Annotated in this window: 52 protein-coding genes (1 of these 52 running past the window's edge); 42 read left to right on the forward strand and 10 right to left on the reverse strand. The window is 60.2% G+C overall.

Features of this window, described 5'->3' with window-relative positions:
* Positions 1-28: 28 nt before the first annotated feature.
* Entirely contained in the window at positions 29-364 is a 336-nt protein-coding gene (locus H7C86_RS12870; protein ID WP_259349098.1) for an RNA polymerase sigma factor, read from the reverse strand.
* Positions 365-550: 186 nt separating this feature from the next.
* On the opposite strand from H7C86_RS12870, the gene H7C86_RS12875 reads away from it, so the two are divergent.
* The 9 genes from H7C86_RS12875 to H7C86_RS12915 all read left to right on the forward strand — a co-directional run bounded on the left by H7C86_RS12875 (position 551) and on the right by H7C86_RS12915 (position 4,276).
* A complete protein-coding gene (locus H7C86_RS12875) occupies positions 551-1,015 on the forward strand; it encodes an Asp23/Gls24 family envelope stress response protein (RefSeq protein WP_182261647.1) in 465 nt (154 codons plus the stop codon).
* Positions 1,012-1,296 (forward strand): hypothetical protein, encoded by a 285-nt coding sequence (locus tag H7C86_RS12880; RefSeq protein ID WP_020968729.1) that lies wholly within the window; start codon positions 1,012-1,014, stop codon positions 1,294-1,296. Before H7C86_RS12875 ends, H7C86_RS12880 begins: the two co-directional genes overlap by 4 nt.
* A 70-nt stretch (positions 1,297-1,366) precedes the next feature.
* Positions 1,367-1,555 (forward strand): hypothetical protein, encoded by a 189-nt coding sequence (locus H7C86_RS12885; protein ID WP_259349099.1) that lies wholly within the window; start codon positions 1,367-1,369, stop codon positions 1,553-1,555.
* 38 nt (positions 1,556-1,593) lie between these two features.
* Positions 1,594-1,773, forward strand: a complete 180-nt coding sequence (locus tag H7C86_RS12890; RefSeq protein WP_003943629.1) for a hypothetical protein — start codon at positions 1,594-1,596, stop codon at positions 1,771-1,773.
* A complete protein-coding gene (locus H7C86_RS12895; protein ID WP_019747452.1) occupies positions 1,766-2,158 on the forward strand; it encodes an Asp23/Gls24 family envelope stress response protein in 393 nt (130 codons plus the stop codon). Before H7C86_RS12890 ends, H7C86_RS12895 begins: the two co-directional genes overlap by 8 nt.
* Entirely contained in the window at positions 2,155-2,724 is a 570-nt protein-coding gene (locus tag H7C86_RS12900; protein ID WP_182261649.1) for a DUF6286 domain-containing protein, read from the forward strand. The genes H7C86_RS12895 and H7C86_RS12900 overlap by 4 nt, the downstream gene beginning before the upstream one ends.
* Positions 2,721-3,305 carry a hypothetical protein gene (locus tag H7C86_RS12905; protein ID WP_030535928.1) on the forward strand — a complete coding sequence of 195 codons (585 nt, stop codon included), beginning with the start codon at positions 2,721-2,723 and terminating at the stop codon, positions 3,303-3,305. Before H7C86_RS12900 ends, H7C86_RS12905 begins: the two co-directional genes overlap by 4 nt.
* A 409-nt stretch (positions 3,306-3,714) precedes the next feature.
* Complete coding sequence (locus H7C86_RS12910; protein ID WP_003943661.1) at positions 3,715-3,978, forward strand: GlsB/YeaQ/YmgE family stress response membrane protein; 264 nt, start codon at positions 3,715-3,717, stop codon at positions 3,976-3,978.
* A 100-nt stretch (positions 3,979-4,078) separates the two neighbouring features.
* The gene (locus tag H7C86_RS12915; RefSeq protein ID WP_019747449.1) at positions 4,079-4,276 is read left to right on the forward strand and encodes a CsbD family protein; all 198 of its coding nucleotides are present in this window, start codon (positions 4,079-4,081) and stop codon (positions 4,274-4,276) included.
* Between the two features lie 33 nt (positions 4,277-4,309).
* Here the strand turns inward: H7C86_RS12915 and H7C86_RS12920 are convergent, their stop codons facing one another.
* The gene (locus H7C86_RS12920) at positions 4,310-5,032 is read right to left on the reverse strand and encodes a hypothetical protein (protein ID WP_097387744.1); all 723 of its coding nucleotides are present in this window, start codon (positions 5,030-5,032) and stop codon (positions 4,310-4,312) included.
* A gap of 306 nt (positions 5,033-5,338) precedes the next feature.
* On the opposite strand from H7C86_RS12920, the gene H7C86_RS12925 reads away from it, so the two are divergent.
* From H7C86_RS12925 to H7C86_RS12940, 4 genes are all read left to right on the forward strand, one after another.
* Positions 5,339-7,300, forward strand: coding sequence for a hypothetical protein (locus tag H7C86_RS12925; RefSeq protein ID WP_182261650.1), 1,962 nt, complete (start codon positions 5,339-5,341; stop codon positions 7,298-7,300).
* Positions 7,297-9,030: a glycosyltransferase family 39 protein gene (locus H7C86_RS12930; RefSeq protein ID WP_046378102.1), complete on the forward strand. Its 1,734-nt coding sequence runs from the start codon at positions 7,297-7,299 to the stop codon at positions 9,028-9,030. Before H7C86_RS12925 ends, H7C86_RS12930 begins: the two co-directional genes overlap by 4 nt.
* Before the next feature lie 46 nt (positions 9,031-9,076).
* Positions 9,077-10,225: a beta-mannosidase gene (locus H7C86_RS12935; RefSeq protein ID WP_133728385.1), complete on the forward strand. Its 1,149-nt coding sequence runs from the start codon at positions 9,077-9,079 to the stop codon at positions 10,223-10,225.
* Between the two features lie 571 nt (positions 10,226-10,796).
* Complete coding sequence (locus tag H7C86_RS12940) at positions 10,797-11,720, forward strand: UTP--glucose-1-phosphate uridylyltransferase (RefSeq protein WP_019747444.1); 924 nt, start codon at positions 10,797-10,799, stop codon at positions 11,718-11,720.
* Here the strand turns inward: H7C86_RS12940 and H7C86_RS12945 are convergent.
* The 3 genes from H7C86_RS12945 to H7C86_RS12955 all read right to left on the reverse strand — a co-directional run bounded on the left by H7C86_RS12945 (position 11,714) and on the right by H7C86_RS12955 (position 15,238).
* Positions 11,714-12,040: a helix-turn-helix transcriptional regulator gene (locus H7C86_RS12945; RefSeq protein WP_223258030.1), complete on the reverse strand. Its 327-nt coding sequence runs from the start codon at positions 12,038-12,040 to the stop codon at positions 11,714-11,716. The genes H7C86_RS12940 and H7C86_RS12945 overlap by 7 nt on opposite strands.
* A 262-nt stretch (positions 12,041-12,302) precedes the next feature.
* On the reverse strand, positions 12,303-13,775 hold the full coding sequence (locus H7C86_RS12950) for a glycosyltransferase (RefSeq protein WP_182261651.1): 1,473 nt from the start codon (positions 13,773-13,775) through the stop codon (positions 12,303-12,305).
* Positions 13,769-15,238, reverse strand: coding sequence for a hypothetical protein (locus tag H7C86_RS12955; RefSeq protein WP_259349100.1), 1,470 nt, complete (start codon positions 15,236-15,238; stop codon positions 13,769-13,771). Before H7C86_RS12955 ends, H7C86_RS12950 begins: the two co-directional genes overlap by 7 nt.
* Before the next feature lie 872 nt (positions 15,239-16,110).
* On the opposite strand from H7C86_RS12955, the gene H7C86_RS12960 reads away from it, so the two are divergent.
* The 24 genes from H7C86_RS12960 (at position 16,111) to H7C86_RS13075 (ending at position 45,728) form a co-directional block, all read left to right on the forward strand.
* Positions 16,111-17,631 carry a sugar transferase gene (locus tag H7C86_RS12960; RefSeq protein ID WP_069146123.1) on the forward strand — a complete coding sequence of 507 codons (1,521 nt, stop codon included), beginning with the start codon at positions 16,111-16,113 and terminating at the stop codon, positions 17,629-17,631.
* 151 nt (positions 17,632-17,782) lie between these two features.
* A complete protein-coding gene (locus tag H7C86_RS12965) occupies positions 17,783-18,880 on the forward strand; it encodes a glycosyltransferase family 4 protein (protein WP_031332980.1) in 1,098 nt (365 codons plus the stop codon).
* The gene (locus H7C86_RS12970) at positions 18,852-20,003 is read left to right on the forward strand and encodes a polysaccharide pyruvyl transferase family protein (RefSeq protein ID WP_259349101.1); all 1,152 of its coding nucleotides are present in this window, start codon (positions 18,852-18,854) and stop codon (positions 20,001-20,003) included. Before H7C86_RS12965 ends, H7C86_RS12970 begins: the two co-directional genes overlap by 29 nt.
* A 1-nt stretch (position 20,004) precedes the next feature.
* The gene (locus H7C86_RS12975; protein WP_084325752.1) at positions 20,005-21,327 is read left to right on the forward strand and encodes an O-antigen ligase; all 1,323 of its coding nucleotides are present in this window, start codon (positions 20,005-20,007) and stop codon (positions 21,325-21,327) included.
* The gene (locus H7C86_RS12980; protein ID WP_019747436.1) at positions 21,324-22,373 is read left to right on the forward strand and encodes a glycosyltransferase; all 1,050 of its coding nucleotides are present in this window, start codon (positions 21,324-21,326) and stop codon (positions 22,371-22,373) included. Before H7C86_RS12975 ends, H7C86_RS12980 begins: the two co-directional genes overlap by 4 nt.
* Positions 22,370-23,161 carry a glycosyltransferase gene (locus H7C86_RS12985; protein ID WP_019747435.1) on the forward strand — a complete coding sequence of 264 codons (792 nt, stop codon included), beginning with the start codon at positions 22,370-22,372 and terminating at the stop codon, positions 23,159-23,161. The genes H7C86_RS12980 and H7C86_RS12985 overlap by 4 nt, the downstream gene beginning before the upstream one ends.
* Positions 23,151-24,077: a glycosyltransferase family 2 protein gene (locus tag H7C86_RS12990; protein ID WP_182261654.1), complete on the forward strand. Its 927-nt coding sequence runs from the start codon at positions 23,151-23,153 to the stop codon at positions 24,075-24,077. Before H7C86_RS12985 ends, H7C86_RS12990 begins: the two co-directional genes overlap by 11 nt.
* Positions 24,074-25,426 (forward strand): lipopolysaccharide biosynthesis protein, encoded by a 1,353-nt coding sequence (locus tag H7C86_RS12995; RefSeq protein WP_019747433.1) that lies wholly within the window; start codon positions 24,074-24,076, stop codon positions 25,424-25,426. The genes H7C86_RS12990 and H7C86_RS12995 overlap by 4 nt, the downstream gene beginning before the upstream one ends.
* A 48-nt stretch (positions 25,427-25,474) precedes the next feature.
* A complete protein-coding gene (gmd, locus tag H7C86_RS13000) occupies positions 25,475-26,506 on the forward strand; it encodes a GDP-mannose 4,6-dehydratase (protein ID WP_042951020.1) in 1,032 nt (343 codons plus the stop codon).
* On the forward strand, positions 26,503-27,471 hold the full coding sequence (locus tag H7C86_RS13005; protein WP_182261655.1) for a GDP-L-fucose synthase: 969 nt from the start codon (positions 26,503-26,505) through the stop codon (positions 27,469-27,471). The genes gmd (H7C86_RS13000) and H7C86_RS13005 overlap by 4 nt, the downstream gene beginning before the upstream one ends.
* 52 nt (positions 27,472-27,523) lie before the next feature.
* On the forward strand, positions 27,524-28,849 hold the full coding sequence (locus H7C86_RS13010) for a UDP-glucose/GDP-mannose dehydrogenase family protein (protein ID WP_099698604.1): 1,326 nt from the start codon (positions 27,524-27,526) through the stop codon (positions 28,847-28,849).
* Positions 28,850-29,531: 682 nt separating this feature from the next.
* Complete coding sequence (locus H7C86_RS13015) at positions 29,532-30,977, forward strand: polysaccharide biosynthesis tyrosine autokinase (RefSeq protein WP_019747429.1); 1,446 nt, start codon at positions 29,532-29,534, stop codon at positions 30,975-30,977.
* 418 nt (positions 30,978-31,395) lie between these two features.
* Positions 31,396-31,764 (forward strand): GNAT family N-acetyltransferase, encoded by a 369-nt coding sequence (locus H7C86_RS13020; protein ID WP_372461248.1) that lies wholly within the window; start codon positions 31,396-31,398, stop codon positions 31,762-31,764.
* A gap of 835 nt (positions 31,765-32,599) precedes the next feature.
* Positions 32,600-34,123 (forward strand): sugar transferase, encoded by a 1,524-nt coding sequence (locus tag H7C86_RS13025; protein WP_180279671.1) that lies wholly within the window; start codon positions 32,600-32,602, stop codon positions 34,121-34,123.
* On the forward strand, positions 34,110-35,420 hold the full coding sequence (locus tag H7C86_RS13030) for an O-antigen ligase (protein WP_021343202.1): 1,311 nt from the start codon (positions 34,110-34,112) through the stop codon (positions 35,418-35,420). The genes H7C86_RS13025 and H7C86_RS13030 overlap by 14 nt, the downstream gene beginning before the upstream one ends.
* A 1-nt stretch (position 35,421) precedes the next feature.
* Entirely contained in the window at positions 35,422-36,633 is a 1,212-nt protein-coding gene (locus H7C86_RS13035) for a glycosyltransferase family 4 protein (protein WP_069146279.1), read from the forward strand.
* On the forward strand, positions 36,630-37,841 hold the full coding sequence (locus H7C86_RS13040) for a hypothetical protein (RefSeq protein ID WP_069146126.1): 1,212 nt from the start codon (positions 36,630-36,632) through the stop codon (positions 37,839-37,841). The genes H7C86_RS13035 and H7C86_RS13040 overlap by 4 nt, the downstream gene beginning before the upstream one ends.
* On the forward strand, positions 37,838-38,734 hold the full coding sequence (locus H7C86_RS13045; protein ID WP_182261656.1) for a glycosyltransferase family 2 protein: 897 nt from the start codon (positions 37,838-37,840) through the stop codon (positions 38,732-38,734). The genes H7C86_RS13040 and H7C86_RS13045 overlap by 4 nt, the downstream gene beginning before the upstream one ends.
* Positions 38,731-39,897, forward strand: a complete 1,167-nt coding sequence (locus H7C86_RS13050) for a glycosyltransferase family 4 protein (protein WP_019747423.1) — start codon at positions 38,731-38,733, stop codon at positions 39,895-39,897. Before H7C86_RS13045 ends, H7C86_RS13050 begins: the two co-directional genes overlap by 4 nt.
* Before the next feature lie 5 nt (positions 39,898-39,902).
* Entirely contained in the window at positions 39,903-40,700 is a 798-nt protein-coding gene (locus H7C86_RS13055; protein ID WP_019747422.1) for a WecB/TagA/CpsF family glycosyltransferase, read from the forward strand.
* A gap of 97 nt (positions 40,701-40,797) precedes the next feature.
* Positions 40,798-41,829: a GDP-mannose 4,6-dehydratase gene (gmd, locus tag H7C86_RS13060; RefSeq protein ID WP_019747421.1), complete on the forward strand. Its 1,032-nt coding sequence runs from the start codon at positions 40,798-40,800 to the stop codon at positions 41,827-41,829.
* Positions 41,826-42,794, forward strand: coding sequence for a GDP-L-fucose synthase (locus H7C86_RS13065; RefSeq protein WP_182261657.1), 969 nt, complete (start codon positions 41,826-41,828; stop codon positions 42,792-42,794). Before gmd (H7C86_RS13060) ends, H7C86_RS13065 begins: the two co-directional genes overlap by 4 nt.
* Positions 42,795-42,847: 53 nt before the next feature.
* Complete coding sequence (locus tag H7C86_RS13070) at positions 42,848-44,173, forward strand: UDP-glucose/GDP-mannose dehydrogenase family protein (protein WP_020906581.1); 1,326 nt, start codon at positions 42,848-42,850, stop codon at positions 44,171-44,173.
* Positions 44,174-44,303: 130 nt separating this feature from the next.
* On the forward strand, positions 44,304-45,728 hold the full coding sequence (locus H7C86_RS13075; protein ID WP_019747418.1) for a polysaccharide biosynthesis tyrosine autokinase: 1,425 nt from the start codon (positions 44,304-44,306) through the stop codon (positions 45,726-45,728).
* On the opposite strand, the gene H7C86_RS13080 is transcribed toward H7C86_RS13075, so the two are convergent.
* Complete coding sequence (locus H7C86_RS13080; protein ID WP_182261658.1) at positions 45,700-46,224, reverse strand: low molecular weight phosphatase family protein; 525 nt, start codon at positions 46,222-46,224, stop codon at positions 45,700-45,702. The genes H7C86_RS13075 and H7C86_RS13080 overlap by 29 nt on opposite strands.
* Before the next feature lie 108 nt (positions 46,225-46,332).
* Between H7C86_RS13080 and H7C86_RS13085 the strand changes: the two genes are divergently transcribed.
* Entirely contained in the window at positions 46,333-47,652 is a 1,320-nt protein-coding gene (locus H7C86_RS13085; RefSeq protein ID WP_019747416.1) for a UDP-glucose/GDP-mannose dehydrogenase family protein, read from the forward strand.
* Between the two features lie 149 nt (positions 47,653-47,801).
* Positions 47,802-49,478: an Hsp70 family protein gene (locus tag H7C86_RS13090; RefSeq protein WP_230091103.1), complete on the forward strand. Its 1,677-nt coding sequence runs from the start codon at positions 47,802-47,804 to the stop codon at positions 49,476-49,478.
* A 9-nt stretch (positions 49,479-49,487) separates the two neighbouring features.
* Here H7C86_RS13090 and H7C86_RS13095 read toward each other — a convergent pair whose 3' ends face one another.
* Both H7C86_RS13095 and H7C86_RS13100 read right to left on the reverse strand, forming a co-directional pair.
* Positions 49,488-50,750, reverse strand: a complete 1,263-nt coding sequence (locus tag H7C86_RS13095; RefSeq protein ID WP_019747414.1) for a YibE/F family protein — start codon at positions 50,748-50,750, stop codon at positions 49,488-49,490.
* Positions 50,751-51,237: 487 nt separating this feature from the next.
* Positions 51,238-52,491 carry a pyridoxal phosphate-dependent aminotransferase gene (locus H7C86_RS13100; RefSeq protein WP_019747413.1) on the reverse strand — a complete coding sequence of 418 codons (1,254 nt, stop codon included), beginning with the start codon at positions 52,489-52,491 and terminating at the stop codon, positions 51,238-51,240.
* A 76-nt stretch (positions 52,492-52,567) separates the two neighbouring features.
* On the opposite strand from H7C86_RS13100, the gene H7C86_RS13105 reads away from it, so the two are divergent.
* Positions 52,568-54,508 (forward strand): prolyl oligopeptidase family serine peptidase, encoded by a 1,941-nt coding sequence (locus H7C86_RS13105; RefSeq protein WP_182261659.1) that lies wholly within the window; start codon positions 52,568-52,570, stop codon positions 54,506-54,508.
* Here the strand turns inward: H7C86_RS13105 and H7C86_RS13110 are convergent.
* Positions 54,498-55,430: a hypothetical protein gene (locus H7C86_RS13110; protein ID WP_021343213.1), complete on the reverse strand. Its 933-nt coding sequence runs from the start codon at positions 55,428-55,430 to the stop codon at positions 54,498-54,500. The genes H7C86_RS13105 and H7C86_RS13110 overlap by 11 nt on opposite strands.
* A 245-nt stretch (positions 55,431-55,675) precedes the next feature.
* Between H7C86_RS13110 and H7C86_RS13115 the strand changes: the two genes are divergently transcribed.
* Together H7C86_RS13115 and H7C86_RS13120 are read left to right on the forward strand one after the other, a co-directional pair.
* Positions 55,676-56,953, forward strand: coding sequence for a DUF6745 domain-containing protein (locus H7C86_RS13115; protein ID WP_182261660.1), 1,278 nt, complete (start codon positions 55,676-55,678; stop codon positions 56,951-56,953).
* Positions 56,954-57,013: 60 nt separating this feature from the next.
* Positions 57,014-57,469, forward strand: coding sequence for a hypothetical protein (locus tag H7C86_RS13120; RefSeq protein ID WP_029254716.1), 456 nt, complete (start codon positions 57,014-57,016; stop codon positions 57,467-57,469).
* A gap of 177 nt (positions 57,470-57,646) precedes the next feature.
* On the opposite strand, the gene H7C86_RS13125 is transcribed toward H7C86_RS13120, so the two are convergent.
* Positions 57,647-57,671: the 3' end of a (Fe-S)-binding protein gene (locus H7C86_RS13125; RefSeq protein WP_182261661.1), read on the reverse strand. Its footprint extends 3,158 nt past the window's final position; only the last 25 of its 3,183 coding nucleotides appear in the window; its start codon lies off the right edge, out of view — the gene reads right to left on this strand; it ends in the stop codon at positions 57,647-57,649.

The raw sequence follows: 57,671 nt of genomic DNA on the forward strand, positions 1-57,671 counted from the left end.
GGGCCTACCAGCAAGGTTTTGAGATATGTCAAAACTGCGTGCAGATAATTCGGGGTTGTGCTCTCTTGATTCGATAGCTGTCCACGATCTTTCGGGAACAGATCGCGAAAAGCCATGTTCGCATCGACGATTCGCCACGAAATGAATCGAGTCGGCGCCACGCGGCCACGAAGGTGTCCTGGACTACCTCGAGAATGTCGCCTTCATCTGCGAGCATTCGATGCGCATAGCGGTGAAGTGCAGGTCCGTAGTAGTGCACCAGTGACTCGAATGCTTCTCGGTCGCCGAGTATCGCAGCGTCCACCGTTGCGGTGTCCAAGCCGTCAGGTGCTTCGGTGAGCCCCTGTGTGTGCGGTAACGCCACAGTCGCTCCTCTCGCGGAAATGCGGAAAACTCGGCTGCGTTCGAAGATTGTTCGCCCGGCCGGGGCGTTGAATGTTACGGACAGTAACTAACAAGTGTCAGTGATGCACGTCACCTGACTGGGGCATTCGGTTTTGCCTTCGAGTGACGACTACACAGGTAGATCGATCAACAGGAGGAGATGACAATGGTCAGCACACAGGTTGCGACAGCATCTACGAAGGATGTTGCATCATCGAACGACTCGGCTCTCGTGAGCTCTCAAGGAAAGACGTCGATCGCCGACACCGTTGTCTCGAAGATTGCCGGCATCGCCACGCGAGAGGTGAGCGGTGTGTACGACGTCGGCGGCGGAGCGTCCCGGGTTGTCGGGGCACTGCGCGAGCGGATCCCCGGCGCGAGTGTCAACCACTCCCAGGGAGTATCGGTCGAGGTCGGCGAAAAGCAGGCAGCGGTCGACATCGACATCGTGGCCGAGTACGGCGTATCGCTCGCCGATCTGGCCACCGGCATTCGCCGCAACGTCATTGCGGCGCTCGAACGGATGACGGGTCTCGAAGTGCCCGAGGTGAACATCACAGTTCACGACGTCCACCTCGACGAGGGCAGCGACGACGAAACCGGCGAGCCCAAGACTGCACGGGTGCAGTGAGTTCCGAAATCGCTGACACCATCGCGGCGGCTGTGACGGGGGTACCTGGGGTCGCCTCGCTTCATGCCGGAATGTTCGGCGAGGTTGGCACGTACCTCCCCGGTCGCCGCGTCGTCGGCGTGCGGGTGACGGAGTCGTCGACAGACATCCATGTCTGCATCTTCGCCGACGCCGCCGTTCGAGACACGGCTTTACTTATCCGCCAAGCGGTTTCAGGACTCGTTACAGGCCCCGTGAACGTGACAGTGGAAGACGTAGTCGGTCGTGGACGCGATGCCTGAGCACTCTCGGGGTTCAGTTCCCGATCGACGATCCGCACGCCGAGAGGCGATCAGGAACTACCACCCCGACGTGGGCGGATCTGCCGACGCGCTCAATCGAGCACTCGAACGCGTCGACCGGGACTTCGCATCCCCGATCGGTGTGGTTGTGCGCACGTCGCTGCGCGGCACGATGCGACAGGTAGCCAAACCCGTTCGGGCCCAGTACACGCGGGTGCGCGCTCGGTTTCCGGGTGCAAAGACCTACACCGAGATCTGACAGGCACCATCGAACATCATCCACAACGGAGGATTCACATGACCACCTCGACTGTCGGCCTACTGGCAGGACTACTTCTCGGAGTCGCAGCTGCTGCAGGCGGTTTCACCGGATTCCTCATCGCTCTGGTTCTCGGTGTGATCGGATACCTCGTCGGTGGTCAGCGTGACGGCGAGTTCGATCTCGGTGTGATGCTGAAGGGTCGCGGACGTGGCTGAGACAGCTCGACCGGAGTCGTCTGTGCTTGGTGAGCCGGGCGATCGTGGAACGCTGACGATTCGAGACAGAGTCGCGCAGAAGTTGGTTCTCGAGGCGACGCGCGGAACCCCGGGGGTGCGCCATCACGCCGCCGGCATGGACAAACTGACCGGGCGCGAATTGCCGAGGGCGCGAGTGCTGGTATCCGGCAAGCGGGTACGGGCCAAGGTGGACATCGCGATCGAGTGGCCCGGATCCTTGTCGGTCATCGGTACCGCGGTGCGAGAGAACGTGACAACCCAGTTGCAGTCTGTATCGGGCCTGGACGTAGACGGCGTGGACGTGGCGATCGTGAGCGTTCTCCCGGCATCGACCAAGCGTGACGCGGGAAGGAAAGTGCGATGACCGCCGACAAGGTCGCACCACCCACTGCCTCGAGGGCTGCTGCTCCTGTTCCCCTTGCGGCGCCCGGATCGGCCGTCACGGGATTCCTCATCGCCGCGGCGCTACTCGCGCTCGGCGTGGTCGGCGTCCGCGACGCGCTGGTGGATACCGGCGTGATCACCGGGTCGCAGTGGATACCAAGTGCTGCCGCATATGTGGACGGGCTCGCGTACCAGGGTTGGATGTTGCCGGCGGGGATCGCAGCCGTCGTTCTCGGCCTGTGGTTCGTCATCCTCGGACTCAAACCGCGCCGAAAGACTGCCAATGCCTTGGTCGGAGTCGCGAATACGTGGATCGATCCCGCCGATGTAGCGGCGATAGCGTCTGTTCGCGTCGAGTCTCTTGCCCAGGTTCGATCCGCTTCGTCACACGCGACCCGGCGCAAGCTGGAAGTGAAGGCCTCGGTCACGCCCGATGGAGCCGCCGCCGCTGAATCGGAAATCCGTGCGGTGCTGGGGGACTTGGCCGGGTCGCTGTCACCATCGCCGCGAATCAAGGTTCGTATCCAGACGGGATCGCTGTCATGACTCGGACGGCGACGGCGATGGATCGCGTGGCGACATGCGTCGTGGGGATGCTCGCGGTAGCGCTGGGAGTTGCAGCGATCCTGTGGAATCTCGACGTGATCAAGGATTTCCCGGCGCGTATCGAGATCCCCTGGGCTGAAGATCTTGTCGATCACTCGTGGTGGCCATGGGCTGTCGGAGCTGGGGGAGTATTGCTAGCCCTCCTCGCGTTGCGGTGGTTGATCGCGCATGTGCCGCTGCGTCGGGTGAAGGAGATCACGGTCCCTGGGTCGAACTCACACAATTCCATCACCGCGGATCTGGGTGCGGTGGCGGAAGGGGCGAGCGCATCACTGGAGGACTTCGACGAAGTGTCGCGTGTCCGAGGAAAAGCGTTGCTCGATCGTGGAGTTCGCACGATCGATTTGCGAGTGACATTGAGACGTAGCGTCGTATCCGGATCGGAAACGTTGTCCGAGTTGATTGCTCGCGTCACTGACACGGGGGATCAAGTCGAGTCGATGGTCGGTGATCCATCCGTCGCGACCAGAACTCACATCGCCGTGGAAAGCGCGAAACGCGATGAGCCGAGAACTCTCTGATCAATCGAGGTTTGAGCCTCCCGGTGACCGGGTATTGGTAGACCTCCCGATCGTGCACAGAGTCATGGATGTTGCTGTGGCACTGTGTGTCACGGTGCTCCTTGCGACCGTCACTTCGATGGCGATCGCGATCGTAGTGATGCTGATCATGTGCGCGTCGGTGAGTGTCGTTTCTCGTATGTGGTGAATCGCCAGTCATTTTGGTTCTGTCGTGAACACCTGATAGAAAGGTAAGCAGACAATGTGGCTGCTACTGAGTGCACGATCCCCCGCGTCGTGCGGCGGAGAGTCCGGTTGTGTGCAAACACAACCCGCGATCACGGTCTAGTTGCGCGGGCCGATCGCTCGGAACTCTCCCTTCACCGGCAGTCACTCATTGCGCCGTCCCTCTTTACTCTAAGGAGTTCAAATGCTTCCTCTCGGTATCATCGCCTGGATCATCATCGGTGGGCTGGCGGGTTGGATCGGCAGTAAGATCATGAAAACCGATGCGCAGCAGGGGATCTTCCTCAACATTGTTGTCGGTGTGATCGGCGGCCTGATCGGTGGTTTCCTGCTTCGAGTCTTCGGCGTCGATGTCGAGGGTGCAGGCTGGATCTTCAGCTTCCTCACTTGCCTTCTCGGTGCAGTCATCTTGCTGTTCCTGGTCAAGGCAGTCACCGGAAAGCGCTGACACATTTGTCCACGCAGTTCGAGTTCGACTGAATCCCACGGCCGAATCCCACGGCCGAACGCACGACCGAATCCACACCGAATTCAAGAAGGAGAAACACATGTCTGACTTCATCGACAAGGCAAAGCACCGCGCTGAGGATCTCATCGGCGAAGCCAAGGAAAAGATCGGAAATGCCACGGGCAATGACGATCTGGCTGCCGAAGGTGTTGCCGATCAGGGCGAGGCAAAGGTCAAGAAGGCCGGAGACACTGTCAGTGACAAGGTCTCGGATATCAAGGACAAGTTCACAAGCTGAATGAGTTTCGGCGCGGTTGACCGGCATGTCCGGTCAACCGCGCTTTTGTGTGTCTCCTCGGCCGTCGCGGCTACCGCGATACGCTAGCTTCCGCGTTTCCGCGAGCCACTCCGGAAGCATGCGCATGTGTGCCGGCCTGTTCAGGATCGGATCGAAGGACGGCTGGAGGCAATCCGGGTGGTCCTCGACTTCGTCGAGACAGAGATGTCCGATCGGTATCAACTGAAGTTGAACTCTCGCGAGGTACACGGAGAAGTGCAGCGGGGAATGATCGACCGCAGCTTTTAATGCAGACAAAGAAGTGCCGGCCGGGTGGACGCCGCGCGGTGTCACGATCAGCCACGCCGCGGCCCCGCCCGCGCGTGAGTAAGGAACCAGTGTGCTGTATCTCGCGCCGTTCCACGAGAAAGCCGGAGCTGGAAACATTTTCGAGAAGGTAGAAAGTCCTGATGTTGCGAGAAGAATGTCCCACGGGTTTTCATCTGCGCCGACATTGTGCAACCGAAGCGCCAGGCCAAGTATGTCGGGTAGGTCTCCCGGAATTCCGAGTGCTTTCGACATTCGAGCGGTGACGGTAATCGTCGACGACTCCGTTACCGGCCACCACGGGGTGGCCGGCTTCAATGTTCCCTTCAGTTCGATCCCGTGCGGGTGAAAAACCCTGGCCATGCGCAGCGATGATGCGAAGTAGAACGGTGCGCCGACCAGCTTTCCGATGGCGCTCTTGCCGGCGGGGATGATCGAATTGAGCGTCACAGCTTCCTTGTCTGAGAATTCTCCGCCCCCCGAAGCGCCCAGACTGGACGGACGTTCAGGCGTGTTGACGGGCTTGCGGACGGTTTCTTTCGGCTTCCCCGCGGCAGCGATTGCTAATCATGTGACGCGCCGTAACAAAAGTCTCGCCGGTCGGGATAATTAGCCAAACGCACAAATTGGTCGTTATGGTTCGTTTGTCCGTAACGGTGCGATCGGACCTGCGACCGTCGCGAACTGGCGAGATTGCTACTCGTGATTTGTGTTTGGTGATTGCGCGGAAACAAGAAATGTCGAGGAGACACGCTGATGGGCCACTCTCGAACCTGGCTGACGCGCGCGCTGGCAATGCCGGTGACCGTCGCGGTGACTTTGTTGCTTCCTCTCGGCAGTGTCGCCTCGGCCCAGGATTTCGAGGACGACGCAGATACCTCGGTGGTTGCCGCAGCCACAACTCCGATCTCCTTCACCGAACTCGGCCGAGGAACGGACATCGTGTTCTCTTCCGATGACGCACCAGTGTTGGTGACCGTGCCGGTGCCGGACGGACTCACCGCAACAGCCGTGACCGGAATCCTGACCGCCCCGACCGACTTCAGTAGGGGCTGGCTCGAAGTGACTTCGGACGGCAGATTGGTGAGCCGCGTCGACTTCGACGCCGGGCAGGCCGGGACCGGGTTACCGATTTCGGTTCCCTTGCAAGGTCTCGAAGTGGTCGACCGTAGCGTGACCGTGTCGATGATCGCTCACCTCGTTCCCGTCGACGACCGCTGCTACGACCGAACGAGATACCAGCCCCTCGCGCTCCGGGAGGCCTTTGTCGCCTACGACGGTGCAGAGCAGCAGCCCACAACTGTTGCAACCTTCTTCCCGCCGATTTTGAGGAAGGCAACCATCTACGTCACGGATGGTTCGTCAGGGGCGCAGCAGAGTGCGGCTTTGCAACTGAGTGCAGCGATTGTCAACAAGTACGGAAGTCAGCCTGACGCCGTGGTGGTGGAGCAGCTGCCGAACGGCCAGAGTCTGCCCTCCGCTGAGCCGGGACTGTTCGAGAGAGCTGTAGTGCTCGGTAACAGTGGGGACGCCGGCATCGATCTTGCGACGGCGCCGAATGGTTCACCCGTGCTGCGGATTTCAGGGGATGACAAGACGCTCGTTCCCCAGGTCAGTCTCTTGGCGGCGAACTTCGACGGCTACTGGGCGGCGAGCAGAGCGCTGGCGTCACCGGACAACACGGTTGCCCAGATTTCCCAGGACGCCATCACCGTCGGTGAGCTGAAGCTCGGAACGCTGACGGCTTCCGGTCTCAATCACATCGAGGTCGACGTCCCGTTCAGTCAGTCGCAACTGGGGCGTCCGATGAAGGATGTCTCGGTGCGAATGATTGGTTCCTATGTCCCGCTACCGAATTCGCGTAACGGAGAACTGTCGATCTCACTCGGGGATAGACGACTCGCCTCGCAGACGGTTAACGAGACAGGGCGCTTCGACATCGGCGTCGATGTTCCGAACGAACTCCTGCGTCGCGACTTGACGTTCGAGGTCTCGATGGATGTGACCGGCGACTTCCAGTGCGGCACCAGTAGCCCTTCTTCGCTCACTGTCGATCCGGCCAGCACCATCACGTCCACTACCGGATTCCCGCCGACGCCTGGAGGATTCCAGTCATTGCCTCAGTCGATGCTGCCCACAGTCGATGTCGGTTTGAGTCACGGTGATTTCGCAGATCTCGTTCGAGCCCAGCGCCTCGTTGTCGCGATGCAGCGGTTGAGCTATCTGCCGCTGCAACCGCGCGTGCTTCCGTTCGGCGACGCGGCGACCAGTTCGCTGCCTGCGTTGTTGATCGCGGCGGACGGGACGCTGCCCACTCCGGTGGCTCTACCCATGGACACGGCAGATCAAGGACTCCTGCGCTTGCAGGGTCTGGAATTCGGTGGACAATACGGTGCCTTGCAGGTGGTTTCGGGTTCGCACAACGAAGTAGTGGCGCTGACGTCTGAGGGTGACGCGGCCGATGCCGACGGTCTGCTCAACTGGTTGGAAGGTGGGAAGGACCGGTTCGCAGAACTGACCGGCGATCTACTGGTCGCACCGCGGGGAGGTGAGCCGTTCGACGTCGGAGTCGACGTCGCCCCGTTGGGCACTGCGACCTCGGCCGAAGAAGAGACCGGACTGAGCGCGGTCACGATCGGCTGGATCGGATTCGGGACCGTGGTTCTGATCGCTGTTGCCGTCGGTGGTGTGCTCGTGGCTCGGCGTCGCGGACAGTGACCGTCACCGATCGCCCGGCCCTGTCCGTCGCGGTCCACGATCTACCGGGCCGGAAGCCATGGCGGATGTTCGTCGTGCTCTTCGCGATCTACACCGCGTTGGGCGTGTGGATGAACGCGGGTATCGGGTTCATCTTCACCGATTCGCTCAGTCGTGTCGCCGCGGTGTCGGCGATGCTGCTCAGCCGTGATCCGCACTTCGCGGCGATCGGGTTCGTGTTTACCCCGTTGACGGCGGCAGTCCAGATTCCGATGGGCCTGATGGGTCATTGGTGGCCGGATCTGCTGCGGTGGAACATCACTGCGGTCGTGATGTCCGCGGCCTTCATGGCTGGCGCGGTGATTCAGATACGCGGGATCAGCCGCGACCGTGGGTGTCCGCGATGGGTCACCGTCGTCCTTACCGTGCTGTTCGCTGTCAATCCGATGATCGTCATGTACGCGGCGAGCGGAATGAGCGAAGCTCCGTTCCTTTTCTTCGTTCTGTGGGCGACACGTCGACTGATTCGGTGGATGCGCAGCGACGACGTACACGACCTCATCGGTGCGGGCCTCGCGTTCGCTCTGGCGTACCTCACTCGATACGACGCATTGGCACCTCTGTCTGTCGCGGTGGTGCTGGTGACCGTGGTGAGTTGGCTTCGTTTTCAACCGACAGCGGAGGAGCGGGGCGAGGGCGCGGGACCTGGCTTGCGGCTCTGGGCAGCGGCGCTCGACGGCGCCGTCGTGCTGATGCCGGGTTTCCTTGCCTTCGCCTTGTGGTCGTTTGCCAGTTGGCTCATCACGGGTCAAGCGTTCCAACAGTTCTCGTCGGTGTACGGGAACAGTTCCATCCTGGAACAGGCTGGTGCCGGAACCGACTCACCGGTTGCCCGCCTTGCGTTCTCGATTACCGAAATGGCCGTACTCGGGCCGGCGCTCCCGGTGTTCGTGGTTCTGGCAGTCATCTACGCACTTCGGCGGCGCGACACCGAAGTGGTGGTGCCTCTTGTGCTGTTCGGCGCCATCCTTGGAGCGCAGACGTTGCTCTACCTGATGGGATCGACGTTTCCTCTTCTGCGCTTCTACATTTCGATCATTCCGCTGTGTTTCGTATTGGTCGTCCTGATCGCTCCTCGCGGAGCGCCGGTCATCACGCGTCGACCAGGGGCTGCTGCGTCGCGCTCGGTGTCGACGTACCCCGAGCAGGCGGGACCGTCTCTACCTCTTGTGATCTCCCTGTGCTTGCTGGTCGGGTCGACGCTGGTCACGTTTGTCGCGATGGGTAGTGCGCGGATCGCAGTGCTCGAGCATTCCATTGCCAGCGCGATCATTCCGGGCCGCCAGAACCTGGAGGAGCAGACGAATCTACGCACGTTTGCGGCCGAGCGTCGCATCGCCAGGTACCTGGACGACTTGGCTCTGCCGGAGGGGTCGGTTCTGCTCGACACCGTGCAGAGCTATGCCGTCGTGGCGTCGTCGAACAACCCTCGGCAATTCGTCGTGCCTTCCGATGCGGACTTCGTGCGCGTACTGAACAACCCGGCCGAACATCACGTCGAGTACATCCTGTCGGTTCCGAACACCGGTCGCGGTGTGTCGGACGCGGTCAATCGGCGTTATCCGACGATGTACGACACTGGTGCCGGCGGTGTGGGAGCACTGGTGCTCGAGGTGCCCAACGACGGCGGCATGGACCCTTCGGCCTGGCGTTTGTATCGCGTGACCGGTGAACGTCAAACGGGTCGATGAGGGAATTCGTGTGGGAGGATTGTCCGTATGACGTGGATGGTTGTAGATGTCTTCTGAAGAAGCGCGTCCGCGTGTGCGTGGCACAGTGCGTCGCCGTATCGCTGCCGCTGTAGTCAGCTTTGCAACCGTCGCGGTCGTGACAGGAATGTTCACGACGCCGGTGGTTGCCGATTCGCCCAAGACGGTTCGGGTCGGAGCGTCGTCGAGCGGACTGACACTCGACGGACAGCCGTGGTGGCCCACCGGGCTCAATGCTTATCAACTGGCCACTGATTGGTCGGTGAACTTCGGCTGTGGCGCGATGGTCGATCTCGATGCCTACTTCGGTTCTCTGCCACCGAATTCCGTCACGCGTTTCAACGCCTTCCAAGCGCTCGCGGTGAACAAGGTGTCCGGGCAGATGGATTTCGGACCGATGGACGCGGTGTTCGACGCTGCGGCGCGACACAACCAGTTGACGATTCCGGTGCTCTCACCACAGGACAGCGGGTGTGATGACGGGCTGTTCAAATCCAGGGACTGGTACACCGACGACTGGAAGGTTGCGAACCTGATCCCAGGTCGAGCCACCATGAGCTTTCAGGACTGGATGCACACCGCCGTCGACCGTTGGAAGAACGAGCCTTCCGTCGCGGCGTGGGAATTGGTGGGGGAGCCGGAACCGAGCCTGTGTACCGACGCCGCCTGCAATTGGTGGACAAGAACGTGCCCGTCTGATTCCGCGCAGGTGTTGCGGGAGTTCTTCGACACGGCAGGCGCCGAACTTCGGGCGATCGATCCGAACACCCTGATCACGGCCGGATACGTCGGGGGCGGTCAGTGCGGCACTGCTGGTGACGACTACCAATACGTGAGCGAGTCCGACTTCGTCGACATTCTGCAGTATCACGACTACGGAGCAGACGGGGTTCCGCTTCCGGGCGACCAGTGGAACGGACTGGCGCGTCGCATCGAACAGGCCACGAACGTCTCGAAGCCGTTGTTGGTCGCTGAGACAGGCGAATTGGCGGGCAGTTGTGAATCACTGGCGACCCGAGCCACGAATATCGAGACGAAGCTGACGGGGCAGAAGGCGGCCGGCACGGCCGGAGCTCTCCTGTGGGCCTTCGTACCGGATCCGCGGCCGAACGAGTGCACAATGGACATCGGGCCCGATGATCCACTCTTCGACGTGATCGCTTCACTGGCAAGTTAGGACACTGCTGGTAGTCCACTAGGAGTTCCGCCCAGTGGGAGTATGGTCACGATCTGATAACAACCTGAACCTGGCGTTGTGACGTGATGACCCTATTTCGTTTGCATCCAATGGTATTCAGTGGCATTCACTTGTGGATAACCGAACTTGAAGGCTTGTGGAGTCGCTCGGGACCATCGATGCGACGCCTCCAGGACCTACGTCCGGGTCGGCTGGGGACGGTCCGGTTGAGGCGCTGAGTTCGGAAGTTGTGTCGTACCTGTCTCTTTGGCCAGTTACTACGTCCCGCCGTGGTCAACGTCGAAAAAGGATCTCAACCGTTCGCTGCGGTAACGGGCAGTGCGCGGAGTGCCGTGTGCCCTTCGTGGAAGTGACATCGAGGGGTGCTGTGTAGCTCTCGCGCGCAACGAATTCCGAGTTCGGGTCAACTTGCGACGGCATCGGTCGCCCGGTAGACCTTGTGCGCAGGCTGTACATGCGGTGTGAGCTTCGGTCGTCGGAATGAGGGGACGATCGCTGCATGCGCGTAACGGTAATTGTGTAAAACATCGCGTGAGCGGAGAGGTGAACGATGACTGGGTGCGCTGAACGGGCTTTCAAGACTGCTGTGGTGCCGGCTGCCGGGATGGGGACTCGCTTCCTCCCGGCCACCAAGACGGTTCCGAAAGAGCTGCTCCCCGTGGTCGATACACCCGGGATCGAGCTGGTCGCAAGCGAAGCGGCGCAAGCAGGCGCGGAACGTCTGGTGATCGTCACTGCGCCGGGCAAGGCATCGGTCGTCGGGCATTTCGTCGAGGATCTGGTGCTCGAGGGCAAGCTCGCCGCCAGCGGGAAGCATCATCTACTCGAGCGTGTGCGTCGGGCTCCAGGCCTGATCTCGGTGGAGCCGGTTGTGCAGGAGTCTCCGCTGGGATTGGGACACGCTGTCGGTCTTGTCGAATCGGTGCTGGATGCGGACGAGGACTCGTTCGCGGTGCTGCTTCCGGACGATCTGGTCCACCCCTGCGGTGTTCTCGACGCGATGGCGAAGGTGCGTGCCGAGCGAGGCGGTTCCGTGTTGTGCGCGTTCGACGTCGCGCCGGATCGTGTTGGTGCTTACGGGGTATTCGACGTCCAAGCGCCTGTGGAGGGCGGTGATCCCGATGTGCTTGCCGTCGTCGGCATGGTCGAGAAGCCCGCACCAGCGGATGCTCCATCCACTCTCGCTGCGGCCGGACGCTACCTTCTCGATCGCGCCGTGTTCGACGCGCTCAGACGAATCTCGCCAGGGCAGGGTGGCGAGCTGCAACTGACGGATGCGATAGCGCTGCTGATTGCAGAGGGGCATCCGGTTCATGTCGTCGTCCATCACGGAACGCGTCACGATCTGGGAAACCCGGGCGGATTTTTGCGGGCCTCTCTCGACCATGCGCTCAGTCGCACCGAGTACGGACCGGAATTGAGAGTCTGGCTCAAGGAACGACTGGATCAGCCGGATCCGCAGCTGACCTACTGACTTGCGAGGCTATGCGACGCGGAGCGTCTCGCCAGTTCATCGAGGAGATCTCGGGTGCTGAGTGACGACAGTGAAATCGGCTTGTCGTCCAGACCCGACTCGTCGGGTGTCATGTAGCCCGCCGCGACAAGAATTTCCTGTACGTGGACGTCGAAGACGCGGCAAGCAGTTCTGATCGTGTCCTGCGTGGGAGGGCGTTTCGCGGACAGCCACCGACCGAGCTCGGAGGGGCGTATTCCCAGCGCACGCGCAGCATCGGCTACGTCTGTTTCTTGGCGAAGTTCCAGTTGATGCTTCACCCATTCCGAAAAACCGCTCATACCGGTCATAGTGCCTGAGTGCTGCGCGGTAAGCCAGTGCCGTCTCGACACTTAAGGCGCTCGACGGCCGATCTGTGATCATTCGGCAACCAATCACCGCGGTTCTCGCGTACCGGTAGTTAAGTTTTGTGACTGGATTGTGTGTTTACCGCGACCATCTAGCTGTGTGTTTTCCGTTGAAACCCGAAATCGGGTGAAATTGTGGGTGAGGCGGACCAGTAGACATAACTCACACCTGTGTAGAACGTGAAGGATTGCGTTGTCACGTGTTCAGACCGTGGAAGGTTTTTTCCCAGTAGGACGGGTTGCGAATCAATTGGTAGGTCCCCTTGATCGCCGCGATGCTCATCAGCACCCAGTACAACGGAGCAGTCAGGCAGGCGAGGAGGAGCATCGCGTTTCGCGTTTCTCGGCACGCCACGAGGTTCATGTAGAGAACAGCGGCGTTACCGAATGCCAGAGAGATCAACGCGGGGAAATAGACGTAGTTGGGGAAGACCTGGTGGATCACTTCAGGTTGTCCGAGAATCCAGTCCAGACTGATGAGCCAGAACACCATGTTCAAAGTGGCGACCAAAGGTGTGCCGGCCATGAGAATCGTGAAGCGGAGAAATCCGATTGGGCCCAATCCTCGCCATAATTTCACGGGTTGGCGCATATGGACGAGCCACGTCTGCAAATAGCCCTTGTACCAACGCGAGCGCTGTCTGATCCAGTTGATCGTGTCACTGTTGGCTTCTTCGAGCGTGGTGGAATTCAACACCGCGGTGCGGTAGCCGCTCTCGGCAATCCGTACCCCGAGGTCCGCATCCTCCGTGACATTGAAGGGATCCCACGCACCGATCTCGTCGAGGACGCTACGTCGTAGGTGATTCGAGGTACCGCCGAGAGGAATCGGTGAATTGCTCCGCATCAATCCAGGGAGGATGAAGTTGAACCACAGCGCGTAATCGGCGGTGAACCACGCGGTCAACAGGTTCTGAGTTCCGTTGTGGAATGCAAGTTTGGCCTGAACACAAGCAGTGTTCTCGGGAAGTTTCGCGAAAGTTGCAACTACTCGCCGTAATTGGAGTGGGTCGGGGGAATCCTCGGCGTCGTAGATCGTGACGATCTCGCCCGTCGAGAAATGCAGACCGTAGTTGCATGCTTTCGGTTTGGTTCGTGGATCGGCCTCGGGCACCTTCAGAATGCTGACGACCTCGTCCACGCCGGCGGCAAGAGCGGCTTCGATAGTGACGGCGTCATCTTCCTCCAATAGGAGAAGGACTTGCATCTTGTCTTCCGGATAATCGATCGCTCGCATGGCTGCGATGAGGTCGCCGACGACTTCAGGCTCGTTGTATGCGGGGACCAGAATGGTGTACGTGGGAAGGTCGTCGTATGAAAGAGCCAGTGCCTCTTCGTCACTGATCGTCATGATCGAGGACGCATCGAGACCCCTCGTGAACAAGATCAGACGGTCGACCATCGCCCAGATGTATCCAATGGTGCAGATCAGTGTCAGCGCGATGAGAGTTGGGACGAGGAAGAGCACGAGGCTGACGACGACTAGTGCGAAGCCTGCCAACAACGTATTTCGTTGCCACGGATAGAAGGCCACGGATGCGGACGAGATCGGATGGCGCTCGCGTAGACCGTTCACTGCATCGTGCAGGGCGGCCTCGCGGTACTCCGCTGTATCCGGGTCGCCGCTGACCACAACACTGTTGGACTGGCTTCGGTTTTCGTTCACCACGTCTGAGCCTCCACGAGTAGTCGAGCGAGTGCTTCGAGCATGTCCAGGTCCTTGTACTCGGATTCGGTGTCTTCGGTCGAGGTTTCACCACGCAGTAGAACGGCGAGGGTATTGTTACCGTTGGACGCCATCGACGGCTTCGGTTCGGGGAAGTAGGCGTCGGGATCGTGATTGTCGACGCTGATCAGGCTGACTCGCTGCGCGGCTCCGTCGCCCCGCGTCCAGACGAAATTGAGATTGCTCCATGTGAGAAGGAGAGCGTCGTCGACGATCGTGTACATCTCGGCGACGATCCCGTGCGGCAACTCCACCGTGACCGTCGGGCTGACTCTCGCGTTCTCCAGGTCGTAGGTGGTCTTGCTGGGGTACACGGCGAGCGTGGAGGGCCGCCGGACCTGGACGACGTCAAGCTGTACCGTGCGAGGCCGCATCTGCGCGTCCCAAGCGGGATTCGGAGTGTCGGCCCGAATTGTCTGACGGCTCAGTTCGGAGGTGCTGCCGAAGTACCGACGGGGCCAGTCGTATTCGGATGCTGCAATCTGATGCCAGCCCAGTGGAACGACAAGTCGAGGATCGGCCGTAGCCGGAGGCGGACCGACGTTGACGGTCAAACTTGTCGGTGGCAGCGGTGTGAAGAACATCAGCACTGCGGCGGCAAACACCGCAAGGATGGTCCAGTTGCTCGTGGCTGTCGAAGGCTTTCGGAGTGGTCGATCGAACGGTTTGAGCGACTTTCCCCGGCGTTCGTACAGATAGAAGGCGCCACCGACGACGATTGCGGTTCCGAGCGCCGGAAACAACTGCACGGCGAAAAGCGGAGCAGTGGGATACTTCTGAATCGTGACGTAGAGAACCACCACACCGAGCACCGTTGCGGCGACAAAGGCGATCGCCCCTCGCCTCCACGTTCTACTGACGGCGATCGTGGTCGCGGCAGACGCGACCAGCACCATGAGGACGCTGTAGTCGAAACGGGTCCCGCCCATTTCGGTCGCGATGGCGCGGTAATGTAGCGGCGCCAAGATGACCGGGACCACCCAGATTGCCCAATACCGATTGACCGGACGGAGGCCGAACATCAGAACCGCTGCGCTCCAGACGAATACCCACGCCGCGATCACGTCGATATGCATCAATTCGTAGGTCTCGGCAAAACGCGGCAGCAGGAGCGCTTGGAGTCCCAATGCGACGAAGAGGCCGATGCAGCCGACTATCTTGTCGGTCTCGCGATCGTGAATAGGAAGCTCCGGGCCGCGCCTCAAGTCTGTTCCGACGGCGGCAACCAAACACAAGAGCGGTAGAGCGAAGACGTAGCCGATGGCAGTTCCGCTGGCCGTGCTCTGCCAAAGCTTGGTCCAGGTGGGCCAGAATGCAAAGATCGTGGCGAGCGCGATCATCAACCACCGCACTGCGAGTCGAGGAATGATCCCGGACTCGGAGCGGATCTCACGAATCTTCAACATTTCCAGTTCCATTCGCTTGCTACCCGACATCTGCGTGCGATTCGAGGCTGCGCACCGCTAGGGACTGCCGACCATCGCCGTCGGTCCGGCGCCACATGCAGACATTACTTGATCAAGACATATCGCCCTCGCCACGTCGAGGCGCCGGTCTCTGAGCAGTCCGGCCGGAGGTCTCACGCGCTCGAATCTCACATAGTGGGAAGTTTGAAATCTTTTTTTCGCTTCCCAGTGCGGGCCTTGGCCGGCCGGATGGCATGACGAGATTTTCGGTCTGCCGAATTACTCCGTATCGAAGGGTAATTCACTTTCGGATTGCAGAAAGTTCAATCAAGTTCCGCGGATTCGACCTACGGGGACATAGGTCCCCAACGTGCAGGGACGGTTCTCGGTTGCGTGGATGCGGGTCCAGTTACCCATGCGAAAGAACTGTGGTCAGCAGTGAGAGGCAATGTCCGCTTTGTGAGCTATTGCGGTCGTCGGGACCTAAGCCCTGGAGGTTTCCGTGCATTTGCTGAATAGCTGAATTATAGCTACCAACTGGTAACTGCATCGCAAATGGCACCGTGGCTTTACGGCGATCGAACGTGAACGATCGTCCAACATTCTTCGGGTGTCTGCTGGGAAGAAGAATTGCCGGTTAGAGTCTTGACCTGCAACATTATTCGAATTGAACTCCGGCCTTCGAGATGTTCTCATAGTACTCACGCGGCACGTGCAATGCCTCCAGATTATCGAGTTGCCACGTTGCCGACACCTAAGCGGAACATTTGCTCTTCTCCATCTTTTAGTTGTGCCTGAAGCTTTCGGGCGCAAACCGGAAATTCCGAAGAACGGTCGGGGCCTGGCGGCTCGCAAACGGGAAGGTTGGTCAGATGTCGGCATTGGACATGTCCATGGCGCCGTCGCTCGGGTATCGGCGTCCGCGCATCGTGCCGGACTCCCGTGCGGAGTTTTCCTCGCGTGCTGCGTGGCAGCATCGATACATACGTGCTCTGACAGTGACGGATTCGCTGATTGTCGTTGGTGCGGTTTCGGCCGCTCAGTGGCTTCGATTCGGCGCCGCGCCGACCGCCGTCGACGCTCGTGAGCTCGGGCAGTTCAGCTACACCGGTTTGTCCATCGGTGTGGTGGTCGCGTGGCTGGCGACGTTGCAGATATTCAGGACGAGATCTGCGAGTGTGATCGGAAGCGGTCCCGAGGAGTATCGACGAATCCTGGTGTCCGCGATGAGATTGTTCGGCGTCATTGCGATCGTAAGCCTTTTGCTCCGTCTCGATATCGCCCGGCTCTACCTCGCATTCGCGTTTCCTGTCGGCCTTCTCGCGCTGCTGTTGAGCCGTTGGCTCTGGCGTGGGGTGATCGTGCGACGGCGTACTCGCGGTGAGTGCCTCACATCTGTACTGGTGGTGGGCAGCAAGGATGCCGGCGCTGAACTCGCACGAAATTTCGAGCGAGGTAGCGCAGACGGTTTCCGCGTGGTCGGAGTATGTGTGCCGGGGTTCCTTCGGCACGCGGACGAGTCCATCGCGGTCGACGGGCGTGACATACCGCTCCTCGGCGGTGAGACATCGGTAGTCGAAGCGTTGGAACTGGTCGGCGCAGACACCGTTGCGGTAACGGCAACGGAGCATCTCGGCTCGGATGGCATACGTGCGCTTGCCTGGGATCTGGAATCGCGGGACGTCGATCTCGTCGTTGCGCCCAGCATCGTCGATGTGTCGGGGCCACGCCTGTCGATGCGGCCGGTGGCCGGTCAGCCTTTGATACGCGTCGAGCGTCCGAAATATCATGGTGCGCAGCGCTTTGCGAAATCCTCGTTCGACGTGATCTTCGCGTCACTGATACTGGCGGCAATTGCACCTGTTCTCCTGGCCGCTGCTCTGGCGGTCAAGCTCTCGAGCCCGGGCCCGGTGTTGTATCGAGCGGAACGAATGGGGCTGGACGGGAAACCGTTCCCGATGCTCAAGTTCCGTTCGATGGTCCAGAACGCAGACTCGCAGGTGGCATCGTTGATGGCCCAGAACGACGGCGCGGGTGTGCTCTTCAAGATGCGCGACGACCCGCGCGTTACACCGGTCGGGCGCTTCTTGCGCCGTTACTCGATTGACGAGCTGCCCCAGTTCGTCAATGTTCTTCGGCGCGAGATGAGCGTTGTCGGCCCCAGGCCGCCGCTGCGTCGCGAGGTCGAGGCCTACGACGGAACTGTCAGTCGCCGACTTCTTGTCAAGCCGGGGATCACAGGGCTGTGGCAGGTCAGTGGGCGCTCGGACCTTTCTTGGGAAGAGACTGTACGACTGGATCTTTCGTACGTCGACAACTGGTCGCTCATGGGTGATGTCTTGATCGTCGGCAAAACGTTGAAAGCGGTATTGGCCAGTGACGGCGCGTACTGAGACGTGAATACGGATGTCTGGACCGACTTCAGTTCGTGATGTTCTCGGTGGAAAGGCGCAGCTCCCCTTGATCTTTCGTACCTCGACAACTGGTCGATGACGAGCGAGAACACGATCGTCGCGAAGGCGCTCAAGGCGATGTTGGGAAGTGATGGAGCAAATTGACCAGGAGAAGTTTGTGTCGGAACCGCCAAAGTTGAAGTCGTTGCTTGTTGTGGCGCCCTGGTTGGAAGGTGGGGGTGCACAGAAATCCTTGTGCGGGTTATTGCGCGGGCTTACCGACACACATACGACCGTGGTCACTTTGTTCGCAGGCTGCCGAGACTTCAACGAGGTTGCCGACCTCGCAGACGAGTTCGTCATGCTCGACTATCCAAGAAGTCCTGGCGGACTGGTCGGAGCCAGTCGTGCAGTAGCAACACATCTGCAGCGTTCGGATGTGGTCTATTCACTGATGAGGGGTAGCCATGTCGCCCTCGGTGTTTCGAGTATGTTCAAACGTCTTCCGGGTGAGCTGATTGCGACCTTCCATCAGTTGCCGAGTGCGGATGAAACTGGCGTTGTCTCCCTGGTCGAGAACGTGCTCGTTCGTAATGCACTTCGGCACGCAAAGCTGATCACTGCGCCTTCGGAATTAGCCGTGAGTCAGATTCGTCAACGACGTTACGGACCGCACGCTCGCCTTGTGTACGAGCCGAACTTGATCCGAGTTGACTCGAGAGAAACCACTCGTCGTGAATCTTCGGGGGCACCCCTACGGCTGCTGGCCTGTGGCCGTCTATCCAAGCAGAAGGGCTTCGATCGTATTCCCGAACTTCTGTCGGATATCGAGATTCCCTGTGAAATAAAGATTTTGGGTTCAGGGCCCGAAGAAGAAGACCTGAGACAGCGGTTCGACAGTGCGAAGCCTTCTTCGCATACGGTGGAACTGGTGGGACGCGTCGACGATGTTGTGCCCTACCTGGATTGGTCAGATGCAGCATTTATGCCCAGTCGAAACGAACTCAATCCTGTGTTCGTATGGGAGGCGTGGGCGCGCGGCCGGCCGGTTGTTGCTGCCGATCTACCTGCATTCGAGGATCTGCGCACCTCCGGGCCGGTGCTTACATTTGCCGGCGCGCCCAGCCTTCGGTCCGCCCTCGGCGTCGTATCGAGTGACGAGTACCGAGATTTTGCCTATTCAATGGGTTTGCAGGCGTCCCGAACCATGACGACCAGGAGTGAGATCGTTGCCCGAATACAATCGTGACCACCCGCGCATCCTGGTCATTCACGCATACAGTGCTCAAAACTCTGGCGACCGGTTGTTGGTGGAGGAAACACTCGAATTGCTGAGATCGGTGTGGCCGGATTCTGTCGTCGACGTGATTGCCACTGATGCCGAATCGTTCCGCCACCATCCGATGGCAAATCATGTCAAGTTTCATCAGTGGGCATCGGCATGGATTCCGAACCCGAAAAAGAAGGTGTCCGTACGTGTTTCCATGCTGGCTAGTTCCGTCACCGGCGGGCCAGCACCTGTCAAGATACTGTTCGAACAAGCGGACTTGATAGTCGCTGTCGGGGGCGGATACCTTCGGGGCTCGTCTGTTTCCGAGGCCCTGAAAACTGCGGGGGCGCATTTCGGTCAACTCGATCTTGCCGCACGAAGTCGTGCGCGCAAGATCTATCTGCCGCAGAGTATCGGCCCGTTCCCGAACATTCTCCGTCGCCGTATCGCGAGTTCACTGAAGGCGATGGACCAGGTGCTCGTTCGTGACGATCGATCACGCGATTTGTTCGCCGACCTGACCAATGTCGAACGAATCTCGGATCTGGCGGTTCTGAAGATGGCGGAGGTCCGTACACCTCGCAATATCGAGATCACGCATGGCCCGGTAGTCGTGGCACGTGAGCTGTCCCGCCCTGGATCCTACGAGAACACTTTGTCCGACTTGGCTCGGTCAGATCATGTTGTATGGGCGATTCAGTCCACCGGTGGCGGAAACAATGACACGCCCCTCACCGTCAAATACTCTCCGGGAACCCCAAAGCCATTGCAGCACTATTTGGAAAGCACGGAGAATCGCGTCGTTGTCAGTACGCGCCTCCACGGATCGTTGTCTGCATTGCTCGCCGGAAAGCCGAGTGTGCACCTAGGCTACGAACGAAAATCATGGGGAGCATTTCATGATCTGGGGTTGGAACAGTACGTTCTCGATGCCCGAAGGACCTCGGCAACTCGCGTTCTCGACGCGGTGGAATCGATTCGAGACGATCCAGCCGCTTACTGGAGCCTGATCGATTCACGCATCGAGGCCGTCGCATCCCAGAGGGAATGCCTGCTCGACTCCCTGGCTGTGCCGTGCCACCTGCCGACGGTTGGCCAATGACATGAATCTCTCGATCTTGTTGTTTGCCAGTGTTTTTCTCTTGCTGATCGCACGTTTACGTGTGGTCACGGTGTTGCAACCCCGACGACAAACCTCGACAAGCACCAGAAGCGGGTTGATCGGGATCTGGTTTTGGGTATCGGTCGTATGGCCGGTCCTTTTCAAAGCGGTGTTAGGCAGCGTCCTTGCCCTATACCTTCCAGTTTCTGGCTCCGCGGTCTTCGTGATCTCCTACGTGCCTTCGATTGTCATCGGAATCGCGATTTTCATCGTCGCGCTCGGATCCCGAGATTCATTCCCCTATGTCCCCGCGATACTGGTCATGGCGGTGGTGATCATGCCGATCCTCATCTTCGGGGTCGTGGACATCGGTGTCGTCGGAGCGATATTCATGATTGTGCCTACGCTTCTGTGGTGCCGCGCGCTCTCGGTTGATGTACTGAACTGGCCCCGTCTTTGTTACCAGGGTCTGCTCGTCCTTTGTCTGAGTATGGCTGTGGTTTTCGTCGTCTGGCCTGAGGCTGTGGTCGAGACCTGTCGGCTGGACAAGTGCACTGTGGCCGGCCAAGTGCTCACGTCGTCGATCACAGGCAATGGCAACTTCCTGGGGCTGTGTGTCGCACTGCTGAGCGTCATTGCGGTGTATCGGCAACACTGGATCACAGTCGCGGCGGTTGGACTGGCGAGCCTGATCGTGATCGAAATTTCTGGCAGTCGAACAGCGATGATCGGTCTGGTTCTCGGCTACCTGGTAGTCCTCGGTATCGGAAACCGCATGTCGCGGGTTGTGGCACTGGCAGCTGCGATGGTTGCGTTGGTGATTTCTTTTGTGCCAGTGTTCCGAGTTTACGGACTCCGTGATTACACCTATCGCGGTGCTTTGTGGATGCGGGCGAAGGAGCTGATTTCGGAGAGCCCGAATGTTGGTCACGGTGCGAACTATTGGACGGAGCATAACGCGTATCGCTTCTCCTCCAACTATGCCGCGCACAACATTTGGTTAGAACTCGGCGTCGCCGTCGGGTTCTTCGGAATTGCCGTGCTTGTCGTCGCTGCCGTCTGGGCGCTGCTGACCACGGATGTCGAAAATCGATACTTGGCATCGGCGCTGATCGTAACCACGGTCGCTGTGGGTTTCCTGGAGGCACCGATCCAGCCGTATCGAACCGGTCTGCTTCCCTTCCTGTGCCCTCTCATTCTTCTCTTGTGCTCCTCAGGCATGCGGAAAAGATCAGTTGATACTTCGGAGACGGAAGACCTTGCGATGAAAGCTATTCGAAACCAAAATGTTCTTGCCGGCCTTACGAGGGATGGTGCGCGATGAAGGTTCTGCACGTCACGGAAGCACTCGGAGGAGGTGTAAGCACCGCGATCTTGAACTATCAGGCGTTGACGCCAGAAATGCATCACTGCGTGATCGCTCGCGAACGGGTCGGGCAGAGCACATACAGCTTCCCCTCCGAACTCAGCGTGACATTGGTACCTGGAAGTCTGGCCGCACTACTGCTATCCGCGATTCGAATGGTGCGCCGAGGAGATTTCGATATTCTGCACCTGCATTCCAGTCTTGCCGGTCTCGCCCGGATCATCCCCGGGCACCGAGCTGGGATCGTATACACCCCACACTGTTACGCATTCGAGCGCACCGACGTCAGTCCCCTAGCGCGGGTACTCTACAAGTCTGTTGAGCGTGGGCTACTTTCGATTCGGCGTCAGTGTGTTGTTGCAGTGAGTGGACGAGAAGCCGAGTTGACTACGGAGTTGTCGAACTCCTCCACCTCCATCGTGGTCGGCAACGTATCACCGACCGATCACGGCGAATATTTGCGCGCAAGCAGCTCTCGGACAGCGGAGGTACCGGCTGAACGAAGCCGAGTAGTGATGGTGGGAAGGATATTTCCCCAAAAGGATCCCCAACTGTTCGCCGATATTGCAGCAAGGCTGTCGAGCAGGTTCGAGTTCGTGTGGGTAGGAGATGGCGAAGCCGTCTTGAAAGAAAGTCTCGTGGAATCAGGGGTTCGGGTGACGGGTTGGATTCCAGCTGAACAGGTGCTGGACGAAGTGCGCGCCAGTTCGCTGTATCTCCATACTGCGGCCTGGGAGGGCGCTCCGATTTCCGCTGCGGAAGCCGCCGCGGTCGGTGTCTCCGTAATCAGTCGTGACATCAAAAGTATGGTCTCGCTTGGCTATCCAGTCGCTGGCAATACCGCCGAGTCTCTGTCGATGGCCGTCACACATTACTTCGACTGCCTGGACTACCGAACGACGGTTCAAGCCAAGACACAATATTTCAACCGAACAGTGGACGTCGTGAGTTCGCGTACAGCGCTCATCGACGCCTATGCATTCGCGATAGGGGCTTCTCGATGACTTCATCGGTCACCGTCATTACCATCACCAGGAACGATCTTTCGGGGCTGATCCGCACGATCGAGAGCGTCCGGGCTCAGAGTGCACAAGGAGTCGAACACATCGTGATCGATGGTGGCTCGACCGATGGGACTGTCGAATACCTTGATTCGTTGGGTGATTCGTTAGTGTGGAACTCAGGTCTCGACAGCGGTCGCTATGACGCAATGAACATCGGCGCGGAACTGGCGAGTGGCGAGTTGCTGTGGTTCATGCACTCGTCCGACGTGTTCCATTCATGTGACGTTCTGGAGAGAGTCTCTCGGGAGTATCAAGGAGGGGATGTCTCTTGGCGGTGGGGTTACGGGCTGAGCAACATCCATGACTCCGGAAGTTCCATCGGAATCGGTGGCCGAATCCCGTTCAGTCTGTCCCGATTTTCGCTAGGCGGAAACATAATTCCCCATCAAGCATGTGTGATCGAGAAGTCGCTGCATGTTGAGATCGGCGGCTACGATACCGAATTCGGGCTCAGTGCCGACCAACTTTATCTGCTGAAGATGGCGGTTCGATCGCAACCGCGGGTGTGGACCGAGTTTTTCTGTGATTTTGATTCGGCCGGCGCCGGTTCGGTGCGGGGCATGATGGATCATTACCGGGACATGCGGCGATCACGCGCCCTGACCGGTGTCACAGTCTTCAGGGCGCAGTGGCTTGATTATGCAGTGTCCTTGGGAGTTGCGCTTCTGGCAAAAACCGATCGTGTCCAAAGACGTGTGTTAGCAGGGGTGACTCCTCGTGTCCGATGACTATTTGGAACCCACAACGCAATTGAGTGCGGAATTCGCAGTTGTCATACCAGCTTTCAATGCGGAAGCCACACTTATGGCGTCAATCGAGAGCGCGCACAGTGCGGGCGCTTCGGAAGTCATCGTGGTAGACGACGGTTCCACCGACAGTACTGCCGCGCTATGTCGCGCCCACGATATACGTGTTCTGACGCAGCCAAATGCGGGTGCATACCTCGCGAGACGGCGGGGGGCCGAGCTTGTCACGGCACCGTACATCGTGTTCCTGGACGCGGATGATCTTCTGGTCGCATCCGGCGTTCACGAGTCCTTGCGTATTCTCTCTGCGCAGGCGGACTGCGCAGTCGTCGCTGGACGTGTGATGGCGAGCCTCCCGCGTGGGCGTAGTCGGTTGAACAATCAGTCGTACTCCGAGATCAATACTCGAACCCTGTTGACACAAGGGTACGGTCCGTTTCCACCGGGAGCTGCGCTGGTTCGGCGTGCCGATCACGAAGCGGCGATTGCGCTGGACGTACCTGAGATCGTCGAGCGTTACGCCGACGACTACGAGATGTTCATTCGGTTATCCGTCGTCGGCCGAATCGTTCAGCACAACACTGTTTCCCTCGTGTATTCGATGTACGCAGGTAAATCCATTGGTTCTCCTGAGAAATCGCTGTTGTGCAAGGAGTCGATCAGGGGCCACTACGCGCGACATCTGGGGATCAACGTTCGGCTGATGAACGCATCGGCGGTTGCCGCAGCTGCGAATGCACGTATGGGACGAGCGTCGTTCGCGCAAGGTTTGTACTGGCGAGGCTGCACAAAGGTAGTAGTTGCCGCGTGCTACAAGGTACTTTCTCGGCTCGGTAACAGCGGTCTGAAGCAGTCCACAATCGTCTCTGGTGCTGGGACCTCGGAGGCACGAGGGTGAACACAGTCGTCAGCTCCTACCTGAGGTCGGCGAAGTCGATCGACCTGGGCGGGACCGGGTTTTTTCGACTGGTAGGTCTGCTGGCTGGAGCTTGTGCGAACTTCGCCGTAATAGCAATTCTGTCTCGTGACTACGGCGTTGAGTACTACGCCTTCTACGCGCTGATGGCGTCCATGTTGAATCTACTTCCCTTCGCGGACTTCGGTATCGGCGCGACCATGGTGAACGCAACAGCAGATTACCGAAGTGGTGCACTCGATCGGATGTCGTTCCAATCCCATTTTCGTCGGGCGAGTCTGGTCACAGTTCTGGTTTCCCTCGCTGTCGCAAGCCTCGCGTTCCTGTTGTACCAGATGGGGCTGTGGGTGCCGATACTAGGCGCGGTCGGTGAGATGAATCATGCGTCGGCGCTGGCCACAGTGGTGATTATATCTGCGGCAGTTGGTATTCCATTGGGTTTGGGGTCCCGCATCCTGCAGGGTTGCGGAAAGATGCGCGTTGTCGTTACCGCAGCGTTGATCGGTCCGATCATTCAACTGATCGTGATAGTGGTCTGTTGGACAACTCACGCGCCGGCCTACCTGTTTGTTCTGGCACCGTGCGCAGGCTACCTCGCCGTCGGATTTCTTACCCTCGCTCTCGCGCTTCGGTCGATTTCCGGCGATGAGGGTTCGTTGATCGGTTGGAGTCTTACAAGCCCGGTGCGAGTTCGCATAGCTGAAACTGCGGTCCCGTTTTTTCTGATATCGATCGGTATGGTTGTCGGCTTTCAGAGCCACAGGTTGCTGATCTCCACTTTCGGAACGGTCGAAGACGTCGCACAATATTCGGTAGTGGCGCAATTCGCTGGACCGCTATTGGCGATCTTGGGAGTGATGGGCCAGAACTTGTGGTCAAGGTATCGCGAACGATTCCGAATCGGGACGCTTCGGGTACGCGAATTCGCCCAGCATATAGTACTTCTCGGCACAGTAGGCGCCGTATTTGCGCTCGCTCTGATCGTCATCAGCTATCCGGGAATACGGTTTGTCTCGGGTGGAAGTCTTGTCGTCCCACTGGCAACCGTTTTGGCTGGAAGTGTTTACATCCTTGTTGTTTCGGTGCATCAACCGGCAGCAATGTTCCTCATGGACCCACGAGGACTATGGGTGCAAGTCCTGTGCGTCTGGCTGAGCGGCCTCGTCGGGATGGTATTGGCAATATCTCTGATTCCTGAACTCGGACCCGCCGCACTCTACCTGGGGCTATCCGCAGGAATGGTTGTACTCCAAGTCATTCCGTGCATCTATATTTCGACACGGCGAATTTCAAGCATGGAGAAGGCGGTGGAGACGGGCGTGGCCGTGTGAATAGATGCCAGGAAATTGTGAAGTCGTACATCCACATCAAGGAGAGAAATGAAGAAGGCACTGATCACAGGCATTACCGGTCAAGATGGCTCCTATCTCGCGGAGCTGTTGTTGAGCAAGGGATACGAGGTCCACGGACTTATTCGTAGATCGTCCACGTTCAATACAGCTCGAATCGACCACATGTATGTGGATCCCCACACGCCGGATGCAAAACTGTTCCTTCATTACGGAGATCTCAGCGACGGGGCGCGTTTGGTCACTCTTCTCGCACAGATACGCCCGGACGAGGTCTACAACCTTGCAGCGCAGTCCCATGTACGAGTGAGTTTCGACGAGCCCGAACATACCGGTGACACGACCGGAATCGGGTCGATCAGGTTGCTCGAAGCAGTCCGGATGGCTGGTCTCGAATGCAGGTTCTACCAGGCATCCAGTTCCGAGATGTTCGGTGCGACACCGCCTCCGCAGAACGAGCAGACTCCCTTCTATCCTCGATCGCCGTACGGTGCGGCGAAGGTGTACTCGTACTGGATCACCAAGAACTACCGCGAGGCGTACGGGATCTTTGCCGTGAACGGAATTCTGTTCAACCACGAATCTCCCCGGCGAGGCGAAACATTCGTCACTCGCAAGATCACGCGAGCGGTGGCGCGGATCAAGGCCGGTCTGGAAAGCCATTTGTACATGGGCAATCTCGATGCAATCCGCGACTGGGGCTATGCGCCGGAGTACGTGGAGGGAATGTGGAGAATGCTTCAGGTCGACGAACCGGACGATTACGTGCTCGCGACAGGCGGTAACTACTCGGTCAAGGATTTCCTGACGGTGGCCTTCGAGCACGCCGGCCTGAACTGGGAAGATCACGTGCGCTTCGACGAGCGCTATCTGCGGCCGACGGAAGTAGATGCGTTGATCGGAGACGCCGGTAAGGCGGAGCAGAAGCTCGGATGGAAGGCGACTGTACATACCCCGGAGCTGGCTCGAATCATGGTCGATGCGGACATCGAGGCTCTGACGTGTGAGGGCAAGCCCTGGATCGACCGTCCGAACCTGGTGGATTGGGAGCACGCTCGATGACGGGGGAGTACACGCAGAAGTCCCTCGATCGAAGCGACACGGTATACGTTGCGGGCCATCGTGGACTCGTTGGTTCAGCGATTTGGCGTCGTTTGGAAGCCGACGGTTTCAATCGCCTTGTCGGTCGCACGTCCGCCGAACTCGATCTTCGCGACCGCGGTGCCGTATTCGAATTCTTCGCCGCTGAGAGGCCGAAGAACGTGGTCCTCGCGGCAGCCAGAGTGGGCGGGATACTGGCGAACAGCACACTGCCGGTGGACTTCATCTCCGACAACCTTCGCATCCAGGTGAACGTGATGGACGCGGCGGCCGAATTCGACGTAGATCGCCTTCTATTCCTCGGATCATCCTGCATCTACCCGAAATTCGCACCTCAACCGATTCGCGAAGAATATCTGCTGACCGGTCATCTGGAACCGACGAACGATGCATATGCCATCGCAAAGATCGCGGGAATCCTGCAGGTACAGGCTGTTCGCAAGCAGTTCGGGCGACCGTGGATCTCCGCGATGCCGACGAACCTCTACGGCCCGGGTGACAACTTCTCTGCCAAGGGCTCTCATGTGCTGCCAGCCCTCATCAGGCGCTTCGACGACGCGCGCCGTGATGGAGCTGCGTCAGTCGTTAACTGGGGCAGCGGGACGCCGAGGCGCGAGTTTCTCCACGTCGACGACATGGCGGATGCCTGCCTTCATTTGCTCGACCACTATGACGGAGCAGAACACGTCAATGTTGGTACGGGCGAGGACCAGAGTATCGCGGAGATCTCCGCGATCGTGGCGGACGAGATCGGGTTCGACGGCGAGATCGAATGGGATCACTCGAAACCTGACGGGACGCCGCGGAAGTTGCTTGACATCGGGAAGCTTCGAGATTTGCGGTGGCAGCCCAGGATTGATCTTCGTGCGGGAATCGCATCGACCGTGGAGTGGTATCGACAGAACGTCGATTCGATCAGGACATGAAGTACTACAGCATTATTCGACGTAAACCCGACTTCGACAGGCAGACATCGTTATGACTTCTCGTATTGCGGTATTCGGCACCGGCTACCTCGGGGCGACACATGCAGCTTGCATGGCCGAGTTGGGTCACGAGGTTCTCGGGGTGGATGTTGATCCGAACAAGCTCGCGATGCTCGAAGCTGGGGAGGTTCCTTTCTACGAACCGGGACTCGAGGAAGTGCTGCGCCGCAACATAGCCGCGGGACGTCTTCGATTCACGGCTTCCTACGAGGAGGCCGCAGAGTTCGCCGACATCCATTTCCTCGGCGTCGGTACGCCGCAGAAGAAGGGGGAGTTCGCGGCCGACATGCGTTTTGTCGATTCGGTGATCGAGACGCTTGCACCCCTCTTGACCAGGCCGACCGTTATCTTCGGGAAATCAACAGTGCCAGTTGGTACAGCAGAGCGATTGGGTGCGCGGGCACGGGAACTGGCGCCTGCCGGACAAGACGTCGAGGTGGCGTGGAACCCGGAATTTCTCCGGGAAGGCTACGCGGTGAAAGACACACTTCACCCGGACCGGCTTGTGCTCGGGGTCGACCGTAATCGACCCGGACGTGCGGAATCGGTTGCGCGTGAAGTGTACGAGCAGCTCTTGAACGAAGGTATTCCCTTCGTTGTGACCGACCTTGCGACTTCGGAGTTGGTCAAAGCGTCAGCCAATGCATTTCTGGCGACGAAGATCTCGTTCATCAATGCGATCTCGGAGGTGTGCGAGGCGTCGGGCGCGGATGTGACCGTTCTTGCCGATGCCATCGGCCACGACGAGAGAATTGGTAGGCGATTCCTCAACGCCGGAATCGGTTTCGGTGGTGGCTGCCTACCTAAGGACATCCGTGCTTTCATGGCGCGTGCGGGTGAGCTGGGAGCAGATCAAGCACTCACTTTCCTACGCGAAGTCGACAATATCAACATGCGTCGTCGTACTCGGATGGTCGAACTGGCTCGAGAAGCGTGTGGTTCTCTACTCGGAGCCAATGTGGCGGTTCTCGGTGCAGCCTTCAAGCCTGACTCCGACGACGTGCGCGACTCACCTGCGCTGAACGTTGCCGGCCAGATTCAGCTCCAAGGCGCTGCCGTCAATGTCTATGACCCGAAGGCCATGGGAAACTCGAAGGCGTTGTTCCCCACCCTCACTTACACTTCGAGTGCACTTGACGCGTGTGCAGGAGCTGATGTCGTCTTGGTTCTGACCGAGTGGACCGAGTTTCGAAAGTTGTTGCCGTCGGATCTCGAAGTGGTCGTCCGCAAGAAGGTCATCATCGACGGACGTAACTGCCTGGAACCGACCACCTGGCGCGACGCAGGGTGGACCTATCGAGGTCTTGGAAGGCCGTAGATCGATGAAACCCTCAGTGAGGGATGGTTATTGCATGGCGTCGAGGGGAGTGCCCGCGTGTCTGGGACGAAGGTCCGTCAGTAGATGAACTATTCCGGTGTGGAAACTTCGATCGCCGCCCGTCGATTTCGGGGCGAGTGGTGTTTGCCCTGTTCGATTGGTGTGCACCGGCTTCCGGTGGCGGCGGGCGTTGTTGGATGTTCGCGGACTTTGGTCCTACGGCCGGCTGAGGGTGTGTGATCTTCGCGTGGTCAGCACATTCGGCTGGCGAAATCGAGGGGTTTCGATGCTGCGTTGCGGTGGTGAAAAGAACCACGACACAGTAGAGTTCAGCCTGGCTGCACGTTACGTCCGCTCTCTTCGATGTGCAGTGAACTCCAGGTGGCGGTGTCGGCCGATGAGGCTGACGAAGAGAACTGGACCAGATGTCCGTGTCGCAGGTTCGCCGCTGCGTCAACATGTAGTCGTGCCGTCAAGTGTGGACCACGAACTGAGATGCGTGAGATGCCACGAAGGTTTCTTGTCCCTGCCTGTTTCGGGATCGACCTCTCTGTGACGCAGGGACGCGCGATAAAAAGATTGGCTGCCTCGTTCAGCCTGGATTGAGTGCAGCGGCTCGACAAGCGGCTGTCGATTACTACTCGAATACGTGCTACGTGCTCGAGCCGAAGGAGATTCGACGATGGATGTACGGGACTACCTGAAGATCTTGCAGGCACGGTGGAAAATAGTCGTTGTCGTCACCGTGGTTGTGATCTTGGGCGCTTTGGGTGCCTCGTTGATTGCGACACCGGTCTACCAGGCTTCCACGCGCCTGTTCGTGTCGACTTCCACTGGAACGACCGTGAACGAGGCTTACCAAGGCAACCAGCTTTCACAGCAGTTGGTCACCTCCTACGCCAAGCTCCTCACTGGGGAGACGCTCGCGCAGCGAACAATCGATGCAGTGGGGTCAGATCGATTGGGTGGGCTGTCCGCGGCGGAGATCTCGTCGAAGGTGACCGCCACATCGGCGCCGGATACTGTACTTCTCGATTTGAGCGTGCAAGATGCGTCGCCTGAACTGGCACGCGAAATCGCAAATGCGCTGTCGGACGAGTTTGTCGTGATGGTCAAAGATCTGGGTACGCCCGCGAATGGTGGCACAGCGCCGGCGCGCGTCGTTGTCGAGCAGCGAGCACAAACTCCCGCGGAACCGGTGTCGCCGAAGACTTCGCGGAACGTGGCGCTCGGTGCCGCGATCGGGCTTCTGCTGGGGATCGGATTGGCTGTCGTGCGTGATCGCCTGGACAACACCGTCAAAGAGCGCAAGGTGGTCGAAGACATCGCCGGCGCGGCGATGGTGGGAACAATTCCGTTCGACAAGGAACGTGAAGTTCATCAAGCGATCAACTTCCACGAGGGCAACTCCGCAAGTGCCGAGGCGTACCGCGAACTGCGAACCAATCTGCAGTTCCTGGCCGTGGATCGTCCACCGAGTGTCATCGTCGTCACGAGTTCTCTTCCCTCCGAGGGAAAGACCACGACTGCGGTGAACATCGCACTCGTGCTGGCCGAGGCAGGCAAGAAGGTGTGTCTCGTCGAAGGTGACCTCCGTAAGCCTCGCGTTTCGAAGTACCTTGGACTTATCGGAAGCGTCGGTCTGAGCTCGGTCTTGGCTGGGCAAGCAGATCTCGACGACGTACTTCAAGTCACGAGCAATGCTGACCTGACGGTCCTTGCTTCAGGTCCGATTCCCCCGAACCCGAGCGAACTGCTGGGGACTGACACTGCCCATGCAGTCTTTACCGATCTCCGCAGAAGGTTCGACTACGTCATCATCGACGCCTCGCCGTTGCTTCCGGTTACGGATGCTGCAGTGCTTTCAGCGCTGGCGGACGGTGCGCTCGTGATTGCTCGTCACGGCTCGACGAAGAGGGATCAGCTGAGCAGGGCGGTCGGCAATCTCCACAGTGTGGGCGCGACAATTCTCGGCACTGTCATCACGATGACCCCGCTGAACGGTCGTGGTGTCTACGAGTACAAGTACTACTACGATTCCGATCCGGTTGTCGCTGACGTGGCCGTGGGAGGTTCCGTGGACAGCAATCCAGTCGGCGAACGAAGGGTAACGTCGACAGTCAACTGATCTGGTCGTACGTTAAATCCCGACGCCTCACAGGGCCCTCGAGCAATGCTCGAGGGCCCTTCTGCGTGTGGTGAATCGGACGCAATTCTTTAGTCGGGTCCTCTGAGTCTGCGACGCTGCGGTCTGACCTGTCCTACTTGACCGGTGCCGCTACGGCTTTCGATCTGGTTGCGCCTGACGAGCCGTTGTGAGCTTCCTGTTGGAGTCGTGTGACGAGTGTGGCTGACCGCAGGCGGACCAGCACGGTTCGGCGATTGGAGTTGCGCAACGTCTAGATCTCGGTCTGGCATCCCGTGCTGGATTCAGGCAGTGGGTGCAGTAGCTGTTGGCGCAGCCAGAGTCGTGGACGGGGCCCGACATTGTTCCGGCAACCAACTGGTGGATCGCTCGCGGCGGCCGGTATCTCGGTGCTATCCAGATGCGGCACAGCATGAACGAGATCTTGGCCGATTTCGGTGGTCATATCGGCTATGGAATCCGGCCGCCGGAACGCCGGCAAGGTATCGCGTCGACGGCGCTGCAGGAGATGCTCACGTATGCCACACAACCGGTGGGCCTCGGTCGAGTCCTGATTGCCCGCAACGAGATGAACGTGGGTTCACGCAAGGCCATCGAGGTTTGCGGGGGTCTACTCGCGAGCGTGCGCCCAGCTGATCAGTCGACCGCAACCTCGGCTGTTCGAGAGACACGATCCGCTACTGGGCGCCAACGAGCATGTCGAGCGTCAGTTGACCTATACGCGGCCACGCACTCTTGCCATGGCCGTGCATGCTTGCCATGGACATAGCCGTCGGTAGCGGTCGCCCCGCTTTGTAGTCGAACGGCTGCTCAATTCCCCCTTCTCGAATTGGATTGTGCTGCAAATCTTTCTGCACCGCATGGACGGTCAGTGGCGGTCCAGGCTCCTCCTTTCGCATGTCTAAATTCTCGGTGTCGCCCGACCGTAGGTTCGCGCATTGCCGGCCAGTCGTAAGTAAAGCGCGCAGAGGCCAAGTGCCGGACAATCGTCCAGGTCTGAGGCGACGCCGAACGCATCAAAGTATGGTTTGCAGAGCGATTACCAACTGCGTGCTGGTTTCCGTCCAAACGTGGAGTCCAATTGATCAAGGCGATGAAAACTATAGGTACGCAATGGTAATGGTGAGGAATGTTCGCACCCTCCTGCTTAGAGGGTGAATAACTGACCTCAATGCTGGCGTTCGGAAGAAGTTCGGAAAGCGCTATTGCCACACTGTCCGGAATGTGGCAAACTCCTCACTGGTACTGACCAGCTAGCCGAAGAATTGCCAAGACGTGAGTCCTGACAATATCGAGGCTGGCGACGTCAGCGGGCGATGAGAAATCGCCGATCGTCCTGTGTTTGGGTCGTTAGTGGACTCTGCTTCAATCATGGGGTGTGAGCTGCGGCAATGCCGCAATAATCGACAGTTGGGCCGAGGCCTGACAACAGTCGCCGGGTTAACTGCAAGGCGCACGTAATGCGACCATTCGCACTGAACGCAGCAATGCGGAGCAGTTGCTTCGCTGTCGAAGTTTCGGGATTCGGCAAGGCGGTCCGATGGACCTCGGCCGGCGAACAGCTTCAGGCCGAATTTTGTGCATGGGGAAAGGTTTCTGAACACATGACGGTTCTCGAGATGGCCGCGCCCACGAAAGAACGGCCACAACAACACCGACGAGTAGCGCCGGAGAGGGCTGGTGGAGTTTCCGCACGCAGGAAATGGCAATCTGCGTATCTTCGTCGTCTGGCGATCACCGACACGATCATTGTTGCGGCAGTTGTGTTTCTGGCTCAATGGTGGCGATTCGGTAGCGACGCGGATGTCGTAGACGGTGAAGCATTCGGCCATTTCAGCTACACCGCACTGTCTTTCGCCCTGATTATCGGCTGGTTCGCCGTATTGAGAGTATTTCGCACCAGATCTCCTCGCGTGATCGGAAGCGGCCCTGAAGAGTACCGATTGATCGCCGTCGGAACGCTCCGCCTGTTCGGACTGATTGCGATCGCCAGCCTTCTCCTTCACCTGGAGATCGCGCGCCTGTACCTCGCCGTGGCGTTTCCGATGGGATTGACCGCCTTGATCGCGAGTCGTTGGATCTGGCGACGGGTGATTGCTCGTGAGCGAGCCCGAGGTGAATTTCGAACTGCCGTACTTGTGGTCGGTGTGCGAGGGGCGGTTGTCGATCTTGCACGCAACCTCGAGCGAGACGATGCCCATGGATACCGAGTCGTCGGAGTCTGCGTACCTGGCTACGGAGGAGACGTGGGCGAAGTTGTCACAGTGAACGGTCGGGACATTCCGGTGCTCGGAGATGAGCACAGTGTCACGGACGCAATCGAACAGGTCGGTGCCGACACGGTGGCAGTGACGGCGTCGGAGCGATTCGGACCGGAAAGGCTGCGGACGTTGGCCTGGGATCTCGAGCGCGATCATGTGGACCTTGTTGTTGCACCAGGGATTCTGGATGTGTCCGGACCGAGGCTGTCGATGCGCCCGGTCGCAGGATTTCCGCTGATCCATGTCGAGCGTCCGCGCTATCACGGCGCGCAGAAGTTCACGAAGACGACCTTCGACATCGTCTTCTCGACCGTGGTACTCGCCGTGATCAGTCCGGTGCTTCTGGCGGCTGCGATCGCAGTCAAGCTCACGAGCAAGGGGCCGGTTCTGTACAAGTCCGAGCGGATGGGGCTGGACGGGCAGCCGTTCCCCATGCTCAAGTTCCGCTCGATGGTCCAGGATGCGGATTCTCAAGTCACGGCGCTGATGAAGGAGAACGAAGGCGCCGGAGTGCTTTTCAAGATGCGAGATGATCCGCGTGTGACGACGGTCGGTCGCTTCATGCGTCGGTACTCGATCGACGAGTTGCCCCAGTTCGTCAATGTTCTTCGGCGCGAGATGAGCGTCGTCGGACCGCGGCCACCGCTTCGGCGCGAGGTCGAGATGTACGACGGTGCGGTCAGTCGCCGGCTACTGGTCAAGCCCGGTGTCACCGGCCTGTGGCAAGTCAGCGGACGTTCTGATCTTTCGTGGGAAGACACTGTCCGCCTTGATCTTTCCTACGTCGACAACTGGTCGATGATGGGTGACGTCATGATCGTCGCGAAGACGCTCAAGGCGGTGGTGGGAAGTGATGGCGCCTACTGACAAGAATGCGGCACCGGCGCCTTGCGAAAATGAGGCACCGAACAATCCGCTGATCTTGCGAACGGCATTGGTGATCGCGGTCATCGGCGCGAGCGGAGCCTTTCAGGCCTACACGCAGAAGACAGCGCTCGGATCGTTGCTCGTACACGGTTCGGCCGTTCTCTCGGCGACACTCGCGTTGGTCTACTTCCTCGACCGGCGATACTCACGCAACGCGTCCTGGCCTGTCTTCACGCTTCTGATCGCGGCCGGCGTTCCGGCAACCAGCTGGTACTGGTCGACGTTGCCCCGGAACTCCGCCGTCGCCGGCATCGTCATCGTGTGCCTGGCGATCACGGGAATCATGGTCGCCCGCGAGTTGACCTTCCCGGTGCGAGTGCGGACTGTGGCCGTCACCTTGCTGGTACTACTGGTGCTGTCGCTGATGGTCGTGGTCCTCGATCCTTCGACCGGCATCGATGTGGATACCCGCGCTGTTGCCTACCGCGGAATCTTCACGCACAAGAATACTTTGGGCCGAATGGCTGCGATCGAAGTTGTCCTTGTTGCTGTCATGCTCATGCTTCCCGACGTCAAGCGTATTCCGTGGGTGGCGGCACTGGCTGTCGCCGGCATCGTGTTGTTCGAAGCCCGGAGCCAGACCAGTCTCGTCGCTGCAGGGATTGCGCTGGCGACAGTGCTTGCTCTGAAGTGCCTTCGACGGACACCTAACGCTCGCCTTGCCTCGACGGTGATCATCGGGCTGTACATCGGGGTGTCCGGCGCGATGAAGGTGCTCGGACCCGATGTCGCAGCGCTACTCTCGCGAGATGTCACGTTGACCGGCCGGCTACATCTCTGGACGGTATCCGAGTACTACGCCGAACAGCGGCCCCTGCTCGGTTGGGGCTTCGGCTCGGTCTGGGCACCTGACAGCGTTGTCGGACAGATGATCCGGTCCAAGCTGTCCTTTCCGGCGACCAGCGCGCACAACGGAATGCTCGACATTCGTCTCCAGATCGGTTGGATCGGATTCCTGCTGCTGTTGGCCGGTTATTACCTGCTTCTGAACACGGCGCTCGGGCGAGCTCGCAGCAGAACGGAGTACATCGCCGTCGTCGCGATCATGGTTCTCGTCTTCTCGATGGACTTGACGGAGTCGACGCTCTTCTTCGGCGCCATGTGGCTGATCGCATGGGTCTTCCTGGCGCCGTACGGACCCTCGACGCACCGCTCTCACAGTGCAGGCAACGCCGAATTGTCGATCCGTAGGGGTCGTGCGTACGGGTTCGCTCCGGAGCGAAGAGGAGGTCAGTGAGATGTACAAGTCGTTCGATGTAGCGCGTTCGAAGCCTGAAGTGAACCCGACGTCCGCCGGTGGATCCACGCCGCCGAAAGCCTTGATGTTCCATGCGATCTATCGGAATCCGGGTGGTGAGGAGCAGAGCTTCGCGAACGAATCCAAGCTCCTCGAATCGATCGGATACGAGACGGTTCAGTGCACTACCGAGAATTCCAAGATCTCCCGGGGACCGTGGGCGGCAGTCACCGCAGTGTTCAGTCCTCGAGTACTCGTCGATGCATTGCGCATCATTCGTTCGGAGCGACCGGACATCGTCTACGTGAACAATCTCTGGCCGGCGTTCTCGGCTTCGTTGCTCGTGGCCGCACGAGCCGCCGCAATTCCTACGTTGCAGGCGGTTCGGAACTATCGCCTCGCCACACCGTCAGCAAAGTTGCGCGCAGATGGCACGTGCACCGAATGCGGTTCCACCAACTACTTCACGAGTTGTGTCCGCAACGGATGCTACGGAAACAGCCGACTGCAGAGCCTTGTCTGCTACCTGAGCGCTGCGGCGGTCAAGATCAGCGTCTTGGGGTGGAAGCAGCACAGGTTTGTCGCAACGAGCGCGATGACAGCACGTCTGGTCGAGGGACGACTGATCGATTCTGGCCGCGTCGTGGTTCGTCCGAACTTCGGATTCGAAGAAAATGAACCCGAGTTCCGGAGCACTGATTCGGTCGTGTGCGTCAGCCGACTGACACCGGAGAAGGGCGTCCTGGACTTGGTGCGCAACTGGCCGCAGGGCGCTGGAAGTCCCTCGCTCACAGTTCTCGGTGACGGACCGCAGTACGGCGAGATCTCCAGCATAAGCGCAGCTCTCGACAACGTCACGCTGGCCGGATTCACTTCACACGAAGATGTGATCGAGATACTCCGCGACAGTGCGGCGTCCGTGGTGCCGTCTCAGTGGGCAGAACCGTTCGGACGCGTTGCGATCGAGTCGATGTCGGTTGGCACCCCGGTCATCTACGCAACCAGCGGTGCACTCGCGGACATCGTCGGACCGGGCGGAACGCCTCTCCATACCTTGGAAGAGTCGTCGATACGCGAGGCCCTCGACCGAATCTTCGGAGCGGACGACCGATCGGCGATACGCAGATCCGCTTATCGTCACTACTCGAATCGCTTCACATCGCGCAAGGCGGCGACGTCGATGCGTGAGCTCATCAACGAGGTGAGATCGTGAACGATCGCACTCGGTATGTGACATTCATGGCCGATCAAGGGCTTTCGAGCGTCCTCACTTTTGTCGTTCTCACCTCGGTGGCACGACTCGGTGGTCCGATCGAAGTCGGCCAGGTTGCCGTGATTCAATCGGCGGGTCTGTTGGCACTGGCACTGGGGAGAGCGATCGGCGTCGACGTCTGGCTGTCGCGAGGGGCGGTGTCCGACGAGCGTGGACCGGCGTTGGCACCCACGATCGTGCTGGCGGCGGTATCGGTGACATCGGTGTGGGCACTGTTCCTGATCGCCGGCTCGGACTCGATGAATCTCACGGTATACGCGTTGGCTGCAGCTGGTTTCGTGGTGTTGGACGTGATACGCACGATGCTGATGCACGACGGAGCGAGTTGGATCTCTGCGTCGATACAGATCGTGACACTCTCGTTCGTCCTAATTGCAGCTTTCCTGGTCGAGAATCTGACACTTGCACTCGTGACCTATACGGTCGGTGTCTTCGTCGCGCTCGCGCTCGGTCACGCATCCATGCGTCTGGTACCGCCGGTGCCGTCGGTCAGGTACTCGCGCACTCACCGATATAGATCCGTGCCGTTTGCGATCGAGATATTGATGGGATCAGCTGCGCAGCAGGCGATGTTCTTGATACTCACCGTGGTGGCGTCGATCTCGATGATCGGTGAGATCAGAACTGCCCAGACACTGCTCGGTCCACTGTCCTTGATGTTCGCGGGCATCTCGCCAATTCTGATGCGTAAGTTCGGCAGTGGTGTCGAAGCGATGAGCGCGAGCGAGTGCATGGCACTCGGCCGCCGAGTGGGCTTGCAGATCTTCTGGATTTCGATCATCTGCGTTTCGCTGATCTGTCTCACACTCGAGATTCGACTCTCGGGAGTGCGATTGATGGATCATCTGGTCGGACCGCACTTTCCGAACTTGATACCGGTCATTCTGCTCTGCGGGTTGGCGGTGGCGTTCAACGGGATTCTGCTGGGAGTCGGCACGTCGATCCGCGTCGTGGACAAGACGGGAAACCTCAACAGATTTCGCGCCTTGCTGTTGCCTCTGCAGTTTCTGATCGTTCTCGGGGCAGGACTGACCGACAGCGCCGTACACGTCGCAGGAGCATTGGCCGCGTCGGCGTGCGTCAGCGCGAGCGTCGCACTCCTGGTCTCGATGAACCGTGGCGCCCGACCGAAAGTTGACCTCTCATGAAGAATCCCAGCGGCGTCATAGTGGCGATTCTGACCTTCCGTCGCGAATCGGAACTGGCTGTATGCATCGACAGCGTCCGGGCATCGATCCAGGCTTCCGGTGTCTCCGCCCAGGTCGTAGTAGGCGACAATGATCCGGAATCCACCACACCGACGTATGTTGCCGACGGGATCGAACGACTGCATCTCGGATTTGGCGGGGTATCTCCGGCGCGACGTGCGCTGGTCGATCTCGCCCGTGCACGAGATCGTCGTTACATCGTCTTCGTCGACGACGACGAGTACGTCGATGTCGACTGGCTGTCGAATCTCCTCACCTGCGCCGCAGATTTCGACGCAGGTGCTGTGGCCGGTCCTGTGATTCCGGTGGGTCTGCCTGCCTCAGAACTTCCATTGCACACTCGCGTTCGCCATTCGACCGGCACCCCGGTTGCGTCTGCAGGCGCCGGAAATCTGTTGTTGGACCTGAAGACTTTGAACGGCTTGAACTTCAGTGACGACTGGGATCTACCTGGCGGCGAGGACACCGAGTTCACGCTCAGGATGAGCGCCGGCGGTGTCCGGTTGTTGTGGTGCGACGAGGCGCTTGCGTACGAACCCATCGACGAGGATCGGCGTCGGGACTCCTGGCTCTTCGCCCGGTATGTCAACAACGGACGAATCCTCGCGGTCTGTCAAGGACAGCTCGACCTGCCACTGTTGACGGCTCAGAGTGCCAAACGCGCTCTGCTCGTACTCGCGTCGGCGACGTTGATCCCCGTTGCCCTGATCAGTCCACGGATCAAACGCGTGGTTCTCGACCACGGTGCACGCAACATCGGTTGGTTCTCAGAGCGATTCAGCCGCCGCGATTCTCGGAAGCCGCGCGCACAGAGGCTGGTGGTAGCGCGATGACACGGTTGTTGATGACGGCATACGCCTGCGATCCGAATCAAGGGAGTGAATCCGGTGCGGGTTGGGCGCTTCTCTCGGCGGCTTCCGAACTGTGTGAGTCGATCACGGTGGTGACTCGCTCCGGTGAGGCTCCTGCTTTGGAATCGGAGTGTGAAAAGCTCGGTTGCGAAGTTCGTGTCGTGCGAATAGCGACTTTGACCGCGGAAGAAGCCGGATCGTACGGTCGATACCTCCGATGGCTCTGGCACACTTCACTGTTCGTTCGGCGTGAAGCGGCAAACTTCGACGTCCTGCACCATGCAACTTTCGCCTCCGACTGGCTGCCACCACCGGTGCTGTTCGGTGGAGCCGGCGGCGCACGACTCGTATGGGGGCCTGCCGGGGGCAACACCTACCCGCCGATGCCGCTCGCCAAGCGCATCGGTATGCGGTATCTGGCAACCACGGCAGTTCGAACCTGCTCGACGAAAGCCGTTCGGTCACTGACACATGTCTTCATGGCCGGACGAGTCGACACTTTCATCGCGATGAACTCCGACAGCGGACGTGGCGCACCGCGGGCACGCAACGTCGTCATTCAACCCAATTGTGTTCTGGACTACGACGGAATCGAGAAGCAAGCGGTACCCAGGCCGAAACGAAGGCTCTTGTTCGTAGGAAGACTGTTGCAGTACAAAGGAATCGACCTGATTCTGGACGCGCTCGAGCATTTGGGCACCGAGTGGTCCATGACCTTTGTCGGGGACGGACCCGCCCGCGGGCGGATCGAGAAGTCGCTTCCGTATCGGCGCGGTCAGGTCACGCTTCGCGGGTGGCGCGACAGATCGGAAGTGGTGGGCGAGATGGGGGCCTCCTCCGTTCTGCTCTTCCCGAGCATGCACGATTCGGGCGGCTGGGTGGCGGCCGAAGCAGCTGCGGTGGGCCTCCCGGTGGTCTGTTTGGATCTCGGCGGTGTGCCGACACTGGCCGGTAGGAACGCCGTGGCGATCCCGGTTGCTCCGGCGTCGACTCTCGCCTCTCGTATCGCTCGATCGGTTGTCGAGACAGAACTTTCTTTCTTTGAACCGCAGCGTGATTGGACTCGATCTCGGCTGAAATCGGTCTTGTCGCGCAGCTACGGCCAGTGCAATGAACGTCAACAAACGAACTCGAAGAAGTGGTGAGACAGATGAGCAGTCCGTTCGAGGTCATCGAGGTGGGTGGCATTCCGTTTGCCGCGACCAATCTCGAGGGAGCAACCGATTGGGTAGTCAACGACAGACGAGAGGGAGCGGGAACCGGAGTCTCCGTGAGGTTGTCGAATTCCTACTGCGTGTCGGCGGCGCACAGCGATCGCGACTACTCCGCGGTTTTGAAGGGTCCCGGTGTGAACTTCGCAGACGGAACCCCGGTCAACTGGGTGATGCGCCTGATCGGCGGCACCGCTTCCGATCACGTCGGTGTTCGACCAGTCCGGGGTCCGTCGTTCTTCGAGGCCACCCTGGACAAGGGGCGCCGCTACGGCCTTCGTCACCATTTTGTCGGCACGACAGAAGAGACGTTGAGCCTCTTGACGGATCGAGTCGAGGAGCTGTATCCGGGTATCGAGGTGGCTGGCACTTATGCCCCGCCGTTTGCCGCGTTCAGCAAGGAGTTCGTCGATGACATCATCACGAAGGTCGGTCCGTCGGCCCCGGACATCGTGTGGGTCGGCTTGGGAGCTCCGAAGCAGGATTTTGTCACGAAGGCGATAGCGGATCGAACCGACTACGTGGCCGTCGGTGTCGGCGCGGCCTTCGATTTTTTGGCCGGAACTGTCTCGGAGGCACCATCTTTCGTCCAGAACTCGGGTTTCGAGTGGCTGTATCGACTTGCATCGGAACCCAAACGTCTGTGGCGGCGCTACCTGTTCGGTAACTCGACCTTCGTTCGGTTGGCATCGCGTGACATTCGAAAGTTCCTCGGCCGTTCGGGGGGACGCACATGAGCGAGATCAAGACTGCCGAGCGATTCGGAGGAATACGGACCACAACCGTGGTTTCGCAACTATCAGGCGGGCTGTCCCGCAACGGAAGGAACGCAGGATGAAACGCGCACTGATTACCGGAATCACGGGACAGGACGGCTCTTACCTCGCCGAGTTGCTGCTCTCCAAAGGCTACGAGGTTCACGGACTGATCCGTCGATCGTCGACGTTCAATACTTCGAGGATCAACCACATCTATGTGGACCCCCACCATGCGGATGCACGGCTTTTCCTTCACTACGGTGACCTCAGTGACGGAGCGCGCCTGGTGACGCTGCTCGCGCAGATCAAACCGGACGAGGTATACAACCTCGCTGCGCAGTCTCACGTCAGAGTCAGCTTCGACGAACCCGAACACACGGGGAACACGACAGGTGTCGGGTCGATCCGACTACTGGAAGCGGTTCGGATGGCCGGACTCGACTGCCGGTTCTACCAGGCGTCGAGCTCTGAGATGTTCGGTGCCACACCACCGCCGCAGAACGAGGAGACACCGTTCTATCCACGCTCGCCCTACGGTGCGGCGAAGGTGTACTCGTACTGGATCACCAAGAACTACCGTGAGGCGTACGGAATCTTCGCGGTGAACGGAATTCTGTTCAATCACGAGTCCCCCAGGCGCGGTGAGACGTTCGTGACGCGCAAGATCACGCGGGCAGTCGCACGTATCAAGGCCGGGATCGAGGATCATCTGTACATGGGTAATCTCGATGCGATACGCGATTGGGGGTACGCGCCGGAGTATGTCGAGGGAATGTGGCGCATGCTGCAGGTCGACGAGCCTGAGGATTTTGTGCTGGCCACCGGTGGCAACTACTCGGTGCGCGACTTCCTCACAGTCGCTTTCGAACACGCAGGTCTGAACTGGGAGAACCACGTTCGATTCGACGAACGGTATCTTCGGCCGACCGAGGTGGACGCACTGATCGGGGATCCGAGCCATGCCGAGCGCAAACTCGGTTGGAAGGCCGGCGTGCACACACCCGAACTGGCCCGGATCATGGTCGAGGCAGACATCGAAGCGCTCGAACATGAAGGGCGCCCGTGGATCGACACTCCGGCACTTCCCGACTGGTTGGCGACGCGATGAGTGATTCATTCGCAGCGCGACCACTCGATCGAGGCGCACCGTTCTACGTGGCTGGACACCGAGGTCTGGTCGGCTCTTCGGTGTGGCGAAAACTGGAATCTGCCGGCTTCTCCCGGTTGCTCGGACGGACCTCCGCCGAACTCGATCTGCGTGAGCGGGAAGCTGTTTTCGAGTTTTTCGCCCGCGAAAAGCCGACCAACGTGATCCTTGCAGCAGCAAAAGTTGGTGGGATTGCGGCGAACAGCACGTTCCTCGTCGACTTCCTGTCGGAGAATCTCCGTATCCAGGTGAACGTGCTCGACGCTGCCCTTGCACACGGCGTCGAGCGTCTCCTGTTCCTCGGATCATCGTGCATCTACCCGAAATTGGCGCCGCAGCCGATCAAGGAGGAATACCTGCTCACCGGGCATCTCGAGCCGACCAACGACGCCTATGCAATAGCAAAGATTGCGGGAATACTCCATGTTCAAGCTGCCAGGCGGCAGCATGGTCGATCCTGGATCTCGGCGATGCCCACCAACCTGTACGGCCCGGGAGACAATTTCTCGCCGCGTGGATCGCATGTACTTCCCGCCCTCGTTCGGCGTTACGACGAGGCGCAGTCGTCCGCAGCGCCGTTGGTTGTCAACTGGGGGAGTGGCAATCCTCGCCGTGAATTTCTGCATGTCGACGATCTGGCGTCGGCGTGTCTGCATCTGCTCGACAACTACGACGGTGCATCGCACGTCAACGTGGGAACCGGCGAGGACCACACAATTCGTGAGATCGCTTCGATGGTCGCCGACGAGGTCGGATACACCGGCGAGACGCGGTGGGACACCTCGAAGCCTGACGGAACAATGCAGAAACTTTTGGACGTGAGCATGATTCGTGAACTCGGATGGCGGCCGACAATCGGATTGCGCGAGGGAATCGCGTCGACGGTCTCGTGGTACCGAGACAACATCGGTGCCGTACGCATCTGAATTACCCATCCCATCAACACTTCACACACTGTCGAGAAAGCAGATCGAGCAACATGAGCACTCGCATAGCAGTTTTCGGCACGGGATACCTGGGCGCGACACACGCGGCGTGTATGGCCGAACTCGGTCACGAGGTCCTCGGAGTGGATGTCGACGCGGCCAAGCTGGAGAAACTGGCAGCAGGGGAAGTTCCTTTCTACGAGCCAGGTTTGGGCGAGGTCCTACGACGAAACATCGATCGAGGAAGGCTGAAGTTCACGTCGTCTTACGAGGAAGCCGCTGAATTTGCGGACGTGTTCTTCCTCGGGGTCGGTACGCCGCAGAAGAAGGGTGAGTTCGCCGCTGACATGGTCTACGTGGATGCCGTGATCGAAACTTTGGCACCGCTGCTCACCAAACCCGCGGTCATCTTCGGGAAGTCCACGGTGCCGGTGGGAACCGCGGAACGGCTCGGTAAGCGCGCGCGGGAACTGGCACCGGTTGGTGACGGCGTCGAAGTCGCATGGAATCCCGAGTTTCTGCGCGAGGGGTTTGCCGTCCAGGACACATTGCATCCAGATCGTCTGGTGCTCGGGGTCGACCGCGGTCGACACGGTCGCGCGGAATCCGCTGCGCGCGAGGTTTATGCAGACCTCCTCGATGAGGGAATTCCCTTTCTCGTCACGGACCTCGCTACGTCCGAGTTGGTCAAAGCGTCAGCGAATGCATTCCTGGCCACGAAAATCTCGTTCATCAACGCGATTTCCGAAGTGTGCGAGGCTGCTGGCGCCGACGTCACAGTGCTCGCCGACGCGATCGGGTACGACGTTCGGATCGGACGTCGATTCCTCAACGCGGGAATTGGTTTCGGCGGCGGTTGCCTACCCAAGGACATCCGTGCCTTCATGGCTCGCGCCGGTGAACTCGGTGCCGACCAAGCACTGACGTTCCTACGCGAAGTCGACAACATCAACATGCGCAGACGGACACGCATGGTCGAACTGGCGCGGGAGGCATGCGGATCGCTTCTCGGTGCGAGAGTCGCAGTTCTGGGTGCCGCGTTCAAACCGGACTCGGACGACGTTCGTGATTCGCCGGCGCTCAACGTCGCGGGTCAGATTCAGCTTCAAGGCGCAGCAGTGAACGTGTACGACCCGAAGGCCATGGACAATTCGCGTGCGCTGTTCCCGACGTTGACCTATTCGGCAAATGCGTTGGAGGCGTGCGAAGGCGCCGATGTCGTCCTGGTGTTGACCGAGTGGCCCGAATTTTTGAAGTTGCAGCCGTCCGATCTCGATGCAGTCGTTCGCAAGAAGGTGATCGTCGACGGGCGCAATTGCCTTTCCCCCGACGAGTGGCGAGGCGCAGGTTGGAACTACCGCGGACTGGGACGCCCGTGAGCACAGGACGTTTCGTCCGTCGCAGCTGATCGATATCGAAATTGAGAAAGCCCGGTTCGCCCTCGCGGTCTGACCGGCAAAGACCGCTCAGACCCGCAGTGGACATGTGTGAGCCGAAGGAGACATCAAGATGGAAATTGTCGACTACCTGAAGATATTGCAAGCCAGATGGCGAATAGTCGCTGCTGTAACCGTGCTCGGAATCCTGGGAGCCCTTTGCGCTTCTCTTCTTTCGACGCCCGTTTACCAGGCCTCGACGAGGCTGTTCGTTTCGACGTCGGCGGGTACCTCGGTCAACGAGGCACTGCAGGGCAGTCAACTTTCACAGCAGCGAGTTCTGTCCTATACAAAACTCCTGACCGGCCGGACACTTGCGCAGCGGACGATCGACGAACTGGGACCGAGGGTGGTCGGCGGGATGTCGGCTGAAGAGTTGGCCTCCAAGGTCACTGCGACGTCGGCGCCCGACACTGTGTTGATCGACCTCGGAGTCAAGGATCCTTCACCGGAGCTCGCGCGAGAGATCGCAAATACTCTGTCGTCCGAATTCGTCGCACTGGCAAAGGAACTGGAGACACCCGAGAACGGCGGAACGCCGCCTGCACGTGTGGTCGTCGAGCAACAGGCCCAAGAGCCGTCTGTTCCTGTTTCGCCCAAGACTTCGCGCAATCTCGCTCTCGGAGCAGTGGCGGGACTGGTGTCGGGAATCGCGCTTGCGTTGATTCGCGATCGACTCGACAACACGGTGAAGGATCGTCGAACGGTCGAAGAGATTGCGGGTTCGGCGATGGTGGGCACGATCCCGTTCGACAAAGTCGTCGAAGTCAACCATGCGATTACTTTCAGTGACGGAAATTCCGTGAGTGCCGAAGCCTTCCGTGAATTGCGCACCAACCTTCAGTTCCTCGAGGTGGATCATCCACCGCGTGTCATTGTCGTCACGAGTTCGCTTCCCTCCGAGGGTAAGACGACGACCGCCGTGAACATCGCTCTTGTCTTGGCGGAGGCCGGTAAGTCAGTGTGCCTGATGGAAGGCGACCTCCGGAAGCCGCGAGTGTCGAAGTATCTGGGGTTGATCGGAAGCGTCGGCGTCAGTTCGGTGCTCTCCGGTCAAGCGACGCTGGACGATGTGCTTCAGCCGACCGAATTCGACGGGCTGACAGTGCTCGCGTCCGGACCGATCCCGCCGAACCCGAGCGAACTACTCGGCACGGACACGGCCAAACATGTTCTCGATGAACTGCGGGCGCGATACGACTACGTCATCATCGACGCCTCGCCGTTGCTACCCGTCACGGATGCCGCGGTCCTGGCCGCGATGTCTGACGGTGCCCTGGTGATCGCCCGACACGGCTCCACGAAGCGCGATCAACTGGCGCGCGCGGTCGGAAACCTACAGAGTGTGGGTGCACACGTCCTGGGCACTGTCATCACGATGACGCCGTCTCGCGGACGCAATGCGTACGAGTACAGCTACTACTACGAGTCGGACAAGTCGCTACCGCAGTTGACCGCGGTGCCCGCTCTCAGCGCTCACCGAAGCGAAGTCGGCTGAGCAGCGGGCCGAGGAGATCGGCGATCTCAAGTCCGATTTCGTGAAACACGTTCTCTTCCTTACCCATCGGATCGATGACGTCCTCGGGTTCGGCGGCACGAAATCGGGGTCTGGCGGCGGCGAGGTCCTCGACAGTTGCTGCATCTGCGAGCGAGCCCAACCGTGCGGCTTCTCGAAGTGTGAACGTGCGCTTGAGCCGCGCCGGAGCCATCGCCAGGACTTTGTCTCGCTGACTTTCGGTCATCGTGAGAATGAGGTCGGCGTCCGAGGCCAGCGCTGTTGTCATGCGTCGGGCTTGAAACTCCGTGGGGTCGCCGCCGAGCCCCGCGAGAACCCTCGCAGCAGTCGGCTCGATCGGGTGTCCGACCATCGCCCGGGTTCCGGCACTCGACGCGGTGAATCCGGAAACTCCGGCTTCGGCGGCATAAGCACGTGCAAGGCGTTCGCCAGTGGGTGATCGGCAGATGTTTCCCGTACAAACGAAGAGAACGTGCATGCCAGAAGCATAGGTTGCACGCGCGACGCACTCGTCGTACGCCCGATGTTGGTTTCGCGCCCACCTGGCGTACGCGTTTCGGAAAGTTCGGACGCATACCAACAACACATGAAGATGACCGTGTTCGGAACGGGATACCTGGGGGCGACCCACGCAGTGTGTATGGCCGAACTTGGTCACGACGTGCTGGGAGTCGACATCGACCAGTCCAAGGTCGACAAGTTGTCTCGTGGGGAGGTCCCGTTCTTCGAGCCGGGTCTGACCGACATGCTCGAGAAGAATCTGGCGTCGGGTCGGCTGCAGTTCACGACTTCCTACGCCGATGCCGCGGATTTTGCCGACATCCATTTTGTCGGTGTGGGGACGCCCCAGAAGAAGGGGGAGTACGCCGCAGATCTCAGTCATGTTCATTCGGTGATCGACATGTTGGCGCCGTTGTTGCGAAAGCCTTCGCTGATAGTCGGGAAGTCGACGGTGCCGGTAGGCACGGCAGCGGCTCTCGGCGAGCGACTCCGAGCGACTGCGCCGGCGGGTGGCTCGGTAGAGGTGGCCTGGAATCCGGAGTTCCTGCGTGAAGGACACGCGATCGCGGATACCTTGAGCCCTGACCGGTTGGTTCTGGGGATCGATCGTGACCGGCCGGGAAACGCCGAAGGCGTTCTTCGCGAGGTGTATGCCGAGATACTGGGCGCGGGGGTGCCGTTCCTCGTGACCGATCTGGCGACGTCCGAGTTGGTCAAGGGATCTGCGAACGCGTTTCTCGCGACCAAGGTGTCCTTCATCAATGCGATTGCGGAGGTGTGCGAGGCGACCGGCGCCGACGTCACGATGTTGGCCGACGCTCTCGGGTACGACGCTCGGATCGGTAGACGGTTCCTCAATGCGGGCTTGGGGTTCGGCGGTGGGTGCCTGCCGAAGGACATTCGGGCGTTCATGGCACGCGCCGGGGAATTGGGTGTCGACCAGGCCCTGTACTTCCTCCGCGAGGTAGACAGCATCAACATGCGACGACGCACAAAAGCTGTGGAACTGGTGACGGCAGCCTGCGATGGCAGTTTGCTGGGAGCTAACGTCTCGGTTCTGGGGGCCGCGTTCAAGCCCGAATCCGACGATGTGCGCGATTCGCCTGCGCTCAACGTTGCCGGAATGATGCAGTTGCACGGGGCAGCGGTCACCGTTTTCGATCCGAAGGCCATGGACAATTCTCGCCGACTGTTTCCCACCCTTCACTATGCAACCTCCACGTCAGAAGCTTGCAGAAATGCTGATGTGGTCTTGATCGCCACGGAATGGGACGAGTTCGCCTCACTCGTGCCCGGCGATTTGGAACCACTCGTTCGGCGGCGGGTGATCGTTGACGCCAGAAATTGCCTCGATCCGGACCTGTGGCGCGGCGCCGGTTGGAACTACCGCGGATTGGGGCGGTAGGTCGACCGTCCAGGTTGCGAAAAAATAGCTGCGAGAAGGCCTTAGGTGAGATGCGCGAACCTCGCAGACCATGCCCAGTGGGTAGACTTCCGGCCGGGGAATGACGGGGTCTGCTGACGGAACCCGTCGCCGGTCGACGAAGGTGGATCATGAACTTGGTTTTGGGTGTGACGGTGGGAGCCAGCGCTGTGCGTTTGGCGCGCCCGGGGACGCCCGACCACAGTGGTCCGGTGTTCCGATCCAGAGCGGTCGATCGCGGTCGTGAGATTCCGGAGGAAGTCGCAGCGGAGGCAACCGGCGTGGCTTTGACCGAGAATGCCGATCTCGGCAGCAATACGGTCGTCGCCTACCGGGATCAAGCGCAGGCCGGAGCACTCCAAACAGCGTTCGAACAGAAAGGCATCGACAACTTCGAGCTGGTTCCCGAAGTAGTCGCGACGCTTCGAATGCTCGAGGAGTCCGGTGCGCTGACCGACCAGAGCACACTCGTCGTCGTCGACATCGGTAGTTCTGGATCGACGATCAGCATTGTGGACAGGCAGATGCGGTCTACCGTCGTCACCGCCCGGTCGACGCGGGTCAGCGGAGATCACTTCGACGAGCTCGTCTACTCGGATCAGACCGTGCGTCGCCGTATAGCTACGCCGGCCGACCCGGGTGGCGATGCCGAACTGCAGGCGCGATGCCGACTCGCGAAGGAACAGCTGTCCTCACGAAGTGCGGTGTGCCTGCCCGGGCCCGGCGGGCTTCTCCTGCTGTCGCGGGAAGTTTTCGATTCGTTGGTCGTCACGTCGGTGGAGGCCTTCGCACGCGAGATACGAGAGGTCATCGCAACGTCCGGCCGTAACCCCGACGCGATTCTCCTGATCGGTGGCGGTGCACGCATTCCGATCGTGCGGGCGACCCTCGCCGCTTGGCTGGAGTGCCCCCTCATCGCGCCCGAGCAGCCGGAACTCGTGACTGCGCAAGGCGCTGCGCTGATCGCGGAGTCGTCGATGACGCCATCGGCGCGCGCGGTATCTGCCCCGGTTCAGGTTCCGGCTGTAGCGCCGATCTTTGCGCCGTATCCGATCCACACCCCGGCTGAGGTACCCGTTCCGGTTCAGGCGTTCAGCCACGGAGGGGTCGCAACGCTCGCGGAATCGGAGCGGCCGAATGCCTTGTCCGAAGCCGCTTCCGGCACGAAGTCCGTTCCGCAGGAACAGGTGCCGAGCCCTTACGCGGCGGAACTGCCTCAGCCGCGACCGAACCGACACGAGCAACGATTCGATCCGGCCGCAGATCTCGCGGTCGCCGACAGTGATCAGGCCACGGACGGATTCGGCACAGAACATGACGCCGACACCGAGGCTGTGATGGTTGACGCCCAGGCGTACTCGGCGATGTACGAAGGCGAGGCACCCGGGGCAGGAACCGCACACCCGTCCTGGCTCGCCGGGACACAACCCGTCGAATCGACATCCAAAGAGCCGAGAAACCCGCTACGGTTCGCGGGCCTCGGCGCCGGTGTGATCGCGGCGATCGTGATCGTGGGGTTGGGATTGGGCTACGGAGGAAAGGTCTTCGATTCCGAGGATGCCGGACCTGTGGCAACCGAGGTGACTACGCCGCCGCCGACGACCACGACTACCCCGCCGCCTACGACCACAACGACCCCGCCCCCGACGACGACGGAGGAAGCCCCTCCGGTCGTCGAGGCTCCGCCAGTCGTGCAGGACACTTACGTGCCGCCCGCGCCCGCTCCCGCGCCGCCACCGCCCGCGATCTACATTCCGGGGCTTCCGCCGATTCTGTTACCGGTTCTCCCACCGATTCCCGGACTCTGAGGCTCGCTTTCAGCGTTTGGAGTGTCGGCCGCCTGACGTGGGGCCGGCCTTGACCGCACTACCGGGTGGGCGAGCCAGAATCACGGCGATAGCAGTAGTGAGCGGAACAGATAGCGCCAGAGCAATCCCGCCGACCGCGGACCGTACGATTTCGATCGCTACAGCGTCACCGACCAGGACGTCCTGAAGAGGGCGACCGCTGACGCTGAAAAGCAGAAGCAGTGGCAACGCCCCGCCGGCGTACGCGAGAACCAAGGTGTAGACCGTGCTGGCGATGTGATCGCGTCCGACCCGCATCGCCCCGCTGAACACCTTTCGGCGGGGTGCGTGCTTGTCGAGTTCGGCCAACTCGAACGCCGAAGATGCCTGGGTGATGGTGACGTCGTTGAGAACACCGAGCGATCCGATGATGAAGCCCGCCAGCAGCAGGCCCGTGATGTCGATGTGCTCGATGTAGGTCTGCACATTGGTGTTCTGCTCTTCGGACAGTCCGGTGAGGTGCGTCAGTTCGATACAGAGGTAGGAGAGAACGGCAGCGAGCACCATCGCGGCAAGGGTGCCGAGCAAAGCCGAACTGGTCTTGAGTGAGACACCGTGCGCCAGATAGAGAACCGCGTACAAGATCACCGCGCCGGCGACCAGTGCAACCGGTATCGCAGGCTTACCGTCGAGCAATGCGGGCAGGAGAAACCCGACGACGACGCCGAAGGCGATCACCAGACCGACGAGTGCGCGCAGTCCGCGCCACCGCGCAACGGCGATGATGACGACGGCAAACGCGATGACGATCAGCGCCAGTGGGAGTCCACGCGAATAGTCTTCGAAGGAGTACTGCGTGTTTCCGTTCGGGTCGGTCTGACGCACCAGGCGAATGTGGTCACCGACCCGTAGATCCGGTTGTCCGGCACCCGGGATGATCTCGAGGAGTGTCTTCGTTCCGGCATTCGGCCCGGACTCGATATCGACGATACTGCGCTGGCACTGATAGGCGGAGGTGGGTGGCGGTTGCGGTGCACCGACGAATACCCTTCCGGCGGAGGAACTTCCGCAGTCGCCGAGATCCTGCATCGTGACGGTGCCCGCCTCGGTCTCCACCGAACTGCCGTCGGCATTCTGAAAGGGGAGCGGGACGGGAATGGTGTTCTTGTCCGGCCACAGCGCGATAGCTGCCGCGACGACAACCATGCCGATGACGACGAGCAAGCCGATGACGACGCGTGATGCGGTGGGGCCGATCTGAATGGGGCCACCGTGGCCGTGGCCGTGACTCATCGGAAACTGAGTGTCGGACTGGGGATTTGCACCGGTGCAATGTTATCGGCTCAGATGCGAATGGTCAGCTTCTGCGGATAGTGTCGATCGACGACAGCGTCGGCACAGGTGATTTCCGGGAAAGAGGCGAAACTGGGATTGGTCGAGCTGGGTGGCGGGGAACAGGGGGGGTTGTCCCCGCCACCAACCTGGTATCCACAGGGGGGGAGGGATACCAGGTGCTCGCGGCACCGAAGTGCTGATAACCAATGTACCCAATTTCAATCGGGTTTGGCGCGTTGTCCAACTACCAATTTCACGACGAATCACGTACCGGTTGGACCGTTTTCGCATCAGGGCAGGTCACTAAATAGTTAAAGTGTCAATCAAACCGCCTGGTATGCGAATGTTGTGACCAAGGTCTCACAAATACCCCGCACTTTTACGTTTACGGGGTATTTGTACAACGAATTGTTTACCTGATTTTGCCCGATTCGACGGGCCGAAATCACTGCTTGTAACTGGTGAGGAAGTTGCCGAATCGCTCGATGGCCACGGCGAGATCCCGGGCCCACGGAAGGGTGACGATCCGAAGGTGATCGTGGTTCGGCCAATTGAATCCGGTGCCTTGAACCATCAGGATCTTCTCCTGGAGAAGCAGGTCCTGAACCAACTTCTCGTCGTCGTGGATCTCGTAGACGTTCGGATCCAGACGAGGGAACGCGTAGAGCGCACCGCGGGGTTTCACACACGAAACACCCGGAATCATGTTCAATCGCTCCCACGCGACGTCGCGCTGCTCGAGCAGGCGACCGCCGGGCAGGATCAGGTCTTCGATGCTCTGGTGTCCGCCGAGGGCGACCTGAATGGCGTGCTGTCCGGGGACGTTGGGGCACAGGCGGGTCGACGCCAAGAGGTCGAGTCCCTCGAGGAAGCCGGCGGCGTGATCCTTCGGGCCCGTGATCGCCACCCAGCCGGAGCGGTAGCCGGCGACGCGGTAGGCCTTCGAGAGGCCGTTGAAGGTCAGGCAGAGCAGATCAGGGGCAAGTGTTGCCAGCGAGATGTGCTTTGCGTCGTCGTAGAGGATCTTGTCGTAGATCTCGTCGGCGAGCAGCAGAAGCTGATGCTTGCGTGCCAGATCGACCAACTGCTGCAGAACCTCCATGGAGTACACCGCACCCGTGGGGTTGTTCGGGTTGATGACGAGGAGAGCCTTGGTCTTGTCGGTGATCTTGGATTCGATATCGGCGATATCGGGATTCCAGTCGTTGGCCTCGTCGCAGAGATAGTGGACGGGCGTGCCTCCGGACAAGCTCGTCATCGCAGTCCACAGCGGGTAGTCGGGCGCTGGGATCAGAACCTCGTCGCCGTTGTTGAGGAGGGCCTGCATGGTCATCGTGATCAGCTCGGAAACACCGTTACCGAGGTAGATGTTGTCGACGTCGAGCTCGGGGAAGCCGGGAACCAGCTCGTAACGCGTCACGATTGCGCGCCGCGCCGACAGAATGCCCTTCGACTCCGAATAGCCCTGCGCATAGGGCAGGGCGGCGATCATGTCGCGCATGATCACATCGGGAGCATCGAATCCGAACGGTGCCGGGTTGCCGATGTTGAGCTTGAGGATCCGGTGTCCTTCCGCCTCCAACCGGGCGGCATGCGCGTGCACCGGCCCACGGATTTCGTACAGGACGTTCTGGAGCTTCGACGACTGCTCCAGCTCGCGCTGCGGCTGACGATGGCGGACGGGTTCTGGTGTGCTCACGAGTTACATGATTCCACCACTGTGCAAGTGCATTGTCGGGGACCGTGTCGCGCGACCAGTTGGCTATTGTCGAGCGATGACCCCCAGCGAGCAGATTGCAGCCCCGTACGGATCGTGGACTTCTCCGATCGGAGCAGCGGATCTGGCTGCAGGTGGCCACCCTGTCGAGGGTGGACGATACGTCGGTGACGAGATCTGGTGGGCTGAACTTCGTCCGACCGAGGGTGGTCGGACATCGATCCGTCGATCCGGTCTCGACAACCAACCCGTCGACATCCTCCCCGCGCCGTGGAACGCGCGGACCAGGGTTCACGAGTACGGCGGTGGCGCCTGGACCGTCACCGAGTCCGGAAAACTGGTCTTCAGTGAATTCTCCGATCAACGGGTGTACATCCTCGAAGGAGTCACTCCGCGGGCTCTGACGCCTGAACCCGCGTCGCCGGCCGCGTTGCGATACGCAGACCTGCAGATCGTGAACGGTGAGGTGTGGGCGGTTCGGGAAGCGCACGCGGAGGACGGGGCGATCACTCGCGATATCTGCGCGATTCCGCTCGACGGTTCCGGCAAGATTCGCTCGATCGTCGGCGGCTCGGACTTCCTCTCGTCACCGAGGCTTTCGCCGAGTGGAACCAAAATAGCCTGGATCGCGTGGAACCATCCGCAAATGCCCTGGGACGGTACCGAACTGCGGGTAGCTCCACTCGTCGACGGCGTCGCTCAGAAGTACTCCGTGCTGATCGGCGGACTTGAAGAGTCCGTCCTGCAACCGGAGTGGATCACCGACGACGAACTCTACGCAATCAGTGATCGCAGCGGCTGGTGGAACATCTATCGCGTCGGCGGCAAGATCACCCCGATCTGCCCGGTGGAGGCGGATTTCGGTGGCCCACAGTGGCGCTTCGGTGCGCGCTGGTTCGTCGAACTCGACAACGGGCACCTTCTCACCGCACGCACGGTGGGAACCGACACGCTGGCGGTACTCGATCCGGCGTCGGGGGAACTGCGCGACATCGCGATCCCGGGTGTCACCAGCATCGGCCTCATGCAGGTTCGCGGCGATCGGTTGCTGCTCAACTCGGGAGGCGCGAAACTGGCGGGCGCGTTACGCGAGTTCGACCTCGGTACCGGCGAACTCACCGAAATCCGTTCGTCGGTCGAAGAATTACCCGAGTCTGCATACCTTCCGGAAGCGCGAGCTGTCGTGGCTCACGGACACGGGCGAGAAGTTCACGCCGTTGCGTATCCGCCGCGCAGTCCGCGATACAAAGGACTCGACGGCGAACTGCCGCCATACGTTGCGTTTGTTCACGGTGGGCCGACGGCGCACGTCGCCCCGGCCCTCAACCTCGTCTACGCCTTCTTCACCAGCCGCGGAATCGGCGTCGTCGATGTGAATTACGGCGGGTCGACCGGCTACGGACGTGAGTACCGCAACCGGCTGCGCGGACAGTGGGGTGTCGTCGACGTGCAGGACGTCGTCACCGCCGTCACCGGGTTGGCTGAGCAAGGGCTTGCCGATCCGGCCCGCCTTGCCATCGAAGGCGGATCTGCCGGTGGATGGACCGTTCTGGCCGCACTGACGACGTCCGACGTGTTCGCTTGTGGTGCTTCCTATTTCGGCGTGGCCGAACTGGACCTGTTCGTGCAGGAAACTCACGATTTCGAATCGCGCTATGTCGACGGTTTGATCGGCCCGCTGCCGGAATCTGCCGACCTGTACGCGGAACGTGCTCCGCTCAACAACGTCGACGGGTTGAACTGCCCGGTGTTGCTGCTCCAGGGTCTCGACGATCCGATCGTGCCACCTTCGCAGGCGGAGCGATTCCGGGATGCTCTGGTGACCAAGGGTATTCCGCATGCCTACCTGGCCTACGAGGGTGAATCTCACGGATTCCGCAAGCAGTCGACCATCATCAGCTCACGCAACGCCGAGCTGTCCTTCTACGGGCAGGTGCTCGGATTCACCCCACCCGGCATTGCGACGCTCGAGCTGTGGAAGCCTGCGATCAGTAGCTGACGGCCCCGCGGCTGCGCGCAAAGGCCGCGAGGATCCGACCTGCCACCAGTGACGGGGTCGACAGGTCGGCCCACGTCCACCTCGCGACTTCCCACCCCGCGTCACGGAGTCGGTCTTCGCGGAGCTTCTCGTCCCAGAGCACGTCCTCGGCGCTGCGCCCGGCGGGCACCAGTCGGCCGTATTTGATGCGGCCGTCGAACTCTCCGATGGTGCGCTGCTCACGCCACAGGAAGTCGACGCGGCCGGCCAACCCTCGAGCGTCGTGGATTTCGACCTGGGGTTCGGGGAGTGGTAAGTGCTCCTGCAGGAACAATGCGAGGCTCCGTGATTCACCGACGCTTTCGATGCGCGAGTCCATCGCGGTGAGCGCGTGGAGCGCATGTCGATGGCGCGGATGGTTCGGGCTGAGTGCAAGCGAGGCCGCAACTGCATCTTTGGTCAACGCTGAACGGTGCAACGCTGAATTGCCCACCACGAGAGCCGGTTCGAAAGGGAGCGTCCTCGCGAGATCCGCAACAGTTCGTGCCGGAGTCGTGACGCGCAGGCCGTCGACGTGGGTGACCTCGTCGTCGGTGAACGATACCGAGTGCACGTGTCGTCGAGCGGATTTACGGCCACCGCCTCGTCGGTCCCGAGAGAGGTGCACAACTTCGAGCGGAGTGTTCCAGAGTTCGAAGCCGTGAACCACCGCTGCCGAGATGTGGCTGACCGCTGCATGTGCCGAAGCGGTACCGGCCACAGCCTCGACGCGCAATCGATGTAGCCCGTATGCGTCGAGGCGGGACAGGTGGTCGCTGGGTACGTAGGCACCGCGATGGATTCTGGACCAGTTTCCACTCGCGCAGGCCTGCCGGATCTCGGAATCGGTACGACCTGTCGACAGTTGCTCTGGCCGACGGATGATGCGTATTTGTTCCCCCATACCGATCGATCTTGCTGCGCCCGGCGCTGGAAAGGAAGCCGTGAACCCGGGGCTGTGGATAGCCGTGAGTGAACACCACTTGTCCACAGTTCGAACCGGTTTCGCGTCGCTGGAGAGGGTGTTGGGTGTGGGGAAACGGTGACAGGTTCTGGACGTCGCACTCTAGGCAACCCTTGCGTCCGGAGCGTTTGCGTGCCAGGCTGTTGAACTATGACTACAGGAAAGGCGGACACCGCCACCGTCGCGTGAGCGCCGCACCGTTTCGCTCGTCGACGTCACGTCGAGCGACATCGACCGAGAACATCGATATCTTCGATGAAGACAATCAGGCCTTGGAAACAGTCCGCGACGTATGGCTCGAACGCGGTCTGTGTACACGTCCGGCCGATCGATCCACGGCAGAATCTGCTGTCGCGCAACTATACCGACGATCCGGGCTCCCGAAACCGGAGTTCGTCTGGGTTCAGTCGCCCTCTGCTGGATCGGATCTGATCGCCGCCGAAGGTCTGTCGAACAAGATGTCCTTCGACGGCACTGGACTCGACTGCGCTTGCGGGCACATCGCGAGCATGTTTTCGGCGTCGCGCCGACGTATGAACGCGCGTATCGAACGTCGGAGCATTGACTGGCAGATAGAACGCTGGAAGATGGAACGTCGCGCGTTCGGGGGCGTTGGTGCCAGCGTGTCCGAGGGGTCGGATCAGCGGGGGTCGACTCAGCGGGGTTCGACTCAGCGCCGCGTCAATCCAGCGCGGATCATCAGATCCGCAATCTGGGAATCGTTGCACACCACACTGTTCGACGGCGTCGCAGCTGCGATACGAACGATGTCGACCCCGGTGGCGGGCGGAGTGACCTGGTACGGGCAGCAGGACGCCCATCGAATCGCGTACTACGACACATGCCATCGATACGGTCTTGCGACCTTCCGCTCGGAAGACCGTGAACTTCTCGATGTGCAGACCGCACTGGCTGACTCGACCGGGTGGTGGTGGGCGTTCGACGACGTGTGCATCATGGCGGAACGACCCAGGGTCTTGCACTCGGAGCGGATACCGGGCAGTGCGCGGGGAGAACGCCGACTCCACCACTCTGATTCCCCGGCACTCGAATTCGCAGACGGAACAAAGGCGTTCGTTCTGCACGGAGCGATCGTTCCCGACTGGGTAGTGCTCGACCCGACCGCCGAACGCATCGCACACGAGCGCAATGTAGAGATCCGTCGATGTGCAATCGAGCGGATCGGGTGGGATTCCTACATCGAGCTGGCCGGCCTGACACTGGTCGACCAAGCCGACGATCCCGGTAATGTCGGTTGCCTGCTGCAGCTCTACGCGTCACCGGAGGGCTGGGGCCGAAGTGGACGCATTCTCCTCGCGGTCAACGGTTCTTTCGAACGCGACGGGCATCGGCGTCGATACGGCCTTCACGTACCCGGATGGTTTACCTCCGCGTTGGATGCCGCCGGTTGGACTTACGGCATCACCGGCGCCGATTACTCCCGTCTCGTTCGTCGAACCTGAATCTCGACCCCTCAAGCCCCAATCCTCAAACCCTCAATCCTCAAACCCTTGGTGATACTTATGAACTCGAACATGACCTTGTCCGCTCTCACCACCCTCACCGGCCTCGATGTCTTCGACTACCTGGACCAGGAAGTGTCCATTCCTGTGATCGACGGACTTCAGGCGCAGGGCGATCTCATCGTGATCCCGTTTTCGCTGCTCGCAAATATCGTGGCGCCTCTGCCGTGGACACGCTCTGTGAGAGTGCCGCTCTCGGGAGTGGAGTTGCTGCGAAGCGCGGCGGGCGGTAACCCCCACAGTCTGGTTGCAGACGAAGGGGAGTGCACGTGGTCGACGCCGGTGAAAGATGCTCGGGGCCTTGCGCTCGGCATGCTCGACACCCGAGTGACCGCGTACCTGATCCATCCGGAGCACGGCGCGACCGGAATCGCTCCGGGGCGATACGTCATCGGACGGCAGCAGGAAAGGGGCGTCGGGCGTGCGCGCGGTGCGGTGATGCTTGTCGCAGATTGACAGGGCGACCTCGATTTGGCAGCGGGGGAGTGAGCACCACTTGTCCACGGCGAGCACCGCTTTCCGCGTAGAGCAAGGTGTGTTGAGTCGAGGGAAAGGGTGCTCGGTCGGGATTGGCTCCCCGCACAAACACGAATGCCCTCACCATGACGGTGAGGGCATTCGCGTGTGGAGCGGTTACTTCTTGCGGCCGGGAGCCTTT

The sequence above is a fragment of the Rhodococcus sp. UFZ-B548 genome, from assembly GCF_903819475.1.
Taxonomy (GTDB): domain Bacteria; phylum Actinomycetota; class Actinomycetes; order Mycobacteriales; family Mycobacteriaceae; genus Rhodococcus_F; species Rhodococcus_F erythropolis.

Bases quoted from the DNA above. Each gene is read 5' to 3' on its own strand.
- gmd (WP_042951020.1), top strand. From the start codon at position 25,475: ATGAAGAAGGCACTGATCACAGGCATTACCGGTCAAGATGGCTCCTAT.
- H7C86_RS13120 (WP_029254716.1), top strand. From the start codon at position 57,014: ATGAACTCGAACATGACCTTGTCCGCTCTCACCACCCTCACCGGCCTC.
- H7C86_RS13105 (WP_182261659.1), top strand. From the start codon at position 52,568: ATGACCCCCAGCGAGCAGATTGCAGCCCCGTACGGATCGTGGACTTCT.
- H7C86_RS13005 (WP_182261655.1), top strand. From the start codon at position 26,503: ATGACGGGGGAGTACACGCAGAAGTCCCTCGATCGAAGCGACACGGTA.
- H7C86_RS13085 (WP_019747416.1), top strand. From the start codon at position 46,333: ATGAAGATGACCGTGTTCGGAACGGGATACCTGGGGGCGACCCACGCA.
- H7C86_RS12985 (WP_019747435.1), top strand. From the start codon at position 22,370: ATGACTTCATCGGTCACCGTCATTACCATCACCAGGAACGATCTTTCG.
- gmd (WP_019747421.1), top strand. From the start codon at position 40,798: ATGAAACGCGCACTGATTACCGGAATCACGGGACAGGACGGCTCTTAC.
- H7C86_RS13020 (WP_372461248.1), top strand. From the start codon at position 31,396: ATGCGGCACAGCATGAACGAGATCTTGGCCGATTTCGGTGGTCATATC.
- H7C86_RS12900 (WP_182261649.1), top strand. From the start codon at position 2,155: ATGACCGCCGACAAGGTCGCACCACCCACTGCCTCGAGGGCTGCTGCT.
- H7C86_RS12875 (WP_182261647.1), top strand. From the start codon at position 551: ATGGTCAGCACACAGGTTGCGACAGCATCTACGAAGGATGTTGCATCA.
- H7C86_RS13110 (WP_021343213.1), bottom strand. From the start codon at position 55,430: ATGGGGGAACAAATACGCATCATCCGTCGGCCAGAGCAACTGTCGACA.
- H7C86_RS13095 (WP_019747414.1), bottom strand. From the start codon at position 50,750: ATGAGTCACGGCCACGGCCACGGTGGCCCCATTCAGATCGGCCCCACC.
- H7C86_RS13070 (WP_020906581.1), top strand. From the start codon at position 42,848: ATGAGCACTCGCATAGCAGTTTTCGGCACGGGATACCTGGGCGCGACA.
- H7C86_RS12925 (WP_182261650.1), top strand. From the start codon at position 5,339: ATGGGCCACTCTCGAACCTGGCTGACGCGCGCGCTGGCAATGCCGGTG.
- H7C86_RS13080 (WP_182261658.1), bottom strand. From the start codon at position 46,224: ATGCACGTTCTCTTCGTTTGTACGGGAAACATCTGCCGATCACCCACT.
- H7C86_RS13050 (WP_019747423.1), top strand. From the start codon at position 38,731: ATGACACGGTTGTTGATGACGGCATACGCCTGCGATCCGAATCAAGGG.
- H7C86_RS13010 (WP_099698604.1), top strand. From the start codon at position 27,524: ATGACTTCTCGTATTGCGGTATTCGGCACCGGCTACCTCGGGGCGACA.
- H7C86_RS13015 (WP_019747429.1), top strand. From the start codon at position 29,532: ATGGATGTACGGGACTACCTGAAGATCTTGCAGGCACGGTGGAAAATA.
- H7C86_RS13065 (WP_182261657.1), top strand. From the start codon at position 41,826: ATGAGTGATTCATTCGCAGCGCGACCACTCGATCGAGGCGCACCGTTC.
- H7C86_RS12980 (WP_019747436.1), top strand. From the start codon at position 21,324: ATGAAGGTTCTGCACGTCACGGAAGCACTCGGAGGAGGTGTAAGCACC.
- H7C86_RS12890 (WP_003943629.1), top strand. From the start codon at position 1,594: ATGACCACCTCGACTGTCGGCCTACTGGCAGGACTACTTCTCGGAGTC.
- H7C86_RS12910 (WP_003943661.1), top strand. From the start codon at position 3,715: ATGCTTCCTCTCGGTATCATCGCCTGGATCATCATCGGTGGGCTGGCG.
- H7C86_RS13075 (WP_019747418.1), top strand. From the start codon at position 44,304: ATGGAAATTGTCGACTACCTGAAGATATTGCAAGCCAGATGGCGAATA.
- H7C86_RS13090 (WP_230091103.1), top strand. From the start codon at position 47,802: ATGAACTTGGTTTTGGGTGTGACGGTGGGAGCCAGCGCTGTGCGTTTG.
- H7C86_RS13055 (WP_019747422.1), top strand. From the start codon at position 39,903: ATGAGCAGTCCGTTCGAGGTCATCGAGGTGGGTGGCATTCCGTTTGCC.
- H7C86_RS12940 (WP_019747444.1), top strand. From the start codon at position 10,797: ATGACTGGGTGCGCTGAACGGGCTTTCAAGACTGCTGTGGTGCCGGCT.
- H7C86_RS12935 (WP_133728385.1), top strand. From the start codon at position 9,077: ATGTCTTCTGAAGAAGCGCGTCCGCGTGTGCGTGGCACAGTGCGTCGC.
- H7C86_RS12915 (WP_019747449.1), top strand. From the start codon at position 4,079: ATGTCTGACTTCATCGACAAGGCAAAGCACCGCGCTGAGGATCTCATC.
- H7C86_RS12905 (WP_030535928.1), top strand. From the start codon at position 2,721: ATGACTCGGACGGCGACGGCGATGGATCGCGTGGCGACATGCGTCGTG.
- H7C86_RS13035 (WP_069146279.1), top strand. From the start codon at position 35,422: ATGTACAAGTCGTTCGATGTAGCGCGTTCGAAGCCTGAAGTGAACCCG.
- H7C86_RS12975 (WP_084325752.1), top strand. From the start codon at position 20,005: ATGAATCTCTCGATCTTGTTGTTTGCCAGTGTTTTTCTCTTGCTGATC.
- H7C86_RS12945 (WP_223258030.1), bottom strand. From the start codon at position 12,040: ATGAGCGGTTTTTCGGAATGGGTGAAGCATCAACTGGAACTTCGCCAA.
- H7C86_RS13030 (WP_021343202.1), top strand. From the start codon at position 34,110: ATGGCGCCTACTGACAAGAATGCGGCACCGGCGCCTTGCGAAAATGAG.
- H7C86_RS12960 (WP_069146123.1), top strand. From the start codon at position 16,111: ATGTCGGCATTGGACATGTCCATGGCGCCGTCGCTCGGGTATCGGCGT.
- H7C86_RS12965 (WP_031332980.1), top strand. From the start codon at position 17,783: ATGGAGCAAATTGACCAGGAGAAGTTTGTGTCGGAACCGCCAAAGTTG.
- H7C86_RS13045 (WP_182261656.1), top strand. From the start codon at position 37,838: ATGAAGAATCCCAGCGGCGTCATAGTGGCGATTCTGACCTTCCGTCGC.
- H7C86_RS12955 (WP_259349100.1), bottom strand. From the start codon at position 15,238: ATGTTGAAGATTCGTGAGATCCGCTCCGAGTCCGGGATCATTCCTCGA.
- H7C86_RS13025 (WP_180279671.1), top strand. From the start codon at position 32,600: ATGACGGTTCTCGAGATGGCCGCGCCCACGAAAGAACGGCCACAACAA.